The following is a 57671-nucleotide window of genomic DNA, read 5'->3' on the forward strand; positions in this document are numbered from 1 at the left end:
TCTGGGGCGCCGACGCCGTACAGGGGCTCGAAGCGGTCTGACTGCCGGTCGGGGCGGCCCCGCTACCGGGGTGCCGCCCCGACGTTCTCACGATCTTTCGCCCGCCGGTTCCCGCCATGCCGACGGATGTGCTTCCCTCGCTTGCGGCTACAGAACAGCTAGGGTCGGTGCGCGCGGTCGGGAGTTCTTGTCGACCGGTGGGGTTGAAAAGCGGACCCGGCCGCGCACTACCGTCATATGACGCGCATCCACCCCGCCCTCAAGCGCCTCCCCTGCGGCATCGCATCGGAGAGGCTGCTGCCTTCAGCAGCGGTTTGGCTGGGATTCCTTTGATCCGCAACCGAGGTGACAACACCCTGATCCCGAGCTAGCCTGACTCATTGATACAAGTGTTCGATACAGTGAAGGCGGGGCATGTCGGGGAGCGTGGCGCGATTGAGCCCGGCCGAACTGGCCGCGTTGCTGGGGATGCGGTTGGGCGCCGAGCTGCGTCCCGGCGCTGTCCCAGCCGTTCCTGGCCTGCCGCCGTCACAGGCGGTGCATCCGGTGGCTGATGCGCTCGCGCCGCTCCTGCCTGCCGGTGGCCTCTCGGGACAGCTCGGCATCGACGCCCGCCGACGCGGCGCCACCACGCTCCTGTTCGCGCTGCTTGCCGCCGCCACGTCCAAGGGGCTGTGGTGCGCGGTCGTGGACGAGCCGCGCTTTTACCCGCTCTCAGCAGTTGCCGTGGGCGTTAACCTCGAACGCCTCGCCCTGGTCGAAACCCCAGGCGTCGAGGGTCGGCTTGCCGCGGTCGGCGCGCTCTGCGAGGGCATCCCGCTCCTAGCCGCCTCAACACAAGGATTCACAGCTCGCCAACTTCAGAGTGCGGCTTCACGCGCCTCCCGGTCCGGCACCGCAATCATCTGGCTGGAGCACCAGCCGACACCGCGACTCGATGCGTGGATGGCCGTCACCTCCTGCCAGTGTCTCGGGCTGCGACAGAATGAGGGCCGCCGGTGGGGTTCAGGGCGATTCGATCCGTGCCGGCTCCACGTCACCGCAGCCTGGCGCGGGGGCAGGCGCGAGTACGGAGCTGTGGCCCTACGGCCGTGGCTCATCGACTGGTGCCGTAGCGGAGCTTGCGGGCACCTGAATCTCGCACTGATCGAGGAGTCGTGCGAGGAAGGAGTAGGCGGCGAGCCGTTCCATCGCCTCTTGCTCGCTGAGTTCGTCACTGGAGTGCGAGGTCGGGTTCCGCACCGTCTGGTTCAACCCTTCAGCGAGTCCCTTGAGTGAGGCGGCGAGCGGCGGCAGGCCGTTGCGCATGCTCGTGACCGTCTGGTCGTCAGGCTTCCCCGGCCAAACCAGACGCGGCCAGTCCGCTGCGCCCTTGGGCCGCTGCGTCTTCGGTGTCGCGAGTGTCTGTTCCCAGAAGGTCGTGCCGTTGACACCCCCGCGGCCGAGTTTCTTGCGCCAGAACTCGGTCAACCCCTCCGCGGCTTCACGCACTGCGACCCGGTATTGGTGAGTCGTCCAGTACGGCGCCGCGGCGCTCCAGATCACCGGGTGGAACGACGAAGGCGCGAAAGCCGGAAGGTCAGAATCGGTTGCAGCCTCGGCGTCGGTGATCATCGCGCGGAGCCGACCGCGCGCCGAGACCGCAGCACTTCGGATGTCCTGCGGCTCGAGCACCGCCTTCGGCGAGGACATCAACGACCAGTTCGCGATCGGATCAAGCAGTCCCAAGCCCTGCACCTGAACGGAGGTGCCCGTCACCTGCATCGCTCTCGCCGCGTTTCCCGCCGTCTCGGCCACATCGAGGGCAAGCCGACGCTCCTCGCCGCGATCTTGCCCTTCTTTGATACGAACCGTGGGGAGCAGCCCATACGGCGGTTGAAATCCAATCTCGACCTGCGTCGTCATCCACGCGTCGAAGGCGGTCTGAAATTCGGCGACTGCCGCGTCCAGCCGTCGAAGGTAGTCGACTCCGTATTCAGCCATCTCGACCTGCTTTCACTCAGCCACGAACCTCGGTGCCGAATTCGGGGATCGGGGTTCATTCAGCGTATCCAGCAGGCCGTGATTCGGAGGACCCTAAGCCCGCGCCTGCTGACCCTCCCTGTCGTAGAACTCCCACGCTTCCAGCCGGATCGCTGACGAGGTCGGGTTCGTCTGCCCGGGTGCGCGGCTGTGGTGTGAGCACGCTACCCGACGGCCGCTCCGGCACGCTCCTTCGTCGCTCGCAAGCGCGCCTGCGCACTTTCTTCGCAGAGCGCGACTCCGTCGCTGCGAACAAAGATGCTGGACCCCCTTGACGTCCCTCGCTTCCCCGCCGGGATGGACGCGAACTCACCACAGCGGCACACCACCCGGGGCGATTCCCCGGCAACCACGTCAGCCGCCATCCAGAAGGAGTCACGTAATGGAGTTCCACTTCGCCGTCGAAGGCCAGATCGTCCGCCGCGACCCCGAGGTCTTCGCGACCTCGGGCGGCAACGCCGGGGTCCGCTTCGAGCTCGCCCACAAGCCCACTTACCGCGACGCCTCGGGCAAGTGGGTCGAGGGCAAGACCCAGTTCTTCGACATCACCTGCTGGGGCCACCTCGCCGACAACGTCCTCGCTAGCTTCGAGCGCTACGACACCGTCATCGTCACCGCCCGCTCCCTCTTCGCCCAGGAGTCGGGCGGGTTCGCCCACCTCAAGGTCACCGCCGAAAACGTCTCTGCCTCGCTCAGGTTCGGCACGGTGACTCCGGCCCGCAAGGAGCGAGTGGCGAACGCCGAGGTCCGGACCGCCGACGGGGAGACCCGTCCGGTCACCGTCGAGGACGCCTGGGCCACCGCAACCCCCGCGCCGCAGCCTGCCGCGGCCTGAACCATTCCTCGCGGGGCGGCCTTCGGGCCGCCCCGCACCCGCTCCGCATCTGCTTCCCTCAACTGCCTCTTTGGAGACGTCATGACCGACACCGCCAAGCTCTCGATCAACGGCCCGACCGACCTCATCGCCGCCGTCCCGTACCTGCTCGGGTTCGCACCCGAACACTCCCTGGTCGCCGTCGGCCTCAAAGACCGCGGGCTCGAATGCACCTTCCGCGTCGACCTGCCCGGCTCACTCGACCACCTCGACCGTCTCAACACCCTCATCGAACCCGTCCGCACCAACGACTGCACCGCCGTGGTCCTCATCGCGTACGGCGAGGCCGAGATCACCACCGCCTGCCTCGCCCAGGCGCTCATCGACTACGCCTTGGCCGACATCGACGTCCTCGACGCCCTCCGGGTCACGGAAGGGCGCTACTACAACCCGACCTGCACCGACCCCTGCTGCCCACCCGAAGGGCTCCCGCTCCCCGAGGACTCCGCGATCGGCGCCGCCCTCGTGGCCGCCGGCGCGAACCGCCATCCCGACCGCGACGCCATCACCGCCCTGCTGACCCCGGCCACACCCGACCGCCGGGCGGCCGTCGCGACCGCAGTCGATGACGCGATCGTGCAGGAGGCGACGCTGTCATGGGGCGAACAGCGCCGCATGGACGTCGCCACGGTCGACCAGTGGCTGGCCGCCGCCGATCTCCCCGACTCCTCCACCGACATCGCGACCCTCGGCCTCGCGGTCGGCGACCTCGACGTCCGCGACCACGCCCTCATCGCCTCCGACACCGACCCAGACAAAGCCACGGACCTATGGCTGTGGGTCGCCCGCCACCTCGACGAGGAACTGGCCGCTCCGGCGTTCACCATCGCAGGCTGGTGCGCCTACCGCACCGGCAACGGCGTCCTCGCCCTCGAAGCCTTCAACGCCGCACTCAAGTCGAGCCCGTTCTACCGGCTGGCGCACATGCTCCTGGCCGCCCTCCAGGCCGGCATCCCCCCGAAGGCACTGAGCAACATGTCATGCCTCGACGCCGAGCCCGCCAGCGCCTGACCCCAGCCGAAAGGGCCCCGCCCGCGCGTGAACGTGCGGGCGGGGCCCTGCTCTGTCCGATGGGAGGTTCCTGTGAACGCCGCCGACACTCGCACTCATCCGCTCGATGCCCTCGCGCTCGCCGAGGACGCCTTCCAGCAAGCCCGGGCCCGGCTCAAGGAAGCCGAGGCCGACCGTTACGCCTCGATTTGGGCCGCGCTCACCACGGCCGAAGACCTGACCGAGCTGCGGGCGATGCTCCCGCCGACCGTCACCACCCAATCCCTCCGCGCCGCGGTCCGCCGCCACGCCACCGGCGACACCGGCTACATCCAGCCTGAACTATTCGATGGCGACGGCGACGGCGAGTCCACTACGAAACCCGAGTGAAGCCGCAGCACCGGCCAACACGTCACGCGGGCTGCACTGCGGGCCCGGTCGTTTCCCGGTCGGCTTTCTTCGCCGCGGCAAGGGCAGTCCGGACATCGACGACGCGCATCCCGCACAACTCCGCGATGCCCTCGGGTGTCTCTCCGAGTTCCCGCAGCTCCATGACGCCGCTGCTGATCGCTGCATTGGCTTCCTCGATCGCGAGATGGGCGGTGATCACTTCGACCACAATCTGTTCGATCTGTGCTTCGCGCTCGCGCGCTGCCGCGATACGGCGACGCCGGATCTCGCCAGCGCGCCGGACCGCGAGGATCTTCTTGCTCGGCTGCTGCGCATTTCCTGAATCGTTCATACCGGCGACGATAAACGCGAATACCGGCCCGCGACAACTGTGCTATTCCGCGAATTCAGGAGCCTTCGGTACCACTCGGACCTCCCAATGACTCTCCAGTACCAGAATAGTCACCCGTTGGTACTACTACGCTATCACCAGCATCGATACCCGGATACATGCCTCCAGCCACATATGGATGACACACCTCTTGCACGTTTCGTGAATCAGGACCATTCGGTATTGGCACGCCGATCACGAATAGCTAGCTTTGACGATCTGGAATTGTCGGATCGGCGGGGCGGGGGTGGTTCGCAGTGATGACCGTCCACAAGCTCTCGGTCGGTGACGGCTACACCTACCTCACCCGCCAGACCGCTGGCGGCGACGTCCCGCGGGCGCCCGGTCAGTCGGCTGCGGACTACTAGACACAGGCGGGGAATCCACCGGGCCGGTGGACCGGTTCCGGGATCGCCGCGCTCGGACTGGAGCCGGGACAGCAGGTGCGCGAGGAGCAAATGCGGAACCTGTTCGGCGAGGGCCTGCACCCCGATGCCGAGGCGATCCAGGACGCCTACCTCGCCGAGCACCTGCACCCCGGACTCACCGCGGCACAAGAGCACCGGGTCAAGGGCGCGGCGGAGCGAGCAGCGAAGCTGGGCCAGAAGCTTCCCGCCTACAAGGTGCTCGACCCGTTCGAGGAACGCGTGCGGAAGCGCTTGGAGGACATCGCTTCAGAGACCGGCCGGGAAGCTACTCCGGCGGAGGTCGCGAAGGTCAAGCGCGAGGAGGCCGCACGGCAGCGCGCTGGCGTTGCGGGCTACGACCTGGTCTTCACACCAGTGAAGTCGGTGTCGGTCCTGTGGGCGCTGCATCCGGACGAGTCAGTGCGCGCCGAGGTGAAGGCCGCGCATGACGCCGCCGTGAGCCGGGCCGTCGCGCTCATTGAGGAGCATGCGGCGTTCACACGCTCGGGCGCGGGCGGCGCTGCGCAGATCGAGACGAACGGGCTCGTGGCGACCGCGTTCGACCACCACGATTCGCGCTCGGGCGACCCCGACCTCCACACCCACCTCGCCGTCGCGAACAAGATCCAAGGCCGCGACGGGAAGTGGCGCTCGCTCGACGGGACCGCAGTGTACGCGGTCGGTGTCGCGGCCTCGGAGACATACAACGCCGCCATCCAAGCCGAGCTCACCACACGGCTTGGAGTCACCTTCATCGACCGGCCCGGGCCGGCGAAGTCAAACCGGCCCGTCCGCGAGATCAAGGGAATCGACCCCGCCCTCCTGAAGCACTTCTCGGCCCGCCGCACCGCGATTGAGGCCCGCTACAGCGCCCTCCGGTCCGACTATCGTGCCCGGCACGGCCGCGACCCGGACCCCCGGGTCGCCTATGAACTCGCGCAGCAGGCGACGCTGGAGACCCGCGAGGGCAAGGCCGCGCCGCGCCGGCTCGACCAGATGCGCACGGCCTGGACGGACCAAGCCGTCGCCCGATTCGGACCAGCCATCATCGGTGAAATCCAGAGCACCGTCCCCGGTTCCGCACGCCCCGAGGTGCACGCCGGGCTCGACGCCGACGAGGTAGCGCAGCTCGCCGATATGGTCATTGCGCGCATCAGGGAAGAGCGCGCGACCTGGGGCCGGTGGAATCTTCACGCCGAGGCCGCCAGGATGATCCGCACCGAACACGACTCGCTCCGCCCCGAGGCGCAGCACCACGCGATCGGTCGAATCGTCGAATCGGCACTAGGCGAGGGGAAGTCGATTCGGCTCGGAGGAGCCGCGCCGGTAACCGAGCCGGAGCTGTTGCAGCGCAGCGACGGCGTCTCCGTGTTCCAGCGGCACGAAGCCGACCGATTCACGTCGCAGGCCGTCCTCGATGCCGAACAGCGCCTCGTTAAGGCCGCACAGACGCCCACTGTGTGGTCGGCGGGGGCCGAGGCCGTCGCTGAGCGGATCGCCGCCTTCGAGACTCGGCATGGCCGGAACTTGGACGAGGGGCAGCGACAACTCGTTACCGCATTCACTACCGACGACCGGTTGCTGACGGTCGGGATCGGGCCCGCCGGATCAGGGAAGACCACCGCGATGCGCGCCTACAAGGAGACCCTGGCCGGCGAGGGTCGCCGTCTGATCGGGCTCGCCCCCTCCGCGCAGGCCGCGAAGGTCCTCGAAGCCGACCTCGGTATCCCCTGCGACACGATCGACAAGTTCCTGTGGCAGATCAACCCCGGGAACCTGTTGAACGGCCCCGAGCTCGTCGAAACCCTCCGCCGGATCGAGGCCACCCAGGCCGACAAACACGCCGAGAGCGACCTGCAGGTCCTCCTGACCCCGGTCCATGGTCTCCGCCCCGGTGACGTGCTGCTGGTCGACGAGGCATCGATGGCCGGGACGTTCAACCTCGACCGCATCACCTCCCTCGCCGACCATGCAGGCGCGCAAGTGAGGCTGCTCGGCGACGACTGCCAGCTCGGCGCCGTCGCCTCCGGCGGCGTCCTCCGCCTCATCGCCGCCGAAGTCGGCGCAACCGAACTGCGCGACCTCCACCGCTTCCAAGACCCGGCCTACGCCGCCGCCTCGCTCCGCCTGAGGGAGGGCGAGGCGGCCGGGCTCGACTACTTCGAAGACCGCGGCCGACTCGAGGGCGGCTCCCGAGACGCCATGCTCCAGTCCGCCTACGCCGGATGGAAGCACGATGTCGCGGCCGGGAAGACCAGTCTGATGATGGCCTACGCCAACACCGACGTCACCACGCTGTCGACTTGGGCGAGGAATGACCGGATCGCGGCCGGCCAGGTCGCCGAGGCCGGGGTGGTGCTCGGGAACGGACAGACCGCCGGGCGCGGAGACTGGATCGTCACCCGCCAGAACCAGTACGACCTCAAGTACTGCGGCGGAAAGGACTTCGTCCGCAACGGCGCCACCTGGGATGTCCTCAAGACTCGCGGAGATGGCTCGCTCAAGGTCAAGTCCCGCGAATCCGGCGGCACTCTCACACTCCCCGCGGAGTATGTGGCCGAGCACGTCGAACTCGCCTACGCCTCCACCGTCCACCGCTGCCAAGGCATGACCGTCGACACCGCCCACCCGATCCTCACCGACCAGATGAGCCGCGACGCTCTCTACGTCGCCGCCACCAGAGCCGCCGAGACCACGACCCTCTACGCCGTCACCCACACCGAGATCCCCGCCGACCCCGACCACCAACTCGACCGACCCAAGTGGGACCCCGACGCCACCGCCGCGCGCGAAGTCGCCGAACAGATCCTCGCGAAGGAGGCTGAGAACCTCTCCGCCACCGAGACCGACCAGCGTCTCACCGCCCGCGCCGGCGACCTCCACGAACTCGTCGCCCGCTACCGCACCGCCACCGACATGGCCGCCGACCACCACTACGCCGACCTCATCACCCGCGTCCTCTCTCCCGGCCACGCCGCAGAACACCTGGCCGACATCGAAGCCAATGGCCGCGGCGCCCTCGCCGGAACCCTCGCCAAAGCTGAGGCCGCCGGCTGGAATCCCGAGCAGATCCTCACCCTCGCCATCGCCCGCGGACCGCTCGACGATGCCGACTCCGTCACCGCAGTCCTCATCGGCCGCATCAACGGCCACATGGAAAACCACACCCCACCACCAGCGGGTGCACAACCCACCGCTGACGACCTCAACCGCTACCGCGAACTCCTCCGCCCCCACTACCCCGACGCAGACTTCTCCCCCGAGGCCGCGCTCCATCCCAGGCCCGTCAGGTCCCCAGCCAACGCCGCCCACGAAGCCGAAGCGACACGGGCCACCGACCGCTTCCGGGCAGAGCTCACCGAAGTCCTCGGCACCGGTCTCGCCGAACGCGTCACCGCCGAGCGGGCCTGGCCTGCGGTCATCGGGGCCCTGCGACGAGCCGAAGAAGCGGGTCAATACTCCTCAGAAGCGCTCCATCGTGCTGCCGCGCAACGTGACTTCGACGGCCTCGACACGATCGCGCCCAACCTCGCCTGGCGCATCGAACGCCAGACCCGCCTGATCGAACTTGACCCCACCCATACAGGCCAAGCCTGGCCCGCCCTCGCCTGGACTGTCAAAGCCTGGGAGAACGCCGGTGGTGATCCAGCCGAACTCATCAACTATCTCGCCCCCAACCGCACCCTCACCGGAATCGCCCTCGAAGCCGGCCACGAACTCACCTGGCACCAACGGCTCCAGGCCACCGAGACCACAACCCACCCCCTCCCCTGGGCCGCAGCACCGAACTCAATGCACCACAGCGACGCCGTTCCCGCGGAACTCCGCGACTACCTTGACCAGGTTGCCGACGCCATCACCGCCCGCGCCAACCACCTCACCGAGAGCGCCGTCACCGAGCGACCCACCTGGACGACCGCGTTCGGTGAAGCCCCCACCGAAGAGGCCGCCCACGACCGATGGCGCACTGCCATCTTGCTCGCCGCCGCGCACCGAGACCAGCTTCGCGTCGAAACCGACGACCCGGACCACCCATTCGGCCCGTACCTCGAATCCGGCCGGTCTGGGCACTACTCCTGGTGGGCCGCGGCAAGCGCCGCCCTCACCATCGACAACCCAGACGCGGCCAATGGCAGTACCGGCCTCGCCGAAACTGCAGAGCAGCAGCTCACGATCGCCATCGCGCACGACACCTACGCCGCGCTCCCTTCAACCGAGCGCGAAGCAATCCATGACCTGATCGCGACTACAGTGGGACCGTCCTGGCTGTTGATTGCACGAGACCCGTCAGTGGCCGCAACCCAGTCCGTCCTGGCCGTGGATCTTGTCCATGCTTTGTCCAGCCGTGGATTGTTGACGCCGGAACTTGCCTCCGATCTTCGGATCACGGCTCCGCATCTCGCAGCAGAAGGTCAGAGCGAAGTCCTGCATGGAGGCAAATCCTTTGAGCAGCAGGAGACCGACATGGGTCAAACGCTTGCGCAGAAGCCCGTCAGTTCCATCACTCCTCCGCGGCCGTGATGCGTCCTCCTGCTTCTCCATCTCCCTTGTGCTCCGAGATATGTTTCCACGATCGTGCCCACCATCGACGCTTCCGGTTGACAAGCAATCCGGCCACGGGCCCAGCGATTGCTCGCTAGAAGTAAAGGATGTAGGTCGATGAGCCAGACGACCCCGCGGGCCATCACGATGAACACCCCGTCAGCCGCGCCTGGACTGAACCGATGCCGTTGAGCCCCTCCATCAACGAAGTCTCTTCGGTCGGGCGCCCTATGTGAGTATCGGGAACGGGGCGACGGCGAGCATGAGGACCGCCGCTGCGCCGCCTGTCCAGATCAGGATTTGGTTGCCGCAGCTTGTGCGGGCCGGTGTTTGGGGGCGGTAAGGGCGACGAGGCCGGCGCCCAGGAGTGCGGCGATGAGGGACCCGGCGAGGACGCCGATCTTGGCCTCGTCGGTCAGCAGTTCCGTGCCTCCGCTGCGGAAGGCGAGCTCGGTGATGAACAGCGCCACCGTGAACCCGATCCCGGCGACCGCCGCGATGCCGACCAGCAGCGGCCAGCCCGTCCCGGTGGGCAGGCGGCCCGCACCAAGCTTCACCGCGATCCACGTCGCGAGCGTGATGCCGACCGTCTTGCCCAGCACGAGCCCCAAGATGATGCCGAGCGTAACCGCTGAGGTCGCGGCTGTCGCGATCAGGTCTCCGGACAGGGCGACCCCGGCGTTGGCGAGCGCGAACAGCGGGAGCACCACGAACGAGGAAAACGGGTGGTTGGCCGCCTGGAGCCGGTCGGTCGGCGCGAGCGCGTCGCGGCGCAACCGCACGAGCTGCTCGGTCTCCTCGGCCGTGAGTCCTTCCTTGGCCAGCTCCTGGGCCCGCGCGTGCGCGGCGGCCGGGTCGAACAGGGGCTTGGCGGCGATGATCAGGCCCATGATGACGCCCGCGATCGTGGCGTGGACACCGGATTCGAGCATGGCGAGCCACAGCGCGATGCCGACGATGAGGTAGACCGGCGTGGACCAGACGTTGAGCAGGCGCAGCCCGATCGCGATCACGAGGATGACCCCGGCGGCGGCGAGCCAGCCCAGGGACACCTCCTCGGTGTAGAACACGGCGATGACGGCGATCGCCCCGAGGTCGTCGACGATCGCGAGAGTCAGCAGGAACACCCTTGCGGCCGAGGGGATCCGGGAGCCGAACAGCGCCAGCACACCGACGGCGAACGCGATGTCGGTGGCCATCGGGACGCCCCAGCCGCCCGCGCCTTCGCCGCCGGCGTTGAGAGCCGTGTAGATGAGCGCGGGGACGGCCATGCCGCCGATCGCGCCCGCGATTGGGGCGACGGCGTTGCGGATGCTGCGCAGTTCACCGGAAACGATCTCGCTCTTGATCTCCATGCCCACCACGAAAAAGAAGATCGCCATGAGCCCGTCGTTGATCCACTCCCGCAGCGAGTGGTGCAGCTCGAAGCCGCCGATGTGCAGGGTGATGTCCATGCCCCACAGCCATTCGTACGAGTCGGCCCAGGGCGAGTTCGCCCAGACGATCGCGATGACCGCGCACGCCAGCAGCACGATCCCGGAGGCGGGTTCGATGTGCAGGAACGCGGCGGCCGGGCGTCCGACGAAGCGGGCGAGCGGCTTGCTGGAGTATAGGAAGGCGGGGCGCGAACGCCACAAGGGCGAGGTCCAGGGCTCTTTCGTGGACTGCACGGTGCGGCTCCGTTCGGGACGTGGGGTCGATCGATTCACGCCGACCAGTCTTCCCGGCACACCAGGCCACACCCTACCGCAGACACACCGCCGCCCCGACACCGTCGGTTACAGGTGGTACCGCGTGGGACTACTCCATCACGCTGCACATCAGCGACATCGGCAGAAACGCTTGGCCCCGAGCCGGTAGCGGGCCCGCTCAGGTGGGATTCTTGTGGCAAACCTAATTTCGGTTTATGCTGAAATTCATGGCAAGTGATGTAAGTAGTGAATCTTCCTTGAAGCAGCCATCCGAGGACGATGGGCCCTCGCATGATGAGCTGCTCCACTGGGTTGAGCGGGTCGCGATGTTCCTCGCGAACGACGGAGTGCCGCCGATCGCGGGACGGGTGCTCGGCTGGCTGATGGTCTGCGAGCCCGCCGAGCAGTCGGCCGGCCAGATCAGCGAGGCGATCGGGGCCAGCCGGGCATCGCTGACGACGAACATCCGCGTGCTGATGACCGTCGGCTTCGTCGAGCGGCGGACTCGGCCGGGCGAACGCACGGGCTACTACCGGCTCAAGGACGGCGCCTGGGAAGCAGTGGTGCGCCGCCAGATCGCCTCGCTCGTGTCATTCCGCGAGGTCGCCACCGACGGCCTGGCACTACTGGGCACTGAAAGCACACGCGCCGACCGCGTGCGCGAAGCGCAGGACGTATTCGACTGGATGGCCGAGGTCTTCGAACTGGCTCCGCCACCAGAGCGCAAGGGAGGCAAGCGATGAGCGGTACGGCGATCGTCGTCGGGGCGGGCATCGGCGGGCTGGCCGCCGCGATCGGCCTGCGCCGCATCGGCTGGGACGTGACCGTGCTGGAGCGCTCGCCCGAAGTGGGCGAGATCGGGGCCGGGATGTCGCAGGCGCCCAACGCCTTGCGCGCGCTGGACGCGCTCGGTGTCGGCGACCGGGCACGTGCTGCGGGGACGCCGTTCTTCGCCACGACCAACCTCCGCGAGCCCTCGGGCCGTTATCTGATGCGCCCCCTCGGGGGTCCCGCATCCGCTGCTGGGCTTCCATCGCGCCGACCTGCACGGCATTCTCCGCGATGCCATTCCGCCGGAGTCGATCCGGACAGGAATGAAAGTGACGGGCTTCGCACAGACCGCGGAACGGGCCGAGGTCCAGACCGAGTCCGAGACGTTCAGCGCCGACCTGGTCGTCGCCGCTGACGGCATCCACAGCACCGCCCGCAGACTCCTATGGCCGGACACGCCCGAGACCACGTTCTGGAACTACACCGTCTGGCGCGGCATCGCCGACCTCGACCTGGCCGCACATGAGGGGTGCATGACCCTCGGCGCGGACCGGTACCTCCTGACGATGCCGCTGACCCGCGGCCGGGTCTACTGGGCGCTCGGCGCCCAGGCGGAGGCTCCCGGTGTCCGGTATCCGGACGAGCGGGAAGCGGTCCGCGAGCGGGTCGCCGACTGGCATGGCCTGGTCCACGAACTCCTGGACGCGACGCCGGTCGATCGGGTGCTGCACCACGACATCACCGACCTCGACCATGCCCCCCTGCCGACTTTCGTGAACGGCCGCATCGCGTTGCTGGGCGACGCGGCGCATCCGATGAGCCCGGATCTGGGTCAGGGTGCGGGTATGGCGATCGAGGATGCGGTAGTACTGGCCGCAACCCTCGCCGAGACCGGTGACCCGGTAACGGCGCTCGCGCGATACGACCTGGAACGGCGACCGCGCGCGCAGTGGGTAGCGAAGGCCGCCCATAAGAACGGCCACGACGCGCTCATGGGCAGTGCGCTGAGTCGGCGGCTCCTGTCGCTGACGTTGCGGCTCATGTCGCCGGCGGTGTTCGCGAAGGTCTCGGCAAGAGCGCTTGATCGCCTCTGGGGTTGGCAGCCTCCCGCCCTGCCCGGCCGCTTACACCGGACCTTCGTAAATCCATACGTTTTCTTGACGCTTCTCCTAGATGGCGTATCCGGGCGTGCCGACCGCATCTGCCTGGCGGTTTAGGTCATCACGGTTCGCGCGTCAGGGGAAGGGCGGCCGAGCATAATCAGCGCTTGTGAGACGAGCTCTGCGACATCCGGCGCGACTGGTGCCCCTGGCCTTCCTGGCGTTCATCCTGGCCGGGGCGGTGCTGCTCATGCTGCCGGTGTCCACCGAAACCCCGGAGGCCGCGCCGCCATTGACAGCACTGTTCACATCGGTGTCGGCGGTGTGCGTGACCGGCCTGGTCGTAGTCGACACTTCGACCTACTGGTCCGGGTTCGGCGAGGCCGTCATCACAGTGCTGATCCAAGTCGGCGGCTTCGGCATCATCACGGCCGGGACCTTGTTGGGGCTCTTGACTGCCGGACGGATGCGGCTGCGCGGGCGCTTGCTGGCCGCGAGTGAGAACCAGGCGTTGAGCTTGGGCGACATCGGCGGAGTGGTGCGGCGGATCGCCCTTATCACCGTGTCTGTCGAGGCGGTCGTGGCGCTCGTCCTATTCCTGCGGTTCCGCTACCACTACGACTTCCCGGTCGGCGAAGCGCTGTGGTACGGGGTCTTCCACGCCGTCTCCTCGTTCAACAACGCCGGGTTCGGACTCGAGGCCGACAGCCTCATGCAGTGGGTCACCGACCCGGTCGTAACCTTGCCGCTGACCGTGGCGATCGTCATCGGCGGTATCGGCTTCCCGGTGATCGTCGAAGTGTTGCGCAAGTCCCGCCTGACGCGTGCAATACGGGGCGACCGGCGTCGTCGGCCCAGTCCGGGCTGGTCGGTACACACCAAGTTGACGCTGCTGACCACCGGCATCCTGCTGCTGGTCGGCTTCGGCGCTTACGCGGTCTTCGAGTGGAGCAACCCGGCGACCCTCGGACCGCTCAACCCTGGAGAGAAGCTCTGGGCGGCTTTCGTCGCGGGGGTCCAGCCCCGCACCGCGGGCTTCAACAACCTCTCGATGGCCGACCTGACGCATGAGACGTGGATGGTCACCGACGCGCTGATGTTCATCGGCGGCGGCTCGTCCAGCACCGCCGGCGGCATCAAGGTCACCACATTCGCACTGCTGGCGGTGGTCATCTGGTCCGAGATCCGCGGCGAACCCGACGTGGCAGTTTTCGGCCGCAAGATCCCCGGACCGACCCAGCGCCAGGGCCTGACCGTCGCACTCCTCGGCGTCGCGGTCGTCGCGGTGGGGACCGCCCTGGTCATGATCGACACCGAATTCACGCTCGATCAGGTGCTGTTCGAGTCGATCTCAGCGTTCGCCACGGTCGGTCTGTCGACCGGCATCACCGCCGCACTGCCACCGGGCAGCCAGCTCGTGATGATCGTCCTCATGTTCGCCGGGAGGGTCGGCATCGTCTCGTTCGCGGCTGCACTGGCGCTGCACAGCAGGCAACGCCGCTATTCCTTCCCCGAGGAGCGCCCACTGGTCGGTTAGACGCCGGGGGCGACGTGACCAGGCCGGTGGCCGGTGCTGCCATGAAACGATGCTGAATTCTTGATAGTTCTGTAAGTTCAGTGTTTACTGAACTTATCGCACTTGCGGAACTTTGAGGGTGCGTTCCCTCGGAAGGAACACGTCATGGAACTGGTCACCGAATTCTTCGAATGGGCCTGGCCCCGCCACCTCAACCCGATCAGCTGGTACATCCGTCCGCTGTTCTTCATTCCCATCGCAGTCTTCGCCTGGCGCCGCCAGGGCTGGTGGATGACCCTCTCGATCGTCGCGATGCTCTCGAGCTTCTTCTGGTTTCCCGAACCAGCCGAAGTGGACCCGGCCGCGCAGTCCATCCTCGACATGGAAGCCGAGCTGTTCGCCCAACCTGGCTGGCAGACCGCCGCGAGCCTGGGCACCATCCCGATCTTCATCGGGGCCTGCATCTGGGCGTTCTGGCGCCACTCCATCGGCATCGGCCTGTGGACGATCAACCTCGGCATCGCCTACAAGGCCGCCTGGGTATGGGTCAACACCGACTTCGCGGGCTTCATGCACGTCGTCCCGATCTACGCCATCGCCCTCGCGGTCATCAACGCCCTCACCATAGGTTTCGCCAAGTGGCGCAGGATCCCGCTCTACCCTGGCCGGAGCGCCGAGAAGCGGCCGATCGAGGTTTGAAGCGCCCGAGCGGGGTGAGCCGGCAGGCCGGTTCACCCCGCTTTTCACGTTCACCGGCGAAGGAAGGGATACTGATCCCATGTCCGACCCCGATCAAGCGGCCACCGGCGCCGATCCTGAGACACTCGCGTTCGTCGAGGACTTCGCGCTCGCCATGGAACGCCTCGGCTTGGTCCGTATGACCGGCCGCGTCATGGGCTGGCTCCTGGTGTGCGACCCGCCCGCCCAGACCTTCGGTCAGATCGCCGAAGCCCTCCAGGCCTCCAAGGGCTCGATCTCGACCGCGTTGAAGTTCCTCACCACGGCCGGATGGGTGGGCAAGACCTCCAAACCGGGAGTGCGCGGCGACTTCTACACCATCCGATCCGGCGCCATGGCCGACCTCGTCAAGCAGCAGAGCGCCCAGTACGCGGCCTTCACCGACGTCACCGCCCGCGGCCTCGCACTGTTCAAGGACGCCCCAGCCGAGCGCGGCGAGCGCCTGCGGGACCTGCACGAGTTCTTCGCCTGGCTCGCCAAAGAACTTCCAGCTCTCATGGAGCGCTGGGAGAACGGACGCGCTTGAACGCCCGACGGCCCCGGCAGGGCCGGTTGCCGGGACGTCCGGCCGGCGGTTGGAGCCGTCAACTGCTGATCTGAGCCGCATGCACCGACTTACAAGTCCTCTATGGTCGGAAGCGGTAGCCCATGCCCGGCTCGGTCAGGAAGTGCACCGGTCGGGACGGGTCGGCTTCGAGTTTGCGGCGCAGCTGGGCCATGTACTGGCGCAGGTAGTGGGTCTCGGAGTCGTAATTCGGGCCCCAGACCCGGTGGAGGAGCGCGCGCTGGCTCACGAGCTTCCCCGGATTGCGCAGGAGGATCTGCAGGATCTGCCACTCGGTGGGCGTCAATCGGATCTCCTTGCCGTCGCGGATGACCTCCTTCGCAGCGAGATCCACTGTGACCGAACCGATCATCGTGATCGGCGATTCGGGGTCCGAGCCGGTCCGGCGGGTCGCTGCTCGCACGCGTGCGAGCAGCTCCCCGATGTCGAACGGCTTGGTGACATAGTCGTCAGCGCCCGCGTCCAGGGCGGCGATCTTCTCGGCGCTCGCCGCCCGGCCTGACAGGATCAGGATCGGCGCCTTGGACCAGCCGCGCAGGCCCTCGATCACTTTCCGTCCGTCCATGTCGGGCAGGCCCAAGTCGAGCACGATGAGGTCCGGTTTGATTGCGGCGGCCGTTCGCAGTGCGGTGGCGCCGGTGTCGGCGGTCGCCACCTCGTACCCGTGTGCGGCCAGGTTGATACGCAGCGCCCGGAGGATGTGCGGCTCGTCGTCGACTACAAGTACCCTGATCATTCGTCCTCGCTCTCGCGGTGGTTTTCGAATCGAGGCAGTGCCAGCACCATCGTCAGGCCTCCGCCGGGGGTCGCCTCCGGTGTGAGCGTGCCGCCCATGGCCTCGGCCAGGCCCCGCGACAGCGCGAGACCCAACCCCACCCCCGAGGTGTTGTCGCGGTCGCCGAGGCGCTGGAACGGGGTGAACATCGTCTCGTGGTCCTCGTCGGGGACGCCCGGGCCGCGGTCGATCACCCGCAGTTCGACCTCTGCGCCGTGGACGTTCGCGACCAGCAATGGCGGCTGGCCCTCGGGGCTGTAGCGGAGTGCGTTCGCGATGACGTTCACCAGGATCCGCTGCAGCAGGCCCGGGTCGGCCATCACTTCGGGCAGCTCTACGGGGATGTTGAGCCGCACTTCGGCCGCCGGTTCGTCCAGTTCGTCCAATGCGGTCGGTACTGCTTCGTCGAGGGCGATCGGCACCAGGTTCGCACCGAGCACGCCCGCCTCGAGTCGACTCATGTCGAGCAGGTTGTCGACCAGGCTCGTCAGGCGCGCGAGCGACTGCTCCGCGGAGTCCAGGAGCTCCCGCCGCTCTGCGGGTGTGAACAGATCCCCTGTGGACTTCAGGCTGGAGACCGCGACGCGCACGGACGCCAGCGGCGTCCGCAGGTCGTGCGAGACCGCCGCCAGCAGCGCGGTCCGCAGCTTGTCCGCGTCCGTCAACCGCTGCACGGCCTCGGCTTGGTGCTGCAGCCGCTCGCGCTCCAGCGCCGCCGCCGCGTGCATCGCGAACGCCTGTGCAATGCGCCGGTCCGCCGCTTCGAGCGTGTGCCCCTGCAGCGCGAGGGCGAGGTCGTCGTTGATGGGGATGTCGTTGTCGGCGTCGCCGGGATTCGCGCGGGCCTCCCCGGCGCACGCGACCGGCCGCCAGGACTTGGCCTCGTGACGCTCTGCAGGCCCCGCGCCCGGCTCGGTCCGCTCCAAGAGTGTCACCGACTCCAAGCCGAACGTCTCCCGCAGCTGTTCGAGGAGGTCGTCAAGGCGGTTCCCGCCGCGCAGCACGTTCCCGGCGAGCGTGGCGAGGGTCTGTGCCTCTGCGCTGGCCCGCGCTGCCAGGCGCGCCCGCGAGGCCGACAGGTTCACCACCGCAGCCCCGCCGAGGGCGAGTGCCACGAAGATGAACAGGGCGATCAGCTGTTCCTGGTCGTTGACCTTGAACGTGTAGTACGGGACGGTGAAGAAGAAGTTCAGCAGGAAGAACCCCAGCAGCGCGGCCAGCAGGGCGGGCCACATCCCGCCAGCGAGGGTCAGACCCATGACTGCGGTCAGGACGATGAGGATCATCGTCGTCAACGAGAGCTCCTGATGGAACGGAGTCAGGGCCGCCACGATCGCGGGGATGCCAAGAACCGCAAGAAGGAGACCCAGTCGGCGTCGGCCCGCGCCGATCAGACCCCGACCCGGCCGAGAACGCAGGACCTTCGCCACATGCTCATGCGTGACCAGGTGGACGTCGATCGGCCCGGACTTCGCCGTCGTGGTCACACCCACGCCTCGTGAGATCGCCTGCGCGAACCGGCCGCGCCGGGAAGCCCCGAGCACGAGCTGCGTCGCGTTCACGCCACGCGCGAACTCCAACAGCGCCTCGGGGATCGACTCGCCCACGACCTGGTGATAACTGCCGCCGAGGTCCTCGACGAGGGTGCGCTGGCGGGCGAGGTTGCGGGCGGCGCGGGCGCTGGTGAGCCCGTCGCCCGAAGCGATGTACACGGCTCTGAGGTCGGCGCCGCCCGAGCGCGCGGCGATGCGGGCGGCGCGGCGGATGAGGGTGTCGCCCTCGTCGCCACCCGACAGCGCCACGACCACGCGCTCCTTCGATTCCCACGTGGCGGTGATGTCCTGGTCGGTCCGGTACTGCTCCAGCTGGTCCTCGACCTTGTCGGCCAGCCACAGCAGCGCGATCTCTCGCAGGGCGGTCAGGTTGCCGACCCGGAAGTAGTTCGACAGCGCCGCGTCCACCTTCTCGGGCGGGTAGATATTGCCGTGGACCATGCGGCGGCGCAGCGCCTCGGGGGTGATGTCGGCGAGTTCGATCTGGTCGGCGCGCCGGACGACCTCGTCGGGGACGGTCTCACGCTGCGGCACCCCGGCGATGGCCGCGACGACGTCATTGAGGGATTCGAGGTGCTGCACGTTGACCGTTGAGATGACGTCGATCCCGGCCTCCAGCAGTTCGTCGATGTCCTGCCAGCGTTTCTCGTTGCGTGAACCGGGCACGTTCGAGTGGGCGAGCTCGTCGACGAGCGCCACAGCGGGAGCCCGCGCGATGACGGCGTCGACGTCGAATTCCTCGAAGAACGAGCCGCGGTACTCGATCGTCTGCCGCGGGACCACTTCGAGGCCGCCGATCAGTTCGGCGGTCGAGGGGCGACCGTGGGTCTCGACGAAGCCGATCACGACGTCGGTCCCGCGGTCGGCGCGGCGGTGGGCTTCTTCGAGCGCGGCGAAGGTCTTTCCGACGCCCGGTGCGGCCCCGAGATAGATCCGGAGTTGTCCACGTGTCGTAGGCACAGTGCTCATGAATCCTCTCGGGACCACTGTCGTTCGTCCTGCATTCAGCTAACCGGATATTCCTCGTCAAGTGCGAGGTTGAGCTCGACGACGTTGACCGCGGGTTCGCCCATGAACCCGAGGAAGCGGCCGGCGGTGTGCTCCTCGACCAGCGCTTCGATGTCCTCGGTGCTCGCGTCCCGCTCGGCCGCGATCCGCTCGACCTGGAGGTCGGCGTACTCGGGGCTGATGTGCGGGTCCAGTCCTGAGCCCGAGGCGGTGACGGCGTCGGCTGGGACGGCCGGTTCCTCGGGCGCATCGCCCTCGATCGGGGTGATGATCGCCGCCGCGTAGTCCTCGCCGTATTCGGCGCATTCGACTTGCACGCCTTCGTATTCGGCCAGGAACGGCGCCTGGGCGGTGCCGCATTCCTCGTTCAGGCTCACCGCCCGGGTCACCTCGCCAGAGGTGCCCTCGGAGTAGAAGACGCCCAGGACCGCGCCCACGCCGGTGTCGGTGCAGTACGGACGGGAGCCGTCCACGCCTTCACGCTCGCCGATCTGGAGGCTGCGTTCGCACACCTGCGTGAGCAGGCTCTTCGACGCGTTCTCGTCGCCGTCCCAGCCGAGCGCGGGATCGGGCAGGGCGTCCACGACGTTTTCCGGCCCCAGGTTCGAGGCGCCGGAGACGAGCGGGTCGTAGTCGCCCTCCTCGCCCGCGGCCGCCGAGGGCCGCGACTGGAAGTACGGCAGTAGGGCTTCGCCGTCGTCATCGGTGAAAGACTGTCCGATGAGGGAGGAGCCGACGACATTGCCTTCGGCGTCGTAGATGAGCGACCCTTCGGCCCGATCGTTCAAGCCGGGGATCTGGGCGACCGCGAGGACCGCGAGCGGATAGATGATGCCAGTGAGGACGGTGAACACCAGGACGGCCCGCAGGGCGGCCAGATGTTGCGAGATCCAGCGAGGAAGACGTGCCATTTAAGCGATCCCTGGAATGAGTGCGACCAGCAGGTCGATGAGTTTGATGCCGATGAACGGCGTGATGATCCCGCCGAGGCCGTAGATCAGCAGGTTGCGCCGCAGGAGCGCCGAGGCCGATCCGGGCTTGTAGGCGACGCCCTTGAGCGCCAACGGGACCAGCGCGATGATGACGATCGCGTTGAAGATCACCGCCGAGACGATCGCCGATTCGGGACTGGCCAGGCGCATGATGTTCAGCGCATCGAGCCCGGGGTAGATCACGGCGAAGATCGCCGGGATGATCGCGAAGTACTTGGCGATGTCGTTGGCGATAGAGAAGGTCGTCAACGCGCCGCGGGTCATCAAGAGCTGCTTGCCGATCGCGACGATTTCGATCAGCTTGGTCGGGTCCGAGTCGAGGTCGACCATGTTCCCGGCCTCTTTGGCCGCGGACGTGCCGGTGTTCATGGCGACGCCGACGTCGGCGGCGGCGAGCGCGGGGGCGTCGTTGGTGCCGTCGCCGGTCATGGCGACCATGCGCCCGGCCTCCTGCTCGCGCTTGATGAGCGCCATCTTGTCCTCGGGCTTGGCCTCGGCGAGGAAGTCGTCGACGCCGGCCTCGGCCGCGATCGCCTTGGCAGTGCGCGGGTTGTCGCCGGTGACCATCACCGTGCGGATGCCCATGGCGCGCAGCTTCGCGAAACGTTCGGCCATGCCCTCCTTGACGACGTCCTTGAGGTAGACGACGCCGAGGACTTCGGCGGGGGAGCCTTCGCGCCGTTCGGCGACCACGAGCGGCGTGCCGCCTTCGCGCGAGACCTGGTCGACGAGGTCGTCGACGTGCGGATTCGGGCTGCCGTCGTTGTCCCCGACCCAGGCGATGACCGAGGCGGCAGCGCCCTTCCGGATCTGCGTGCCGTCGACGTCGACGCCGCTCATGCGGGTCTGGGCGGTGAACTCGATCCACTCGGCGTGCGCGAGCTCGCCGGTGTCCCGTTCGCGGAGCCCGTACGCCTCCTTGGCGTACACCACGATCGAACGGCCCTCAGGGGTCTCGTCGGCCAGGCTCGACAACTGCGCGGCGTTGGCCAGATGCGAGCCCGCGATGCCCGGGACGGCCAGGAACGCGCTCGCCCGGCGGTTGCCGTAGGTGATGGTGCCGGTCTTGTCGAGCAGCAGCGTGTCCACATCGCCCGCGGCCTCGACGGCCCGGCCGGACATGGCGAGGACGTTGCGCTGCACGAGCCGGTCCATGCCCGCGATGCCGATCGCCGACAGCAGGGCCCCGATGGTGGTCGGGATCAGGCACACCAGCAGGGAGACCAGCACGATGCCGGTGACGCCGTTGCCGTTCAGCACGGCGGTGTCGGGAGCGGCGGCCATGAAGTCCTTGGAGAAGATCGCCACAGGCTGCATCGTGACCACGGCCAACAGGAAGATGAGCGTCATGGCCGAGAGCAGGATGTTCAGGGCGATCTCGTTGGGCGTCTTGCGACGCTCGGCCCCTTCGACGAGGGCGATCATCCGGTCCAGGAAGGACTTCCCGGGCTCAGCGGTGATCTTGACGACGACCCAGTCCGAGAGGACCTTCGTGCCGCCCATGACCGCCGACCGGTCACCGCCCGATTCGCGGATCACCGGCGCGGACTCGCCGGTGATCGCCGACTCGTCCACGCTGGCGATGCCGGTGACGACGTCGCCGTCCCCGGGGATCGTCTCCCCGGCGACCACCAGGACCAGGTCGCCCCGGTGCAAATCGGTGGCGGGCACGTCGACGGTGGCGACGTCGGGGGAGTCGATCTGATGGTCCTGAACTTGCAGTTTGCGGGCGACCGTGTCGGTCTTGGCCTTGCGGAGGCTGTCGGCCTGGGCCTTGCCGCGGCCTTCGGCGATCGCCTCGGCGGCGTTCGCGAACAGCACTGTCAGCCACAGCCATACGGTGATGGTCCAGGCGAACACGCTCGGGTCGACGATCGCCAGCACCGTGGTGAACGCGGCGCCGATCTCGACGATGAGCATGACCGGGTTGCGCCACATCAGGCGCGGATCGAGCTTGCGGAACGCGGCCGGGGCGGACTTGACCCACTGCTTCGGGTCGAGCAGGCCGTTGGAGGCCTGCGCCTTCTTACGCGGCGCCACGGTCTTGAATGGCTTGGTTGCCATTGATGACATTGCGACGACTCCTATTGCAGGCCTTCGGCCAGCGGGCCGAGGGCGAGGACGGGCAGGAACGTGAGCGCGACCAGGACGAGGGTCACGCCGACGACCATGCCGACGAACAGCGGTTTGTGGGTGGGGAAGGTGCCGGCGGTGGCCGGGATGGGCTTCTGCTTCGCGAACGATCCGGCGAGGGCGAGCACGAGGATGATCGGCAGGAACCTGCCGAAGATCATGCAAAGGCCCAGCGCGGTGTTGAACCAGGGCGTATTCGCGCCGAACCCGGCGAACGCGGACCCGTTGTTGTTGGAGGCGGAGGCGAAGGCGTAGAGCATCTCCGAGAGCCCGTGCGGGCCCGCTTCCTGCATCGATTCCAGATTGGACGGTACTGCGATCGAGGCGGCCACGCCTGCCAGGAGCAGCACCGGCGTCACGAGGAAGTAGAGGCTCGCGAGCTTGATCTCGCGGGCACCGATCTTTTTGCCCAGGTACTCCGGCGTGCGTCCGACCATGAGGCCCGCGATGAACACGGTGATAACCGCGAGGACCAGCAGGCCGTAGAGGCCCGCGCCGACGCCGCCGGGCGCGACCTCGCCGAGCATCATGTTCAGGATCAGCACGCCGCCGCCGAAGGAGGTGTACGAGTCGTGGAACGAGTTCACCGACCCGGTGGAGGTCAACGTGGTCGCGGCGGCGAACAGCCCCGAGTCGGGGACGCCGAAGCGCACCTCCTTGCCCTCCATCGCGGCGGACACGGCCTGCGGCACGGTGCCGTTCGCCATGTTCTCGAAACCGACGACGAGGCTCACCGAGACGATGGCGAGGACGCCCATGACCGCGGCGATCGCGTAGCCCTGCCGGTTCTGTCCGACCAGGCGCCCGAAGGTGCGCGGCAGCGAGAACGGGATCACCAGCAGCAGGTAGATGATGATGAAGTTCGTCCAACTGGTGGGGTTCTCGAACGGGTGAGCGGCGTTGGCGTTGAAGTAGCCGCCTCCGTTGGTGCCAACATCCTTGATGGCCTCTTGGCTCGCGACGAGCCCGCCGGTGAGCGACTGCGTGTCCCCGGCCGCGGTGGTCGCGGACGTGACGTCGGTGAGGTTCTGGATCACGCCGCCGCCGATGAGCACGATCGCGGCGACGAAGCTCAGGGGCAGTAGCACCCACAAGATGATGCGCGTCAGGTCGACCCAGAAGTTCCCGAGCTTGTCAGTCGCCTTGCGGGCGAACCCGCGGACCAGGACCATCGCGACGGCGATGCCGACCGCGGCGGACACGAAGTTCTGCACCGCCAGACCCGCGGCCTGGATCAGGATGCCCATCGTGGCTTCGCCGGAGTAGGCCTGCCAGTTCGTGTTCGTGGTGAAGCTGACCGCGGTGTTCCAGGCCAGGCCCGGCTCGACCCCGGAGAAGCCGTTGCTCAGCGGCAGCCAGTGCTGGATGCGCTGGAACACATAGAGCACCACGATGCTGACGGCCGAGAATGCCAGGATGCTGCGCGCATATCCGGCCCAATTCTGCTCGGTCTCCGGCCGCGCGCCGATGACGCGGTAGATCCCGCGCTCCACCTTGCGGTGGTGCTCGCGGGTCACGACTCGGTACATGTAGTCGCCGAGCGGCTTGTAGCTCAAGGCGAGCACCGCGATCAGCGCGGCGATGAAGATGACGCCCGCGGTGGTCTCGCTCATCAGAACTTCTCCGGCTTCAGCAGGGCGTACACCAGGTAGGCGCCGATGAGCACGGCGAGGACGAGGCCGATGGCGTTGACGGCGCTCACAGCTTCTCCACCGCCTTCACGATGAGACCCAGGACGACGAAACAGACCACCGTCAGGGCGAGATAAGCGAGATCGGGCATTGCGTCCTTCTCTTCTGGATCAAGGGGCGCGGCCGTTGCCGCGTCGCCGACTGGGGGAACAGAGGTCGGCGAATCCGAGTGAACCCCCAGTTGCGGCGAATGCCTAGAGGGCTTGACGGCGTCCATACGAGCCGACGCGAATCCATACGCGGTCTTGACGCCCGGCCCGCCGACCTGCTCCCGAGGACCAGCGCATCATGACCTGCAAGCCGTACCGCGACACGGACCGACACCCACCGAGCCGCTGAATTATCAGCACGGCTCCAGCGGCACTCCGTCACTGGCGAGGTCGTTCGTGAGGTGCGCGAGTCCGGGGGCGACGTGCCTGCCGTCGGACGGCGCCAGTGCGTTGCGAGTGGTCATACTGAGGAAATGAGCGAACGGAGACTCGGCCGGCGCGCCTGGCTCGCCAAGGAACTCCCCGCCCTCATGGACCGCTGGGACCACGAACGGCGGTGAGCCCCGGGAACCCGTTTCAGTGCAGGCGGGCGCGAAACTCGGCCAGTTCCGGGCGATCGGGTCGCGGCACCGCGGTGATCTCGGCGGTGAGGGTTTCCTCGTAGGTTTCTCCGGCTGTCAGGCGGATCGTCCGCCGGTACTCGGCTCGGTTCAGGTTGACGACCGTGTGCGAGCCGATCTGCTGCCGCGGCGCCGCGACGCGCACCACCAGCTCGTGCTCACCGGGCTGGAGCTGCAGCCACATCCGGGTCCAGCTCGCCCACACCGCCTTGCCGTCGACGAACACCTCGGGCGCGGGGATCCATGGCCTGCAGACCGGTGCTTCGGGTTCGCCGATGCGAGTTGCCCGCCACCGCTGCATCAGGCCCGGCCTCCCGCCTCCCGCGAGCGCCGCCAGCACCTCCGGTGCATACGCGTCGATCATGAACCGCAGGTGGATGCCGAGCCCGGCCCATCCCGGAGCAGGTGCGATCCGTTCGGGCGCATCGGCATCAAGGATGCGCGGTCCCTGCGGGTCCCGGTCCGCGGGCGGGTCGGCCACCGTCGTCCGGCGCAGTCGCGCCTGCTTGGCCAGCGATCCGGCGATGACGGCGACGCCCACGCCGAGCCCGACGGCGATGGCGGCGATGACGGCCGTGTTGCCGAGGGCGGCCGAGAATCCGGACGGGTTCGCGATCGCCGCCGCTGTCGCGCCGCCCATGATCGCCATGCCGCCCAGGACGATCAGGAAGTACCAGCCGGTGCTGCCCGGGCCGCGGCGCCGTTCACGGAACCGCGTGAGGTCGTGGGCCTGGTTGCCGGCCTCGTAGTGGCGGTGGGCGGTGGCACCGATGATGCTCGTGTAGTCGAGGTCGATGCGTTGGCCGCGTTCAAGGTTCACGGTCTTGTAGCAGCGCGAATGGCTGCTGGTGACCGCGATCAGGTGCTCGCCGGGCGGCAGTGTCAGCTTGGTAGTGCCCCAGCCCCATGAGGCCGGGACGCCGTCGACGCCGACCACGGGCACCAATGGCCGGGAGACTCGCAGGGAGGGGCTCCATTCGCGCGAGTGCTGGTTCCCCCAGGCGGTGCGGACGACGACGGTGGCATTGGCCGCGCTGGTGTCGCTCGGCGACAGGTCGATCCGGCGCCCGGCCTGGACCGCCACGGTCGCATCGGGATGCGGCCGGGCGGCCCAGGCCCGGAACGGCGGGAACGTCTTGAACCCCGCGAAGCGCCGCGTTCCGGGCAGCACCGGCCAGGAGACGAGCAGCGCGATGGCGAGCAGGCCGAAACCCAACCCGATGAGGTCGTCAGTGCTCATGCGCCACCGGCTCTCCCGTCATGGTTTCGGTCAGCCCCAGTCAGGGGCGTCGTCGTCGGCCCACTCGGGGGCCTCGATGGTGGGGATGAAGTCGAGGTTGCCCGGATCCAGACCGGTCTCGCCCCGAGGGTCGTTCTTGCCGTCGACACTGCCGTCCTGCGCCAGGTCGTTGACGTTGAGCCCGGTGTTGTAAGCACCCTGGCCGCCCACGAACAGGTGCCCGAGCCCCGGGGCAACGTGCCTGCCGCCCGAGGGCGCCAGCGCGTTCCGCAGTCCCAACTGGGCGAGCCCTTGCGCCATGTTGAACGCGGTGGGGCCGACCAGGTCGAGCGGGTTGACCACGTTGCCCTGGGTCGCCAGCGCGATCCAGGAGACGCCCATGCCCGCACCGATGGCGGCTGCGAGTCCCTTGCCCAGAGCCGTGAGCGCGGTGTCGAGGGCCTTCAAGATGGTGAGTCCGGTGGCGGCGACGGTCATCGCCGCCGCCCGGACCGACTGCGCGGCGGCCGCAGTGGGCGGGAACGCCTGCAGCGGCCAGTACACCAGCGCCATGGCCATGAGGATCGTCGCGAGGGCGGTGTAGGCGGTGACCATGACCGCCAGTAGCGCCGCGATCGAGAACAGGCCGATGCCGACCTCGATCGCGAAGAGCGCGATGGTCCACAGCTGCGTCTTGACTTTCCCTGCCTGGTCGATGAAGGCCTGGCAGTCGTCCCCTTCCCAGGACTCGGCGTCCATCGCGTCGATCTCGTCCTGGAGGGCCTGGGCGGCGGTGATGTACTTCTCCGCGAGCTGGAACCAGTAGGCGCCGACCATCATGATCTGGCCGGGGTTGCACTGGTTCATGTAGATGATGCGGGCGATCTGCGTGCAGGAGACGCCGAAGGTGAAGGCGGGCAGGACGATCTCGACCGCCGCGGCCGGGGCCATGACGGCGAACGTGTCCATCATGCCCTGGAAAGACTCGGGTTCGGGTGCGCCGATTGACATCGAGCGGTTCCTTTGCGGTTCAGAGGGATTCGGTGGTCACTTGAAGTCGGCGGCGCCCGCCGTGTCGGCGTCCTCCCAAGCGGTGGCGCAGCCTTCGAGGTTGTCGTTCATGGTCTGGAAGCACTCGGCGGCGCCCTGGACCATCTCGTTCATGTAGCTCACGGCCGTGGTGTAGACCGCGGCGAGCGAGACGTCCACCGAGGTGTACAGCGCCTGGTCGATGCCGCGCAGGTTCGGGAGGAGCTCGTTGGCCTCCTCCAGAGTGGGGGTGACGTTGCTCTTGATGTTGGTGCCGAGCTGGCGGATCGTCTCGGGGTCTACTTTCGGCATGTCATCCTCACTGTCCTCGGATCCGGCGGATCTGTTCGTCGTGGTCTTGGCGCAGGAACGCCGCCTGCCCGATCGATTTGCGCGCGAATGCCTGCGCTTCGGCCGGCATGCCGTCGACCTGGTCCATGGTCAACGGGAGTCCCATGGCGTCGATGCCCGCACGCTGACGCTCCGCCAGGTCCTCTGCGGCGCGCGCGGTCGTTTCGTTGATCTCCTTGGCCAGGGCGTCCGGGCCAAGCTCGCGGGCGTGGATGCCGAGCAGGAGGCGGGCGATCGGATATTCACCGGTCGCCTCCACCGTCACGTCGCCTTCGGGGCTGGTGGCGGTGCCGATGGACTCGTCGGGTGCGGCCTCGGGTGTCTGGCCTCCCTGTACGCCTTGGAATCGTTCGAGCATCGCGATCGCCATGTCGAGGTTGCCGATGGGGTATTCGGAGCTGAGCGCTGACCGCGATTGGACCTGCGGGTCCTCGGGCGGCAGGTCGTCGTCGGCGCCGAACCGGGCTCGATTGCGCTCGATGACGGTGTTCAATCCGTTCTCCCGCAGTCCGTCACGCAGGTCCTTGAGTTCAGCCAGCGCATCGGCGGCCGAACCCGGGGACGAGTCTGTGGCGGCCTGCGCGGCCCGCGCCGCATCAGCGGCGTCCCGCGCGGTGTACGTGATGAGTTCGGCGAGGTCGCGTGCGGGCATGCGCACTGCCTCGGTTGTCAGTCGGACGGTCGGGGTCGGACTGTCGCCGTCCACGATGGTGACGTTGCCGCACCCGCTGGTGTAGGCGGGTGGTGCGGGGTCGGTGTCGGTCATCGATGCTCCGGTTTCATTCGGTGGTGGAGTGGGTGGTCGGTCGGCGGCGGGCGAGGAGTATCGGTTCAAGCACGGTCGGCTCGGGAGTCGACACGGTTCATCAGCACGTCGACCAGATCGGCGACCGCTTCAGGGCGTTCGTCTCCGGCGAGGTGACCGGCGCCCTCGATCACCTCGAGATCGACCCCGAGCTGCTCCCTGACTGCCGGACCGAGGCGTTCGGGAGGGAGGAACCGGTCATGGGCGCCGGTCGCAACGATCAGGGGTGAGTCGACGCACCGTTGCAGCGTCTCGTCCGGCAGCGGCGGGGGCGCGAGCGTGGACCGGCAATGGGAGGCGACCAAGTACAGCCATCGCGCGACCGCCGCCGGTGGCACATTGCCGGGCGCGGTGAAGCCGCCCAGCATCGACTCGGTCCGCTCGAGTGTCGGAGCGACTAGCCACCGCAGCGAAGGCACCATCATGCCCAAGTCGACATGCAGCGGGACGATGCCGGCCGGGGCGAGGAGGACCCGTCCGGCGATCCGATCGGAGTCGCACGCCAACAGCACCGAGCCGCCTAGCGAATGACCCAGTCCCACCACCGGTTCGGCATCGATCGCGTCGAGGGCCTCGGCGAGCTTGCCCCCGTACCAACCCCGATGCGCGGCGCGCGGGCGCTCGCCGCTGCCGAGGCCCGGCTGCCCGGGCAGGTCGACGAGGATGACACCCCAACGGCGCGCGAGGGACTCGGCGATCGTGAGGCTGCTGGCGGCGTTGAAGTTCGTGCCGGGCACGAACAGGACGCGGAACGGTCCGGAACCGACGAAGGTCAGATGCACCCGGGCGTCAGCGACATCGACCGTCTCGCAGCGGTGCGGCACGGCCCAGGCGTCGAGCCGGGAACGGCACCACCGTGCGACGACCTCACGGTCGGCCTTGGACCTGTAGAGAGTGCGCAAATGGGCTCCGATCGTCGGGCAGCGAACAACCACGCCGACCAGACTTCCCGGCACACCAACCCCGACACTACCGCAGCAAAACCACTCGACCGGCGGAGCCGACCGAGCGCCCGTGGGACCTTAGTTGAGGACCGAGCACTCGTCGCATTCGCCGCTACGCTGTGGACATGCCGACCCCCGCCCCCTGGCTGATCATCACGCTCGTGGCGATCGCATGCGCGCTCGCCGTGAGCGCGGCCAAACTCGCGACCACTCGTCTGCTGCTGCGCCACCGCTCCGCCAACGCCTCCCGCCTCATCGGGAAGGCCCTGCGCCCCGCCCAGCTGATGGCCGTCACCGGCGGCCTGCAGATCCTGCTCTCGGCCCAGCACGGGCAGCAGGGCTGGGGCGGCGACTGGAACGCCGTGCTGAGCCAGTCCCTCCTGTTCGGCACTGCCGCCTCGGGCGCGTGGCTCCTCTCCAATCTCCTCAGCGTCGCCAAAGAGCCGATCCACCGACGCTGGGACGGGCTCGAACAAGACGATGTGGAAGGGCGGCGCCGTCGCACGCAGATGGTGATCCTCTACCGGCTCGCCTCGGTCATCGTCTGGACGGTCGCGATCGGGCTGGTGCTGTTCAACATCCCCGCGCTTCGCGAAGTCTGCATCTCAATGCTCGGCGCCGCCGGCGTCGCGGGCATCATCGCGGGCCTGGCCGCGCAGACCATGCTGCAGAACCTGTTCGCGGGCATCATGCTCGCCTTCGGCGACGCCCTTCGCCTCGACGACGTGGTGGTGATCGAGGGCGAACTGGGCACGATCGAGGAGATCACCCTGACCTACCTGGTGGTGCGCATCTGGGACGACCGGAGAATGGTGCTCCCCACCTCCTACTTCACGCAGCACCCATACGTCAACTGGACCAGGGACACGCCCGAAGTGCTCGGCTCGGTCGTCTTCGACGCGGGCCTGGCGCTGCCGGTCGCCGAGGTCCGCGAGGAGCTGAGCCGGTTCCTAGACGGCAATCCGCTTTGGGACGGACGCAAAGCGAGCGTTGCGGTACTCGACGCCACCGGCGGGGTGATTCGGGTGCGGCTCTTGGTCTCCGCGGCCAACCCCGGCGACCAGTGGGACCTGCGATGCGAGCTACGCGAGCACATGGCGGCCTGGCTGGCGAAGGAACACCCCGACTGCATCCCTGAACCGAGCTGAACCGGCGGCCGAGGACCGCGCCGCCCTCAGAGTCTCTTCGCGCACCTCAGTACCACCTGGCTTGGCTGTGACATCTCAAAAATTTCAATTATTATTGAAATATTTGACCATTAGGAGTACGGTCGAAGCCGCGATCGAAAGGAGACGCCATGAGCGGCGAACGCACCGGCCGCCACGAATACGCCGACGAAATCGGCCTCTACTTCGAGAACTACGGCCTCCCCCGCATCCCCGGGCGCATCCTCGGCTGGCTCCTGGTCTGCGAGCCACCGCACCAGACGGCGGAAGAACTCGCCGAAGAACTCGACATCAGCCGCGGTTCGGTGAGCATGGCGATGAAGATGCTGGCGGCCAACAAGGCCGTCGTGCGCCACGCCGTCCCCGGATCGCGGCGCACCCACTGGCGGCTGCGCCCCGGCTTCTGGCTCGACGAGGCCGCCGAGAAGGCCAGGCAGGCCCGCGAGTGGATCAAACAGACCGAACGCGGCCTCGAACTCCTCGCCGACGCGCCCCCTGAGTCCCGCCGACGCCTCGAGGAAGCCAACGAGATGTACACCTTCCTCGCCGAGCAGTACGGACGCATCGAAACCCTCTGGCACGAACAGCGAAAGCAGTGACCCCGATGAGCCATGTCATCGACATCGAAGGCCTCACCTTCACCTACCCCAAGTCCCCCGAGCCGGCAGTGCGCGGCATCGACTTCACCGTCGACGCCGGGGAGATCTTCGGCTTCCTCGGCCCCTCCGGCGCCGGCAAGTCCACCACCCAGAAGATCCTCACCGGGCTGCTGACGGGCCACGGCGGCTCGGTCGCGGTCTGGGGCAAGGACCCCGCCGCCTGGAAATCCGAGTACTACGAGCGGATCGGCGTCTCCTTCGAACTGCCCAACCACTACCTCAAGCTCACCGGCCTGGAGAACCTCCAGTTCTTCGCCTCGCTCTATAAAGGCCCCACCGAGGACCCCATGGAACTGCTCGACCGGGTCGGGCTCGCCGACGCCGCACACACCCGCGTCGCCAAGTACTCCAAGGGCATGCAGATGCGCCTGGTGTTCATCCGCGCCCTCCTGCACCGCCCGCAACTGCTGTTCCTCGACGAACCGACCTCCGGCATGGACCCCACCAACGCCCGCATCGTCAAGGACATCGTGAGCGAACTGCGAGCCGAGGGCCGCACCGTCTTCCTCACCACCCACGACATGACCACCGCCGACCAGCTGTGCGACCGGGTCGCCTTCGTCGTCGACGGCCGCATCACCGCCCTGGCCTCCCCCACCGAGCACAAGCTCTCCCGCAGCAGGCGCCAGGTCACCGTCACCTACCGCGCAGTCGGCTCAGACGACCTGGCCACCAAAGACTTCCCGCTCGACGGACTCGGCGAGGACGAGGCGTTCCGCTCGCTCCTGCAAGAGGCCGCGATCGAATCCGTGCATTCCCAGGAGGCCGACCTGGAGGACGTCTTCATCGACGTCACCGGGAGGAAGCTGTCATGACCGGCGTCCTCGCCCAAGCCCTGCGGCTCGAACTGCGCCTACAATGGCGGTACGGGTTCTTGTACGCGGCGGCGTTCTCGGCGCTGCTCTGGGAGGTCGTCGTCTACCTCATCCCCGCCCAGCTCAAGGCCGTCTCGATGACCTACATCATCTTCGGCGACCTAGCCCTGGTCGGGTTCTTCTTCATCGCCGGGGCCGTGTTCTTCGAACGCGGCGAGCGCACGCTCTTCGCGCTCCTGGTCTCCCCCTTGCGCTTCCGCGACTACTACACCGCGAAGCTCACCGCGCTCGCCGCACTGAGCCTGCTCTTGTCGGTGGTCATCGCGTTCTCGGGCGTCGGCCTCGACTTCGAGCCGCTCACGTTCACGGCCGGGGTGGTGCTGTGCGCGCTGCTGTTCCTGACGTGCAGCTTCATCTCGGCGACGCCGTTCACCTCGATCAGCGAGTGGATCATCCCCTCCACACTGGTGCTCGCGGTCCTCAACGTCCCGCTCATCAACTACTCGGGCCTGTGGGAGCACCCGATCACCTACCTCATCCCGACGCAGGGGGTGCTCCTGCTCATGGGCCACTCGTTCGGCCAAGTCGACCTGACCGCCTGGCAATGGGCCTACGCCCTCGCCTACCCGGTCGCCGCGCTCGCCGTGCTCGGCCTCCTCTCCCGCAAGATGTTCGACCGGCACATCGCCGCCAGCGAAGGAGGCCGGTGACATGCCCGGCGCCATCGCGGCCTTCGGCCGCAACGACCTGCGCAACATCCGCCGCGACAGCCTGCTCGCCGGGATCGTCTTCGGCCCGTTCATCTACGCGGCCACGATGTGGCTGCTGCCCATGTTCACCCGCTACCTCGACCGCGACCACGGCTTCGACCTGGTCCCCTACCACGGACTCATCCTCAGCGCCTTCATCGTCATCGGACCCATCGCCGTCCTCGGCGCCGTCTGCGGGATGCTGCTCATGGACGACAAGGACCAGCGAACACTCGCGGCGCTACGGGTGACCCCCGCACCGCCGATGGGCTACCCGCTCTACCGCGCGGCGACCACCGTCGCCGCCACCGCAGTCTCGCTGGTGGCCGCGATGGCGCTGACCGGGCAGGTCCCGGCCGGAATCATCGCCGCCTCCGTCCCCATCACCGTCCTGTGCGGCCTCAACGCCACAATGGTCGGCTTCGGCCTGGCCGCCTTGGCCCGCAACAAGGTCGAAGGACTGGCGATCGTCCGCGCCATCGGCATGCTGCTGTTCGGGCTCCCCATGGTCCCGTTCTTCTTCGACCACCCCGCGATGCTCGGCTTCGGGCTCATCCCGACCTACTGGCCCGCCAAAGCCTTCTGGGAAGTCTGGGACGGCGGGAACCCATGGCCCTACCTGACGGCCGGCACGGTCTACGCAGGCGGAATCGGCTGGTGGCTGCTCAAACGACTCGCCTCGCAAAAGGCCTGAACGGAAAGGCTCCAACAGTGGTCACAACAACCGCACTCGACGGCACCAGCGTGCGCGCCTACGACGAAGGACAGGGCCCGGCGATCCTGCTCCTCCACGGCGGCATGGACGATGGCGCGTCATGGAAACTCGTCACCGCCCGCCTCAATCCACGATTCAGAACACTGCGACTGCACCGCCGGCAGTACCGGCCGGACCTCAAGACCGGCGGAAGATGCACAATGGCGGAGGAGGTCGAGCATGTCCGCGCCCTGACGAAGCTCATCGACCGGCCGACGCTGATCGTCGGGCACTCGTCCGGTGCGGTGCTGGCGCTGGAGGCACTGGCTGCGATGCCCGAGGCGTTCGCAGGCGCGGTGCTGTACGAACCACCCTGCGTGATCGGACCGCCGCTCGGCGGCGAGGTGCTGGCCAGGGCACAGGTCGCCATGGACGCCGGGAAGCCGGGAAGGGCGCTGGCGATCTTCATGCGCGACATCGTGGAGACCCCGGCATGGGCCGCCTGGATGTCGGCGGCCGCCATCCCGCTGGTTCCCCGCATGGGTCGGCTCGCCCAGCACCAACTCGACGATTGCGCGGCCATCGACGAGATCGGCCTCCGGCTGGAGGAGTACGCGCGAATCGATGTGCCCATCGTGCTGCTTGGCGGCGAGCGAAGCCCCGCGCACCTGGGCGCGCGGCTCGACGCGCTGGAACGCGCCATGCCGAACACCGAACGCGTGCTGATGCGCCACCAAGGCCACGCGGCGACCAGCCTCGCACCAGCCCGGGTTGCCGAGGTCATCGCCGGCTTGGGCGACAAAGAACTGAGAAAGCCGCCGCAATAGTTCCTGGTCGCACCCTGGATTCCTGCCCGCTTTAAAGTCGCCGCTCTACTCTTTTGCCCCGGGCGTCGCCGACCCTTCATGCAAAGTGGCTTGAATCACTAGACCAAGGTCTAGCCATTCCGAAGAGTCCCGCGCCATCATGGTTCATCCGAGCAACGAACGAGCAACAGGCATGGAAAAACCCGGCTCCCTCTTTCGAGGAAACCGGGTTTCACCTGGTATTTCGTGGTAGCGGGAGGCGGATTTGAACCACCGACCTCCAGGTTATGAGCCTGGCGAGCTACCGAGCTGCTCTATCCCGCGTCGGTAGTTAAAGAGTACATGATCCCGTTTAGCCGTTGCCACAGCGGGGTCCGTGAGCGCAGTCACCGCGTGTTCACCTGGTGTTTCGTGGGATGAGGGACGCGAACGGCCCGGATTCCCGCGGTCGGGAGGCCGGGCCGGGCGCACGACAGGTTAGAAGCCGAGGCGTTCGAGCATCTTCGGGTCGCGCTGCCAGTCCTTGGCGACGCGCACGTGGAGGTCGAGGTAGACGCGGCTGTCGATGAGCTGGGCGATGCCCTTGCGGGCCTTGGTGCCGACGCGCTTGAGGCGCTCGCCGCCCTTGCCGATGATGATGCCCTTCTGGCTGTCGCGCTCGACGTAGATCTCGGCCCAGATCTTCTTGCGCGGCCCGCCGTCGGAGTCCTCGTCCTCGACGTCCTCGATGACGACGGCCAGGGAGTGCGGCAACTCGTCGCGGACGCCCTCCAGGGCGGCCTCGCGGATGAGCTCGGCCATCATGACCCGCTCGGGCTCCTCGGTGATCATCCCGTCCGGATAGAGCTGGGGGGATTCGGGCAGTTTGTCCGAGAGGACGCCGACGAGCTCGTCGAGGTTCTCGCCGGTCTTCGCCGAGACCGGGACGATGTCGGCGAAGTCGGCCAGCGCCGCCACGTTCGTGAGGTGGCGCACCAGGGCGTCCTTGGAGACCAGGTCGATCTTGGTGACGACCGCGACGACCTTGGCGTTCAGGTTCGCGATCTCGCCGGCGATGAACTTGTCGCCGGGACCGGGCTTCTCGTTGGCCGGCAGACACAGGCCGATGACGTCCACTTCGGACCACGTCTGGCGGACGAGGTCGTTCAGCCGCTCGCCCAGCAGCGTGCGGGGGCGGTGCAGGCCGGGCGTGTCGACCAGGATGAGCTGGGAGTCCGGGCGGTGCAGGATCGCGCGCACCACGTGGCGCGTGGTCTGCGGGCGCTTCGAGGTGATCGCGATCTTCTGGCCCATGATCGCATTCGTCAGGGTGGACTTGCCCGCGTTCGGACGCCCCACGAAGCAGGCGAAGCCCGCCCTGAAGCCGTTGGAGCCGGAACGGAAGTCGTTGCTAGGCAAGACGGGTCACCTCTTTGCGAATGACCGACCAGACGGTGAGGTCGGCGCTGATCTCCCGGGCGGCCTGGATGCCGTCCGCGTCCTCCGCGGCGCCGAACAGCACCGCCGCCTCGAGCTTGTCGGCCCCGGCCGCGTAGGCCTGGGCCACCGCCGCCTGGAGGGCCGTGAGCCGCAGCGAGGGGAGGTCGACGGCCGCCGAGGCGTAGGTGCGGCCGATGCCGTCGCGCACGGCCGCACCGGTGGTCTGCTGGACCCGCCCGGCGGCCCCGCGGGCCAGCGTGGCGAGTTTCGCGTCCTCGGCGTCGAGGGCGTCGACGGTCAGGTCAGACATTGATCTTGTGCCTCTCATCGTTCACAGCGGCCGCAGGGGCGTCGCCGGTCTCGGGCAGGCGCGCGACGCGCACCGTCTCGATGCGGTTGCGGCGGCCAACGGTACCTTCAGCGGTCAGTTCGAGCCCGCCCAGGCGCGCCCGGTCGCCCGCGAGCGGGACCTTCCCGAGCTCGGCGGCGAGCAGCCCGGCGACGGTGTCCACGTCGAGCTCGGGCAGGCTGACGCCGAACAGCTCCTCCAGGTCCTGCACGGAGAGCCGGGCGGTGACGCGGGCGGTGCGGTCGTCGAGCCAGGCGACCGGCGGCAGCTCGTTGTCGTACTCGTCGGTGATCTCGCCGACGATCTCCTCGAGGATGTCCTCGATCGTGATCAGACCGGCGGTCCCGCCGTACTCGTCCACGACGGTCGCGATGTGGATGCGGGCGGTCTGCATCTCCCGCAGCAGGTCGTCGACCGGCTTTGAGTCGGGGACGAACGAGACCGCGCGCATCACCTCGCTCACATGCGGGTTGACGCGGTCGTCGAGCCTGACGAGGTCCTTGAGGTAGACCACGCCGCGCACGTCGTCCAGGTCCTCCCCCACGACCGGGATGCGCGAGAACCCCGACCGCAGCGCGACCTGCTCGGCCTCGTCGGCGTACATGTCCGCCGGGACCCACACCATCGCCGTGCGCGGCACCATGACCTCGCGGGCCACGGTGTCGCCCAAGGCGAACACGGACGCGATCATGTCGCGCTCCTCATGGTCCACGGTGCCCTGCGCCTCGGCGGCGTCCACCAGTTCGCGGATCTCGATCTCCGAGGTCGCGAACGGCCCCTCGCGGAAGCCCTTGCCCGGCGTGACGGCGTTGCCGGCCAGGATGAGGAGCTTCGCGAACGGGCCGAGGGCCTTGCCCAGCAGGGCCACGGGACCGGCGACGGCGAGCACGATCGGGTAGGCGTGCTGGCGCCCGAGCGTGCGCGGGCCGACGCCGATGGCGACGAACGACACGACGGTCATGACCACCGCGGAGATGCCCACGGCCAGCCACGAGTCGTGCCAGGAGTCGAACGCGACGACGGCGACGATCGCGATCGCGGCCGCCTCGCAGGCGAGGCGCAGCAGGATGAGCAGGTTCAGGTGCCGCGGCAGGTCCTCGATGATCTTGACGAGGGATTCGGCGCCGCGCTGGCGCTGCTCGGCGAGCTCCGCGGCGCGCGCGGGCGAGACGGCGGTGAGGGCCGAGTCGACCATGGCCGCGGCCCCGGCGACGGCGGTCAGGGCGACCGCCGCGGCCAGGAGCGAATACGGGATCATGCCGGCCTAACTCTCCGCTGCGGCGTCGCGTTTCGCACGCCAGGCGTCGAGCAGCCGGTTCTGCAGGCCGAACATCTCCTTGGCCTGCTCGGGTTCGGCGTGGTCGTACCCGAGGATGTGGAGCACACCGTGGACGGTGAGCATGTGCATCTCGTCGGCGGTGGAGTGCCCGGCGTCCTTGGCCTGGGCCTCGGCCACCTCGGGCGAGAGCACGAGGTCGCCGAGGATCGGCGTGCCCGGCTCGGAGGAGTCGGGGCGGCCGGGCATGGCGTCGTCCATCGGGAACGAGAGCACGTCGGTGGGGCCGGTGCCGCCCATCCAGCGCTTGTTGAGCTCGGTCATGTGCTCGATGTCGACGATGAGGATCGAGAGTTCGGCGAGCGGGTTCACGCCCATCTCGTGGAGGGCGAAGTCGGAGACGGCACGGATGCCCGACTCGTCGACTTCGCGCCCGGACTCATTGATGATCTCGATGCCCACGGTTTCCTCGTTGCCCCTTCTTGGGGTCGCCCGTGCGGGCGTCCCACTTCTCGTAGGCGTTCACGATATCGCTGACCAGCTGGTGTCTGACGACATCTTCCGCCCGGAGGGTGGCGAAGTGCACGTCCTCGACGCCTTCGAGGATGTCCCGGACGACGCGCAGCCCGGAGGTGGCGTTGTTCGGCAGGTCGACCTGGGTGATGTCGCCAGTGACGACGATCTTCGAGCCGAAGCCGAGCCGCGTCAGGAACATCTTCATCTGCTCGGGCGTGGTGTTCTGCGCCTCGTCGAGGATGATGAACGAGTCGTTCAGCGTGTTGTGCGTGACCAGGTAGTCCTCGGTGACATAAAGCGAGTCCGCGGCGGCGACTTGGATGCACACCGCTTCCTCTTCACCTGCGTATTCGATCGAGTCGATGAAACGCATGGGGCGGCCGCCGCCACCGAACTCGCGGTACTTCGCGGCCTTGCGCTCGAGCCGGAACGGCTCGATGCCTTCGGGGAGGCGGATGTCGATGACATGCGCATCCTGGAGGTAGGCGACGTCGCGACCGTTGGCGCGACCAGGCTTGCGTCCGGCGGCCGGCCGACGGCGGCTGTAAGCGATACCTCCGAGCGACTGCACCAGCTCGATCACGTGGTCATGAAGGATGATCGAGGTAGTCGTGTACTGGATCCGGCAGGTGCGGTCCTTCTGGGTGACCGGCCCACCGTCGGAGTCAAGCAGACCTTGGAGCAGGGCCAGGCGGACCGCAGGCGTGTTGAAGCGGTAGTCATCCGGAATGAACTTGTTGTGCGACTTCGTGCCGATCAGCTCGAGTTCACGGAGCACCGCGGTCACCGGGTTCGCGATGGTGATGACGTCACCGGGCTCCGCAACACGGTTGAGCACGTAGTCAGGTCCGGCCTTGTGGCGAACGTCGATGCCCGGGATCGCATCCTCGAGCGCGACCGCGAGTTCCGGGTCGCCGGTGCTGAACGACGGCGTGGTCGTACCGGTGAGGCAACCGTCGCCGAGTAGCAGCCCGAGAGCATAAGGGTCCATCGGTACCTCACGCTCGGGGAACTCCACCGGCTTGCCGATGAGCGGCAGCTCGTACTTTCGCTGGTGGTTGACCCGGACGTCGTCGATCATCTCCTGGGTCTCCAGGATTCGGTGCGGCTTGCCGCGGCGCTTATCCGAGGCGGTCTTGACCGCCCACAGGTGCTCCGCTGTGGCCAGCGTGTACGCACCATCCTGGGTCATGACCCGGAAGATCTCTTTCTTTCCCTGCGGGAAGACACCGAGCACCGGCGTGGGTTCGCCATTCGAGCCGACTACGAGGTCGCCGACTTCAAGCTCGCCGATCGGGCGCCATCCATCTGGGGTCAGGACGTTGCTGAATACAGGCTGGGCGCGACCTCTCATGAAGGCCAACGGAGCGACCTCGATCGTGCCCGCCTCCATGAGCTTCGGGATCGACGTGGCGTCGATCATGTCGTGGAGCGCGTCGTAGAGCGGCCGCAGGTACGGATCGATCTTCTCGAACAGCGTGCCGGGCAGGAAGCCCAGCTTCTCGCCGGCCTCGACGGCGGGGCGGGTGAGGATGATCCGGTTGATCTCCTTGGCCTGCAGCGCCTGCACGGCCTTGGCCATGGCGAGGTAGGTCTTGCCGGTGCCGGCGGGGCCGATGCCGAAGACGATCGTGTTGTTGTCGATGGCCTCGACGTAGCGCTTCTGCCCGATGGTCTTGGGGCGGATCGCCTTGCCTCGCTTGGACACGATGTTCTGCGAAAGGACGTCCACCGGCCGCTCGCCGGGAGCGGACTTGAGCATGTTCTCCGTGCGCCGGATCATGTCCGGGTCGACGCTCTCGCCGTTCTCGATCAAAGCGAGCAGTTCCTTCACGAGTCGTTCGGCGGCGTGCAGGGCGCCGTTGAGTCCGGTGAGGGTGATGGTGTCCCCGCGCACGTGGAGGTCGACGCCGGGATTGCGGCGTTCGATGTAGCGGAGGTTCTCATCGGCGCGGCCCAGCAGTGCCATGAGCGAGCTCTGGTCGCCGACGGTGATCGTGGACGTGATCGTCGATGTGTGCTGGCCGTTGTCAGAGCGGTCGGTCATAGGCTTCGCCCGCTGAGGGCTGTTCGCCACCTGCTTCCAAAAGTGAGACTGCCAGCGGCCCGGAGGCCGCTGTTCGACATGCCTCAATGGTAGTTGCCGCCTGCGACACGCGACAACGAGTAATCGCGGACGCGGTGTGATTTCAATTCGAAAGCATCCGTCCGAGCGGTTTTCCGCCCGCGACGTGGAAGTGGACGTGGAAGACGTCCTGTCCCCCGTCCGAGCCCGTGTTGGCGAACAGGCGCCAGCCCGACTCGTCGATGCCTTCGGAGGCCGCGACCTCGGCGGTCGCGCGCAGGAGCTCCCCGGCGAGCGCGGGGTCGGCCACGGTGAGCTCGGCGACGTTCGCGTAGTGGTCCTTGGGGATGACCAGCACGTGCGTGGGGGCCTTCGGGTAGAGGTCGCGGAAGGCGAGCACGCGGTCGTTCTCGAGGACCTTCGTGGAGGGGATGTCCCCGGCCACGATCTTGCAGAAGATGCAATCGGCGTCGGTCATGCCCCGCATCCTAGTCACCAGCGGCCGAGACGGGCCTGGAGTACCGCCAGCGCGGCCGGGCCGGCGGTGGAGGTGCGCAGCACCGTGTCGCCGAGGCGGATCGGCTCGCCGAACTCCTTGAGGGCGCTGAGTTCGTCAGGGCTGATGGAGCCTTCGGGGCCGATGACGACGGCGATCTCGCCGGCCGCAGGGAGCGCGACTTGCGAGAGCGGCAAGTCGGCCTCTTCATGGAGGACGAGCACCTGGCTCGCGTTCCGGAGGCGGGCGACGAGCTGCTTGGTGGTGTGGAGTTCGGCGACGTGCGCGAGGTGCGGGCGGCGGGCCTGCTTGGAGGCTTCGCGGGCGGTGGCCTCCCATTTCGCGCGGGCCTTGTCGCCGCGCGGGCCCTTCCACTGGACGATGGAGCGCGAGGCGGCCCAGGGGATCACCTCGTCCACGCCGATCTCGGTGAGCATCTGCACGGCGCGCTCGCCGCGGTCGCCCTTCGGGAGGGCTTGGACGACGGTGAGCTTCGGGTCGGGGGCGGGGACGGTGCGCCGGTCGACGATCTGGACGCGCACGGACCCGCGCTCGGCGTGGGTGACCCGGGCGGCGGCGGTACCGCCGGAGCCGTCGCTGAGGATCAGGGTCTCGCCGGGCTGGAGCCGCTGCACGTCGGCGGCGTGGTGCCCTTCGGGCCCGTCGAGGGTGTAGTCGTCGGCCGCCGGGACGGCGTCGACGAGGAAGACCGGTGCGCTCACCGGGACAGCTTAGTCCGGGGTCAGCGGGTGAAGTCGACGGCGCGTTCCCAGCGGAGGCTGCCGGTGATCTCGCGGTACAGGCCGCGGTCGTCGATGCGGCCGAAGGAGTGCAGGAGGCGGGCGCTCGGGAGGTGGACGGGGACGAGGTCGACGTAGCCGTCCTTGTCGGCGGGCGGGTCCCAGCGGGAGGCGGGGACGCGGACGCGCCATGCGGCGTCGCGGGGCGCCTGGGTGGTGCATTTGACGACCCAGTAGCCGCGGCCGGAGTAGCCGATGACGAGGCAGGGCCGTTCCTTGGAGCGCCGCGGTTCGTCTTCGAAGGGCACGTCGGCCTTCCACCGCTCGCCGATCTGCGGTCCTCCGGCGGGCGGGGGCGCGTCGAGGCGGGGCCGGCCTGGGGCGGGTGCGGCTCGACGTCGCAGGACCACGACGAGGACGACGAGTCCCGCGGCGAGCAGGAGGACGAGGAACAGCAGGGAGGCGGGGTCGAGGCGGATCACGCGGCCGGAGTGTAGTGGAGCCCCGCCCACCGCTCGCGCTCGGCGGGTTCGGGACGGGGCTCGTCAACGCGGCCGCCGTAAGGTGCGGGTCCGGATCGCAGGTTCGTTTGCGGCGCTACGCGTGCCCGTGCTGCGCTACCCGTTCAACGAACCCGCTACGCGTGCCCGTTGAATGCGTCGCGCATGCGGCTAAAAAACCCGCTGCCGCCCTTCACCTCTTTGATCTCCTCGTCGCGGAGGCTGGCGAGCTTCTTGAGGAGCTCTTCCTGCTCGGCGTCGATCTTGGTGGGGGTGCGCACGTCGAGTTCGACATAGAGGTCGCCGCGGATGCCGCCGCCGCGCAGGCGCGGGACGCCGTGGCCGCGGACCTTCTTGATCGTGCCCGGCTGCGTGCCCGGGGCGACCTCGACTTCGACCTGGTCGTCGAGGGTGTGGATGGTGAGTTTGGTGCCGAGCGCGGCCTGGGTCATGGGGACCCGGACGCGGCAGCGCAGGTCGGAGCCTTCGCGCGTGAAGACCTCGTGCGGCTTCTCGTGGACCTCGACATAGAGGTCGCCGGCGGGGCCGCCGCCGGGGCCGACCTCGCCCTCGCCGGAGAGGCGGATGCGCATGCCGTCCTCGACGCCCGCGGGGACCTTCACGGTGATGCGGCGGCGCGAGCGCACGCGGCCTTCCCCGCCGCACTTGCGGCACGGGTCGGTGATGATCGTGCCGTAGCCCGAGCAGGCCGAGCAGGGGCGCGCAGTGCGGACCTGGCCCAGGATCGTGCGCTGCACGACCTGGACTTCACCGGAGCCGTTGCAGGTGGAGCAGGTCTGCGGTTCGGCGTCGCCTTCGGTGCAGCTGCCGTTGCAGGAGTCGCAGAGGATCGCGGTGTCGACCGTGAGGGTCGACTCGGTGCCGAACGCGACTTCGTCGAGGTCCAGGTCCAAGCGGAGCAGCGCGTCGTTGCCGGGCCGGGTGCGCGAGCGCGGGCCGCGGCGGCCGAACCCGCCCATGGAGCCGCCGAAGAAGGCGTCCATGATGTCCTCGAAGCCCATGAAGGGGGCGCCGGAGCCGCCGGTCGCGCCACGGGCGAACGGGTCGCCGCCGGCGTCGACGATCGCGCGCTTCTGCGGGTCCATGAGGACCTCGAAGGCGGCGTTGATCTCCTGCAGGCGCTCCTGCGCGTCCGGCTCGTCGCTGACGTCGGGGTGGTACTTGCGCGCCAGCTTCCGGTACGCCTTCTTGAGTTCGTCGTCGGTGGCGTTCCGGTCGACGCCGAGAATGCCGTAGTAGTCCTTAGCCACGTGCGCTCTGTCCTGTCAGCGGTTCTGTTCCAAAATCTCGGACACATACCGGGCGACGGCGCGGACGGCCGCGATCGTGCCCGGGTAGTCCATGCGGGTGGGTCCGAGGACGCCCATGTGGCCGACCACCGAACCCGGTCCGTATCCGGCGGTGACCACGGTGGTCTCGCGGAAGTCGTCGAGGTGGTTCTCGTCGCCGATGCGCACCGTCAGGAGCGCGTTGGAGTCGGCGCGGCCCAGCAGCTGCATGAGCACGACCTCCTCCTCGAGGGCTTCGAGGATGGGCCGCAGGGACCCGGCGAAGAAGTTCCCGGGGCGCGTCAGGTTCGCGGCGCCGGCGACGGCGACGCGCTCCTCGGTGCGCGCCACGACGGTCTCCAGGAGCACCCGGGCCAGCGCGGAGGCGGTCGGGTGCAGTTCGGGGCGGGCGAGCCCGGCGAGGTCGGCGATGATGCGCGGGGCGTCGGCGAGCGGCTTGCCCTGCAGCTGCTCGTTGACGAGGCGGCGCAGTTCGAGGACGTTGTCCTCGTTGAGCTCTTCGGGCGTCTCGACGTAGCGCTGCTCGACGCGGCCGGTGTCGGTGATCATGACGACCATGAGCCGGGTCGGGGTGAGCGAGACGAGCTCGAGGTGGCGCACGGAGGAGCGGTTGAGGCTCGGGTACTGGACGACCGCGACCTGGTGGGTGAGCTGGGCGAGCAGCCGCACGGTGCGGGTGACGACGTCGTCGAGGTCGATGGCCTCGGAGAGGAAGCGGTGCACGGCGCGGCGCTCGGCGGCCGAGAGCGGCTTGATCTTGCCGAGGCGGTCGACGAAGAGACGGTAGCCCTTGGCGGTCGGGATGCGCCCGGCCGAGGTGTGGGGCTGCTGGATGTACCCGGCCTCTTCGAGGTAGGCCATGTCGTTGCGCACGGTCGCCGCGGACACGCCGAGGGCGTGGCGCTGGGAGACGGCTTTGGAGCCGACGGGTTCCTGTGTGGCCACGTAGTCCTCGACGATGGCGCGCAGCACTTCGAGTTTGCGATCGTCCATCGCCGCCACGTCCCCTCCGTCGTTCGGTGTGTCCCGGACCGGACCCGGGTTCAGTCGGCCGGACTCAAGTCTGGCACTCCCGGTCCGAGAGTGCCAGTCTACGTGTGCGGTCAGGCAGAGGGGAGCACGAGCGCACCGTCGTCGTCGACGGTCACTCCGGCGTCCCCGAAATCCTCGGAGAGTTCGTTGAAGTCGTCGAACGCGCCGTTGTCCTCGTCGGGCTGCGGGTAGCCGTCGCCGTCCATGCGGGTGGCGGTGACGTTGGCGGCGGTGAGGGTGCCATCCTCGCGGATGGTGACGGAGAGCACGGCGGAGCGGCCGAGGGGGCCGTCGGTGTTGAAGAGGTTCTGGCCGCCGCCGAAGTTGCCGAGGGAGTGGACGATGAGCTTGCCGTTGTACCACTCGATGCCGCGCAGGACGTGCGGTCCATGGCCGACGAAGATGTCAGCGCCGCTGTCGATGCACGTGTGGACGAATTCGCGGGTGTTGCCGCGGTCTTCGCCGAGGTAGTTCTCGACGCCTTCGGGGACGTGCCGGTGGTCGGTGCCTTCGGCGCCGACGTGGGCGGTGGCGACGACGATGTCGGCCTGCTCCTTGGCGGAGGCGACGAGCGCGGCGACGGCGTCGAGGTCGCGCAGGTCGGTGTAGAAGCTGTAGGGCGCGAAGCCGACGATGCCGACGGTGAGGCCGCTGTCGGTCTCGACGAGGCAGACCTCGTCTTTGATGCCGCTGACCTGCATACCTGCGGCTTCGGCGGCGTCCTGGGTCTCGGTGGCGCCGTCGGGTCCGGCGTCCCAGCCGTGGTTGTTGGCCTGGTTGAGGACGTGGAAGCCGGCGTCGGCGAAGACCTGCGCGTATTCGGCGGGGAGGCGGAAGTAGGTGCACTCGCCGCCGCCGCACTTGTCGAACTCGAGGGTGGAGAGGGCGCCTTCGAGGTTGGCGATGACGACGTCGCCGGTGAGGAGGTCGGTGACGCCGCTGAAGAAGCTCGCGCCGTCGTCGGAGGCCATCTGGTCGGGGTAGGAGCCGGGCATGGTGTCGCCCACGTGCGTGATGGTGATCTCGCGGGGCTCGGGCGAGGGGGCCTCGGTGGTGGGCTCCTCGGCGGCCTGGCCGCCTTCGTCCTCGACCGGGGGCGTCGGCTCTTCCTCACTGCAAGCGGCTGCGGCCGCGGCGACGCCGGCGGCGGAGGCGACAAGAAGGCCTCGGCGGCCGAGTGTGGGCATTGTGCGCATGGGTGGCTGGCTCCGGGTGGATTCATATGGGGGTCCGTGCGCGGGGGATCGCCTGGGGGGCGCCGCGGCCTCTAGGGGGAGGCGCGCGGAGTGCGGCACGGTGAAGGCGGATGAGGCTCCGCCTTCACGAATGTAGCGGTGACCGGCCGGAACGCCGTCAGGAGGTGAGGTCTCTCACGACCGCGTCCGCGAGGAGACGACCGCGCAGCGTGAGCTTGAGGCGGCCGTCCTCGATGACGGCGAGTCCGTCGTCGGCCGCGTGTTCGGCGGCTGCCTTGCCGGTCGGACGCAGCAACGATAGCGGGAGTCCGCTCGCGAGCCGGGTGCGCAGGAGGATGCGCTCGAGGTACTGGTCGTCGTCGGTCAGCTCCTCGTGCCCGGCGGCGGGCAGCCCCTGGGCGAGCGCGACGCCGTAGGTGGAGGGGTGCTTGTGGTTCCACCAGCGCACGCCCGGCAGGTGCGAGTGCGCGCCAGGCCCGGCGCCCCACCAGTGGCCGCCTTCCCAGTACAGGAGGTTGTGGCGGCACTGGGCCGCTTCGTTCCGGGCCCAGTTGGAGACCTCGTACCAGTGGAAGCCGGCGTCGGCGAGGACGGCTTCGGCGGCGAGGTAGCGGTCGGCGGCGGTGTCGTCGGAGGGCTGGGGCACCTGGCCGGAGCGGATGCGGCGGGCCAGCGCGGTGCCGTCTTCGACGATGAGCGCGTACGCCGAGACGTGGTCGACCCCGGCGTCCACGGCCGCATCGAGGCTCGCTTCGAAGTCGGCGGCGGTCTCGCCGGGCGTGCCGTAGATGAGGTCGAGGCTGACGTGCTCGAAGCCGGCCTTGTGGGCGTAGGCGACGGCGTTGAGGGCCTTCTGGGGGGAGTGCTCGCGGTCGAGGATCTTGAGCACGTGGGAGGCGGTGGACTGCATGCCGACCGAGAGGCGGGTGAAGCCGCCGTCGTGGAGTTCGGCGAGGTAGTCGGCGTCGACGGATTCGGGGTTGGCCTCGGTGGTGGCCTCGTAGCCGGCGGCGAGACCGAACGCGTCGTCGATCTCGGCGAGGATCGAGGCGAGGTCGGCGGCGGAGAGCAGGGTGGGGGTGCCGCCGCCGAAGAAGACGGTGTCGACCTTCGGCTTGGTGGCGAACTGCGCTGCGGCCGAGCGGATCTCGGCGCGCACGATCGAGGCGTACGTGTCGCGGGAGACCCCGGCGCCGAGTTCCGAGGCGGTGTACGTGTTGAAGTCGCAGTAGCCGCAGCGGGAGACGCAGAAGGGGACGTGCACGTAGAACCCGAACCCGGCCGCACCCGTCGCAGGGTCGGCGGCGGCCGCCGCGACGGAAGCGGCGGGCGAATTCGGGTCGGCTACTGGCGAGACGGCAGGCACGCCCACTACGGTACTGGCGTGGAACGCAATGACGCACCGATCGCCTACCGCGCCCAAGAGGCAGTGGCGACGATTACCCTCGACGCGCCCGAACGGCGCAACGCCCTCTCGACCCACCTGATCGCCGAGATGCGCACCGCGCTCGCCCGAGCCGTCGCCGACCGCGACGTGCGGGTGGTCGTGATCGACCACGCCGGGCCCGTGTTCTGCGCGGGCGCCGACCTCAAGGAGTCGGTCGCGGCGCACAGCCTCGCGGCCCTCCCGGCCGCGCACCTGGCGGAGCTGCTGGCGGACATCACCGAGGCCCCGAAACCGGTCGTCGCGGTCGTGCGCGGGGCCGCGCGCGGCGGCGGCCTGGGACTCATCGCGGCCGCCGACTTCACCGTGGCCCACTTGGAGGTCCCGATGGCGTTCAGCGAGGTCAGGCTGGGCGTCGTCCCGGCCGTGATCGGCCCGGTGGTGGCGCGGCGGATCACCCCGGCGCGGATGCGGGAGCTGTTCCTCGCCGGAGGCGGGCTCGTCCTCGACGAGGGCGACGCGGATGTCTTCACCGCTGAGGACGCCGCGGATTGGGGCCTGGTGACGACCGCGGTCTACGACGAGCACCTGGACGCGGTCGTTCAGAGCCTGGTCAAGCGGTTGAAGCTCGGCGGCCCCTCCGCACAAGCGGGCATCAAGGCGCTCACGGCCACACCGGATCTGCGCGACCAGTTGCGGAAAGCGGCTGCCGTGACGGGTGACTACTTCTTCTCCGAAGAGGGGAGGGAAGGCACCCGTTCGTTCCTTGAGAAGCGTCCTCCTTCTTGGGTAGGCTGATCAGCCGCCGACCGACCAGATCGGAGTCACCGTTGCGCGCGCTCCCCGCTTTGACCTCGCTGTTTCTCCTCGCCACCCTCGCCGCCTGCACCGACGACGCCCGGGACGCCCTGCGCCCCAGCAAGACCGGCTGCTACCTCGGCAGCGGCGGGGAAGTGCACCTGAGCGCCGAGCAGGCCTCGAACGCGGCGACGATCGCGGCGGTGGGCATGCGCGACGGCATGGACGAGCACGCCGTGGCCGTGGCGATCACCACCGCCATGCAGGAGTCCGAGCTCATCAACGTCAATTACGGCCACGACGACTCGCTGGGGCTGTTCCAGCAGCGGCCGAGCATGGGCTGGGGCTCCGAGGAGGAGCTCATGGACCCGGTCTACGCCTCCTTCAAGTTCTACGAGAAGCTGCAGCGCACCGACGGCTGGCAGAACATGCGTCTGGCAGAGGCGGCCCAGGCCGTCCAGATCAGCGCCTACCCCGAGCTCTACGAGCAGTGGGAGAGCGACGCCGAGGTCATCGCCGACGCCTTCGCCGGCGGCGAGGAGGCCGGGCTCGCCTGCATCTCCGGCAGCGCCGATGCGCCCGCCGCCGACCCGGCCGCCCTCGCCGAGGCCTACGCGTACCAGTGGGGCACGGAAGTGTCCGATGTAGACGAGACGCGGATCGTGATCGAGGCCGGCGGCGCGGCGGAGGGCTGGAACCGGGCCGCCTGGGCGGTCGCGAGGGCGTACGACCACACGATCGCGTCAGTCTCCTTCAACGGCATGGTCTGGACCCCGGGCGAAGAGCACTGGACCGAACCCGACGCCGAAGTGGACGGTGAAGCGCAGGTCGTCGAAGTCGCCGACTCGACCGCCGTGATCATCACGTTCACCGCCCCGGAGTAGGGCCGCCAGAGTTCGGCGCCGGTTCACCGGCGCGACCTCCAGAAGTCTCGGCGCATCCACGCTCGCTTGTTGGGCTGTACGGGTCACAAACCCGCGCAACTCCCCCGAAGCGAGGTCCATATGCGCCTGTCGCGCCGAATCCTGCTCGCCTCCTCCGCCGCCGGAGCCGCCGCCGCGGTCCCGGCCACCGGCTGGGCACAATCGAACACGCACCCCACCCTCGACAGCGACCCGTTCACCCTCGGCGTCGCCTCCGGCGACCCCGAACCCGACGGCGTCGTCCTCTGGACCCGCCTCGCCGTGAACCCCCTCGCCGAAGACGGCATGGGCGGCATGCCCAACGCCGCCTTCGACGTCGAATGGGAGGTCGCCCGCGACGACCGCTTCCGCCACCGCGTCGCCCGCGGCGAGGTCCAGACCGCCGCCGAGATCGGCTACAGCGTCCACATCGAGGTCGACGGCCTGCGCCCCGGCCACGAGTACTACTACCGGTTCAAGACCGGCAAGTGGACCTCCCCCGTCGGCCGCACCGTCACCGCACCCCCGCGCAACGCCATGCCCGAAGCGCTCCGCATGGCCTTCGCCTCCTGCTCCCAGTACGAGCACGGCTACTTCACCGCCTACCGGCACATGGCCGAATCCCGCCCCGACCTCATCCTCCACCTCGGCGACTACCAATACGAGTACAAGGCCAAGGTCTACAACTCCCCCGACGGCAACGTGCGCGACCACGAAGGCCCCGAGACGGTCTCGCTCGCCACCTACCGCCAGCGCCACGCCCAGTACAAGGCTGACCCCGACCTCCAGCTCGCGCACGCCGCCGCCCCCTGGCTCGTCGTCTGGGACGACCACGAGACCGAGAACAACTGGGCCGACGAGATCCCCGAGGCCGGCTCCGACACCCCGACCCCCGCCGACTTCCTCGCCCGCCGCGCCGCCGCGTTCCAGGCGTACTGGGAGAACATGCCCCTGCGCCGCTCCTCGGTACCCGAAGGCATCGACATGCAGCTGTACCGCCGCGTCCGCTGGGGCCGCCTCGCCAACTTCCACATGATGGACACACGCCAGTACCGCGACGACCAGGCCTGCGGCGACGGCACCCAGAGCAACTGCGCCGACGCCTGGGACGAATCGCGCACCATCACCGGTGAGGCCCAAGAGGAATGGCTCATCGACGGCTTCCACTCCTCGCGCGCCCGCTGGGACATCCTCGGCCAGCAGGTGTTCTTCACCCAACGCGACAACACCGCCGCCGCCGATGTGCTGCGCACCAGCATGGACGGCTGGGACGGGTACGCCGCCTCCCGCCAGCGCATCATCGACGGCTGGCTCGAGGCCGGAGTCCGCAACCCGGTCGTGCTCACCGGCGACGTGCACACCCACTGGGCCGGCGAGATCAAGACCGGCTTCCCCGACATCACCGGCGAGACCGTCGGCGTCGAACTCGTCGCCACCTCAATCACCTCGGGCGGCAACGGCGTCGACTCGGTGCCCGAGGACAACTCGGTCCTCAAGATCAACCCGCACATCAAATTCCGCAACGCCCAGCGCGGCTACGTCGAAACGGTCATCACCCCCGACCAGATGGACGTCGACTTCAAAGTCGTGCCGCAGGTGACCGTCCAGGACGCCCCGGTCTACACGCGCCGCTCCTACACGATCGCCGACCGCGAACGCGCCCTCCACCAGACCTACGACCGCCCGGTGGACACCGCGAACATGACGACCAACACGAGCCCGTTCGCCGGCTCGGACGAGCTCGCCGACGACTACCTGAACTGACCTGTCCCGCCCGAGGGCGGCCCCGGCGACCCCGGGGCCGCCCTCGCGCTTCACCGTGACCAGTTCGGGTTCTTTCGAATGGCGTTCGAAATTGCCACGAATTGCCATATCCGCCATTGCTTTCGGGCAGATTCGACGGACCCCGGAACGGGCGGCGAAGGGCTACAGTGAGCAGTGAAAGCACGCCCTTCTCTTTGCCCGGAGCAGCGACCATGACGTACCCGCCGCAACCGCCCGAATCGAATCCGTACGGTGCCTCCCCAGGTGGCGGCCCTGCCGGACCGCCGCCCGCCGGAGGCCCCGCCCAAGGGCAGGGCGATTTCGCCGCCCAATGGGGCATCAAGGAGAATCCGGGCCGACCCAAGAAGGTCAACCAGTTCACGCAATTGCTGTGGGTCTACGCCGCGGCGACGGTGCTGATCTTCCTCTTCTCGCTCATCGCCTCCGCCACCGCGCCTTGGTATCTCGCGACGGGCTTCATCGTCGGCGGCGCCGTCTTCGGCCTCATCCTCGGCGCGCTGGCGGTCGCGATCGCCTGGTACGTCACGAAGGACAAGCTCGGCGTGTTCGGCGCGGCGGACCCGCGCGTCCCGCTGTACGTCGGGCTGGGCCTCCTCGGCTTCTTCTCCCTCGGCGGCTTCTTCGGCGGCTGGGGTCTGGGCTGGTACGCCGCGATCGGCACCCTGCTGGGCCTGGCGAAACTCGCGGCGGTCGGCGGCGGGTTCTTCCTGCTGTTCCAGCCCGAGGTCGAGCAGTACCTGAAGTCGCGGCCGGGCAACCAGCCGAAGCCGCCGCACCAGCCGCCGCCGCACGGCTACCCGCATCAGCCCCCGCCGCCGTCGCAGACGCACACGCACCCGAACGGCTACCCGCCGGAGATGTAAGCAGCGCAGCAGAAAGGGCGGCACCGGATCGGTGCCGCCCTTTCCTGCTCGCTAGCTCTCGTCGGTCCGCAGCGCGGCGATGAACGCCTCCTGGGGGACCTCGACGCGTCCGATGTTCTTCATGCGCTTCTTGCCCTCCTTCTGCTTCTCGAGGAGCTTGCGCTTGCGGGAGATGTCGCCGCCGTAGCACTTGGCGAGCACGTCCTTGCGCAGGGCGCGGATGGTCTCGCGGGCGATGATGCGCGAGCCGATCGCCGCCTGGATCGGCACCTCGAACTGCTGGCGCGGGATGAGCTTCTTGAGCCGCTCGGAGAGGCGCACGCCGTACGCGTAGGCCTGGTCCTTGTGGACGATCGCGGCGAACGCGTCGACCTTCTCGCCCTGGAGCAGGATGTCGACCTTCACCAGGTCGGACTCCTGGGAGCCCTCGATGTCGTAGTCGAGCGAGGCGTAGCCCTTGGTGCGCGACTTGAGCTGGTCGAAGAAGTCGAAGACGATCTCGGCGAGCGGCAGGGTGTACCGGATCTCGACGCGGTCGGTCGAGAGGTAGTCCATGCCGATCTGGACGCCGCGCTTGGTCTGGCAGAGCTCCATGACCTGCCCGATGTACTCCTTCGGGGTCAGGATGGTGGCCTTGGCGACCGGCTCGGTGATCGAGTAGATCTTGCCCTCGGGGAACTCGGAGGGGTTGGTGACCTCGACTTCCTCGCCGTCCTCCTTGACGACCTGGTAGACCACGTTGGGCGCGGTCGAGATCAGGTCGAGGTTGAACTCGCGCTCGAGGCGCTCCTGGATGATCTCCAGGTGGAGCAGGCCGAGGAAGCCGACGCGGAAGCCGAAGCCGAGCGCGGCGGACGTCTCGGGCTCGTACTGGAGCGCGGCGTCGTTGAGCTGCAGCTTGTCGAGGGCTTCGCGGAGGTTGCCGTAGTCGGAGCCGTCGATCGGGTAGAGCCCGGAGTAGACCATCGGCTTGGCCTCGGTGTAGCCGGGCAGGGCCTCGGTGGCGGGGTTCCGGTTGAGTGTGACGGTGTCGCCGACCTTGGACTGGCGCACGTCCTTCACGCCGGTGATGAGGTAGCCGACCTCGCCGACGCTGAGGGCCTTGGAGACGACCGGCTCGGGGCTGATGACGCCGATCTCGAGGAGTTCGTGGTCGGCGCGGGTCGACATCATGCGGATGCGGTCGCGGGCGTTGAGCTTGCCGTCGACGACGCGGATGTAGGTGACGACGCCGCGGTAGACGTCGTAGACGGAGTCGAAGATCATCGCGCGGGCGGGGGCGTCCGGGTCGCCGACGGGAGCGGGGATCTGCGCGACGACCGCGTCGAGGAGCTCGGCGACGCCGACGCCGGTCTTCCCGGAGACGCGGAAGACGTCCTCGGGCTCGCAGCCGATGAGGTTCGCGATCTCCTCCGCGTACCGGTCGGGGTCGGCCGAGGGGAGGTCGATCTTGTTGAGCACCGGGATGATCGTGAGGTCGTTGCTCATCGCGAGGTAGAGGTTCGCGAGGGTCTGCGCCTCGATGCCCTGGGCGGCGTCGACGAGGAGGATCGCGCCTTCGCAGGCCGCGAGGGAGCGGGAGACCTCGTAGGTGAAGTCGACGTGGCCGGGGGTGTCGATCATGTTGAGCACGAAGCCCTGGCCCTCGGACTCGCCGGAGCGGACCGTCCAGGGCATGCGGACGGCCTGGGACTTCACGGTGATGCCGCGTTCGCGCTCGATGTCCATCCGGTCGAGGTACTGCGCGCGCATCTGGCGGGCGTCGACGACCTCGGTGATCTGCAGCATGCGGTCGGCCAGCGTGGACTTGCCGTGGTCGATGTGCGCGATGATGCAGAAGTTCCGGATCGACTCCGGAGCGGTCGAGCCTGGCGCGTTGGTCACGGTGGCCTTCCTTGTCGGCGGTACCAATGTTTGGCTCGCGAGCTTCGCCAAGCCCGCTTGCGATCCGAACGACGGCCCAATCGGATCGCTCGCGATCCGGCCGATGACCCAGTCGGATGGGTGGCTAGCCAATTCTGCCTTACCCTCCCGCGCACCCCCGCTCACCCAGCAAGAAAAGGCGCCCCGCTCACCCGCGGCGCCCGCGAAAAACCCACCCGCCCGCCGACGGCACCCCGGCCCGCCTGAATTGTCGGACCCTCCCGGCATCATCGGAACCGGGGGCGGCTCCGAATCGCCGCGCTAATGGCCACCTCTCGCCCAAAAACACCGACTCACGCACGTCTTCGGCGGCCCCGGCCCGCGGCAGCGCGGGCCCGAAGCCGCCGAAAGTTCCTTGCTCCCGCCGCTAGACCGCAGCCGCGGCGGGCTCCCTCGTCTCGTCGCTCACGCTCTTGACCTTGGCGCGGACCGCGCCCATGGTGAAGAGCAGCACACCGACGACGATCCAGCCGGCGAGCACCCAGATCGCGGCCTCGCCGCCGTTGCCGTCGAAGTACGCGGTCGAGCGCACCAGCGTCCCGCCAGCGCCCGGCGACAGGAACTGCCCGAACCCGCCCCACGGCGCGGGCAGCAGCTCCGGCGCGCCGGTCATGCCCGACAGCGGGTTGCCCACGAGCATCACGATCACCGCGCCCAGCGCGATCCCGACCCGGCCCAGAAGCTTCGCGAGCCCGAGGATGCCCCACGCGGTCGCCGCCATCGTCAACGCCAGCGCGCCAGCGATCGCCGCATAATCGCCGTCGATCGATTCGAGCACGTACATCAAGATCGCCGCGACGCCCGCGCCGACGGCCAGCGGCGCGAGGACCGCGGCCGCGGCCTGGCGTCCCGAGCCGCGCACGTTGAGCGCGATGAGCGCGGCGATTACGATGCCGCCCATGGCCATCGGGAAGGCCGAGGCGGCGAGTCCGGCGCCGTTCGGGTCGTCGGCGGGCAGCGACACGAGGTCCTCGACATTGACCTCGACGGGCTGACCGGCGGCTTGGCCCATGTGCACCGCCATCTGGTCGGCGATGCCGGTCACGAGCCGCGCCACGGTCGGCGACGCGGCCGAGGCGGTGTAGAGGTCAACCGACGTCGGCGTGATCGCGAAGGCCGCGTAGACCTCGCGGTCCTTGATGAGGGCTTCGGCCGAGGCGGGATCGGCGACGGCGGTGACGTCGAAGCCGTCCGGCTCGGCCTCGTCCAGCTGGGCCTGGACCTGCCCTGCGGCCTCGTCGGGGCCGATGACCGCGATCGGGACCTCGTTGGGGCCCATGCCCGCGGAGGGCCAGGCGAAGGCGAGGGTCAGCACGCCGACGATGAGCGCGAGGGCCGCGCTGAGGCTGATGACCCGGCCGATCGGGGTTGCCTGGGGGGTGGTTTCCATGATGGTTTCCATTCATCCGCAAGATACGGTCCGTATCTTGATTGCCCTCACGCTAACATAAGAAACGGCGAGTATCTAGGGGGCCCGGTTGGAACGCAAAGCGACGTCCAGACGTCGAGGTGAAGCACTCGAGCAGGCGATTCTCGACGCCGTCTGGGACGAGTTCCGCGAAGTCGGCTTCTCCAAGCTCACGATGGAGGGCGTCGCGAAACGGGCCGGCACGAGCAAGCCGGTGCTGTATCGGCGCTGGTCGAGCCCGGTCGAGCTGATGATCGCGTGCGCGGCGAGCCGCGTTCCCAAAGCCGAGTCGGTGCCCGACACCGGCACCTTGCGCGGCGACACCATTGCGTTGCTCACACTCGCCCACGAGCGGATGCGCATCGTGGGCCAGACGGCGATGCTCAGCATGCTCGCCCAAGTCAGCGTCGACCCCGAGGCCCGCAAGGTGCTCATCGAGGGCATCGTCAACAACCTCTCGAAAGCACTCAGCGGCACGGTCTACGCGCGGGCGATCGCCCGCGGCGAGCTCGCCGAGGAGCACCTCACCGAACGGCTGGCGCGGCTGCCGATCGACTTGATGCGCAACGAGTTCATCCTCTTCGGCCACGTCGACGCCGGCGCGATCGAGGAGATGCTCGACCAGGTGATCCTCCCCGCCCTCAGGGCCCGCGGCGCCACCGTCTGAACCATCGCGGCGCACCCACCCGGCCACCGCAAGAACACGAGTCGGCGCCGCCCGGGGCCGGGTTCGGGTATCGCGGGTAACAGCCGGGCACCGGGATTCGCGCCGCGCCCCCGACCTCGTGTAACCTGGTTCGCGGTCATGCTCCCAGGGCGTGTGCGATGCTCGGCTCCTGGTAACGTTGACAGGCGCTCGGAGTGCCCTCTGCCTCCGACGCGATCAATTAAGGAACCAAGCAATCACGAAACTGAGGCTTCACGCGTGGCGAACATCAAGTCCAAAGAAAAGCGCATTCTGACGAACGAGAAGCGCCGGATGCGCAACAAGGCAGTGAAGTCGTCGCTGAAGACCGCCGTCCGGAAGTTCCGTGAAGCGTCGGCCACTGGCGACGTCGCCGCTGCCGAGACCCACCTGCGCGCCGCCAGCCGCGAGCTGGACAAGGCTGCCACCAAGGGTGTCATCCACAAGAACCAGGCCGCCCAGCGCAAGTCCAAGCTGGCCGCGTCCTTCAACAAGCTCTCCGCCGCCGCCTAAGCGAGCGAACGAGCAGCAGCAAAGCTTCAGAAGGCCCAGGGGTTCACGCCCCTGGGCCTTCGGCGTTCCCGAGCACCGATCGCATCCCAGGCACTGTCACACCCACACGGCACCATTGAGAACCGGGGGCCCAACCCACCCGGCCCCGAACACGCTCGGCGTGCCCGCCGAATTCCGTCGACGCCGCGCAGCGCCCATCCCGAAATCCGCGGCAGCGACCTGTCGCACCCTCAGGGCACCATTGAAAACGGGGGCGGTCGCGAACCGACACACCCGACCCCGGGGGCCAGCCGCAACCCTCAGCCGTAGCGCTCCATCGTCCCCGCGATCACGTCGTTGAGCTTCACCATGCCCGCCACCGCGAGCGGCAGCACCGGCACCACCCACCACGTCACCAGCTCGGTCAGCGCCATCAGCACCGCCAGCGCGATCGAGCCCTCGAAGAGCACGACGCACCACGCGTTCGACAGATACAGGTGCCGCAACCGCAGCGCCCGCGCATACCAGGGCCGGCGCGGCCTCGACACTCGTCCGTGACGGTACTCAGACACGACTGCCCTTCCCCGCGGCGCTCAATCGGGTGATCTCGAGGATCGCGTGCTCGAGCGCCCAGCCCCGGTCGTCCGCGCCGCCCTTCACCTCGCCGTTCAACCGCGCGCACACCCGCATCGCCTCGGCGAGCGCGTCAGCGGTCCAGTTGCGGGCCTGCTTGCGCGCCTTCTCGATCTGCCACGGCGCCATGCCGAGCTGCCCGGCGAGCTGCGCCGCCCCGCCGCGCTCGGCGGCGACGCGCGACAGGTTGCGCACGGCCATCGCCAGCGCGTCCGCGATCGGCACCGCGTCCACGCCGACCTGCATCGCCCACCGCAGCGACCCCAGCGCCTCCGCCGTGTCCCCGGCGATCGTCGCGTCGGCGACGGCGAACCCCGTGACCTCCGCGCGCCCGGAGTAGTACTGCGCCACGCTCTCCTGTGTGATCTTCCCGTCGGTGTCCGCGACGAGCTGCGCGCACGCCGAGGCGAGTTCGCGCAGGTCGGAGCCGACTGCCTGGATGATGGTGTCGGCGATCTCCGCCGAAGCCGACCGCGGCGAGGCCCCCGCATCGCGCAGTTCACCGCGCACGAACGCCACCCGGTCGGGCTGGCGCTTGATCTTCGAGACGCGCACGACCTCGACGTCGAGTTTCTTCAAGCCCTCGGCGAGGGCCTTGCCCTTGTTGCCGCCGTTGTGGCACACCGCGAGGTAGATGCCGGGGGCGGGCTGCTTCGCGAAGGCGAGCACGGCGGCCGCGAGGTCCTTGTCGACGTCCTGCCCGGACTCGATGATGCCGACGACCGCGCCGCCGAACAGGGTCGGGCTCGTCAGCTCGGCGAAGGCGCCCGCGGTGAGATCGCCGCCGCTGATGCGGTTGACGGCGGGCGGGGTCTCCCCTTCCGGGAGCTCGGCGCGCACCGCCTTCACGAAGTCGGCGGCGGCCCGCTCGGCGAGGAATTCGTCGTCGCCCTGTATCAGGCGGATGGGTTCGAGTGCAGCCACCGGACCATCCTCCCATGCCGCCCGCGGACCCTCGGGTTTCGACCGGGCCATCGTCTCCCGCACGACCCCCTTGCGCTGCCCGATCATGTCGGATCGCGCCGCACCGTCCTCCGCCCTTTCACCCGAAAGGTGACACTCCGTCCCCGCAATACCACGCATCGCCCGCAAGGCCGCCACTCGTATTCGACCGACGCCGCGCACCCCTCAGGCGGGCTCATGATGGCCGCATCCGCTCCCGCTCTGCCCCGCTACCGCGCACCGCCGGGACTTACCTACCCGTCATCACCTCCAATCCATCTCCCTTGCGCACCACCGTGATCCGCCCCGCCTCGTCAGTCCGGAACACCAGCGCCCCTCCGTCCTCCAGCACACCGAGCGGCCCCGGATCCGGGTGCCCGTACTCGTTGCCGCGCCCCACCCCGACCAGCGCCACCGCCGGGTCGGCCGCCTCCAGGAACTCGCGCACCTGGAACGACGACCCGTGATGCGGGACCTTCAACACGTCCACGCCGAGCACCGCCCCACTCCCTAGCAGCGCGCGCTGACCCTCCAGCTCGACATCGCCGGTCAACAGCACGCTCGTCCCCGCGACCTCCGCGCGCACCGCCACCGAGTTGTTGTTCGGGTCCGACCGCGTGCCGCTCAGCAGCTCCACAGGCGGCCCCAGCACCTCCAACCGCGTCGACCCGAACGCGAACACCTCCCCCGGCACGGCCTCGAGCACCGGCACCGCCCCAGCCCGCTCCTCCACCAGCTCATACCCGTACCGAGCCTCACCGGGCGGCGGCGCCAGGATCGCATCCACCTCGCGGCCCTCCATCGCCCCGGCGATCCCGGCCGTGTGGTCGATGTGGAAGTGCGACAACACGAGCAGCGCGATCCGCTCCACCTCCAACTCGTCCAGGCACGCGTCGACCGCCACCGGCTCAGGCCCCACATCGACGACCACCACCGCGTCCCCAGCGGGCAGTACAAGCGC

54 protein-coding genes, 1 tRNA gene and 1 pseudogene (1 of these 56 running past the window's edge) are annotated in these 57671 nt (G+C 68.6%); 23 read left to right on the plus strand and 33 right to left on the minus strand.

Going from position 1 to position 57671, the window contains the following annotated elements:
* Positions 1–1083 precede the first annotated feature (1083 nt).
* Positions 1084–1983, minus strand: a complete 900-nt coding sequence (locus tag J5V16_RS08135) for a TIGR02391 family protein (RefSeq protein ID WP_208495569.1) — start codon at positions 1981–1983, stop codon at positions 1084–1086.
* A 421-nt stretch (positions 1984–2404) separates the two neighbouring features.
* On the opposite strand from J5V16_RS08135, the gene J5V16_RS08140 reads away from it, so the two are divergent.
* From J5V16_RS08140 to J5V16_RS08150, 3 genes are all read left to right on the plus strand, one after another.
* A complete protein-coding gene (locus J5V16_RS08140) occupies positions 2405–2857 on the plus strand; it encodes a single-stranded DNA-binding protein (RefSeq protein ID WP_208495570.1) in 453 nt (150 codons plus the stop codon).
* A gap of 81 nt (positions 2858–2938) precedes the next feature.
* Positions 2939–3907 (plus strand): DUF4192 domain-containing protein, encoded by a 969-nt coding sequence (locus tag J5V16_RS08145; protein WP_208495571.1) that lies wholly within the window; start codon positions 2939–2941, stop codon positions 3905–3907.
* A 72-nt stretch (positions 3908–3979) separates the two neighbouring features.
* Positions 3980–4276, plus strand: a complete 297-nt coding sequence (locus tag J5V16_RS08150; protein WP_208495572.1) for a hypothetical protein — start codon at positions 3980–3982, stop codon at positions 4274–4276.
* Positions 4277–4298: 22 nt separating this feature from the next.
* On the opposite strand, the gene J5V16_RS08155 is transcribed toward J5V16_RS08150, so the two are convergent.
* A complete protein-coding gene (locus tag J5V16_RS08155; RefSeq protein WP_208495573.1) occupies positions 4299–4628 on the minus strand; it encodes a hypothetical protein in 330 nt (109 codons plus the stop codon).
* 422 nt (positions 4629–5050) lie between these two features.
* Between J5V16_RS08155 and mobF the strand changes: the two are divergent.
* Both mobF and J5V16_RS08160 read left to right on the plus strand, forming a co-directional pair.
* Positions 5051–6088 (plus strand): annotated as a pseudogene (gene mobF / locus J5V16_RS24965) (MobF family relaxase); the annotation flags it as partial.
* A 195-nt stretch (positions 6089–6283) separates the two neighbouring features.
* On the plus strand, positions 6284–9595 hold the full coding sequence (locus J5V16_RS08160; protein WP_255537306.1) for an ATP-dependent DNA helicase: 3312 nt from the start codon (positions 6284–6286) through the stop codon (positions 9593–9595).
* 314 nt (positions 9596–9909) lie between these two features.
* Here J5V16_RS08160 and nhaA read toward each other — a convergent pair whose 3' ends face one another.
* Entirely contained in the window at positions 9910–11286 is a 1377-nt protein-coding gene (gene nhaA / locus J5V16_RS08165; RefSeq protein ID WP_208495575.1) for a Na+/H+ antiporter NhaA, read from the minus strand.
* Positions 11287–11522: 236 nt separating this feature from the next.
* Here nhaA and J5V16_RS08170 point away from each other — a divergent pair, with 236 nt between their 5' ends.
* From J5V16_RS08170 to J5V16_RS08195, 6 genes are all read left to right on the plus strand, one after another.
* Positions 11523–12050: a GbsR/MarR family transcriptional regulator gene (locus tag J5V16_RS08170; protein ID WP_243900887.1), complete on the plus strand. Its 528-nt coding sequence runs from the start codon at positions 11523–11525 to the stop codon at positions 12048–12050.
* The gene (locus J5V16_RS25700) at positions 12047–12493 is read left to right on the plus strand and encodes an FAD-dependent oxidoreductase (protein WP_208495576.1); all 447 of its coding nucleotides are present in this window, start codon (positions 12047–12049) and stop codon (positions 12491–12493) included. Before J5V16_RS08170 ends, J5V16_RS25700 begins: the two co-directional genes overlap by 4 nt.
* Entirely contained in the window at positions 12408–13295 is an 888-nt protein-coding gene (locus tag J5V16_RS08180; protein ID WP_208495577.1) for an FAD-dependent monooxygenase, read from the plus strand. Before J5V16_RS25700 ends, J5V16_RS08180 begins: the two co-directional genes overlap by 86 nt.
* A 52-nt stretch (positions 13296–13347) precedes the next feature.
* Entirely contained in the window at positions 13348–14715 is a 1368-nt protein-coding gene (locus tag J5V16_RS08185) for a TrkH family potassium uptake protein (RefSeq protein ID WP_307792898.1), read from the plus strand.
* A gap of 144 nt (positions 14716–14859) precedes the next feature.
* Positions 14860–15393, plus strand: a complete 534-nt coding sequence (locus tag J5V16_RS08190; protein ID WP_208495578.1) for a hypothetical protein — start codon at positions 14860–14862, stop codon at positions 15391–15393.
* A 79-nt stretch (positions 15394–15472) separates the two neighbouring features.
* Complete coding sequence (locus J5V16_RS08195) at positions 15473–15958, plus strand: GbsR/MarR family transcriptional regulator (protein WP_208495579.1); 486 nt, start codon at positions 15473–15475, stop codon at positions 15956–15958.
* Positions 15959–16058: 100 nt separating this feature from the next.
* Here J5V16_RS08195 and J5V16_RS08200 read toward each other — a convergent pair whose 3' ends face one another.
* From J5V16_RS08200 to J5V16_RS08255, 12 genes are all read right to left on the minus strand, one after another.
* A complete protein-coding gene (locus tag J5V16_RS08200; RefSeq protein WP_208495580.1) occupies positions 16059–16733 on the minus strand; it encodes a response regulator in 675 nt (224 codons plus the stop codon).
* On the minus strand, positions 16730–19294 hold the full coding sequence (locus J5V16_RS08205; RefSeq protein ID WP_208495581.1) for a sensor histidine kinase: 2565 nt from the start codon (positions 19292–19294) through the stop codon (positions 16730–16732). The genes J5V16_RS08200 and J5V16_RS08205 overlap by 4 nt, the downstream gene beginning before the upstream one ends.
* 35 nt (positions 19295–19329) lie before the next feature.
* Positions 19330–20244: a potassium-transporting ATPase subunit C gene (locus tag J5V16_RS08210; RefSeq protein ID WP_208495582.1), complete on the minus strand. Its 915-nt coding sequence runs from the start codon at positions 20242–20244 to the stop codon at positions 19330–19332.
* Positions 20245–22389 (minus strand): potassium-transporting ATPase subunit KdpB, encoded by a 2145-nt coding sequence (gene kdpB / locus J5V16_RS08215; protein WP_243900889.1) that lies wholly within the window; start codon positions 22387–22389, stop codon positions 20245–20247.
* 20 nt (positions 22390–22409) lie between these two features.
* Entirely contained in the window at positions 22410–24071 is a 1662-nt protein-coding gene (kdpA, locus tag J5V16_RS08220) for a potassium-transporting ATPase subunit KdpA (RefSeq protein ID WP_208495584.1), read from the minus strand.
* On the minus strand, positions 24071–24160 hold the full coding sequence (kdpF, locus tag J5V16_RS08225) for a K(+)-transporting ATPase subunit F (protein WP_208495585.1): 90 nt from the start codon (positions 24158–24160) through the stop codon (positions 24071–24073). Before kdpF ends, kdpA begins: the two co-directional genes overlap by 1 nt.
* Positions 24157–24366: a hypothetical protein gene (locus tag J5V16_RS08230; RefSeq protein ID WP_208495586.1), complete on the minus strand. Its 210-nt coding sequence runs from the start codon at positions 24364–24366 to the stop codon at positions 24157–24159. The genes kdpF and J5V16_RS08230 overlap by 4 nt, the downstream gene beginning before the upstream one ends.
* 349 nt (positions 24367–24715) lie before the next feature.
* A complete protein-coding gene (locus J5V16_RS08235) occupies positions 24716–25999 on the minus strand; it encodes a hypothetical protein (protein ID WP_208495587.1) in 1284 nt (427 codons plus the stop codon).
* A 30-nt stretch (positions 26000–26029) separates the two neighbouring features.
* Positions 26030–26989: a hypothetical protein gene (locus J5V16_RS08240; protein WP_208495588.1), complete on the minus strand. Its 960-nt coding sequence runs from the start codon at positions 26987–26989 to the stop codon at positions 26030–26032.
* A 36-nt stretch (positions 26990–27025) separates the two neighbouring features.
* Positions 27026–27319: a hypothetical protein gene (locus tag J5V16_RS08245; protein ID WP_208495589.1), complete on the minus strand. Its 294-nt coding sequence runs from the start codon at positions 27317–27319 to the stop codon at positions 27026–27028.
* A gap of 7 nt (positions 27320–27326) precedes the next feature.
* Positions 27327–28124: a hypothetical protein gene (locus J5V16_RS08250; RefSeq protein ID WP_208495590.1), complete on the minus strand. Its 798-nt coding sequence runs from the start codon at positions 28122–28124 to the stop codon at positions 27327–27329.
* 65 nt (positions 28125–28189) lie between these two features.
* Positions 28190–29065 carry an alpha/beta fold hydrolase gene (locus J5V16_RS08255; protein WP_208495591.1) on the minus strand — a complete coding sequence of 292 codons (876 nt, stop codon included), beginning with the start codon at positions 29063–29065 and terminating at the stop codon, positions 28190–28192.
* Positions 29066–29232: 167 nt separating this feature from the next.
* On the opposite strand from J5V16_RS08255, the gene J5V16_RS08260 reads away from it, so the two are divergent.
* The 6 genes from J5V16_RS08260 to J5V16_RS08285 all read left to right on the plus strand — a co-directional run bounded on the left by J5V16_RS08260 (position 29233) and on the right by J5V16_RS08285 (position 34017).
* Positions 29233–30255, plus strand: a complete 1023-nt coding sequence (locus J5V16_RS08260; RefSeq protein WP_208495592.1) for a mechanosensitive ion channel family protein — start codon at positions 29233–29235, stop codon at positions 30253–30255.
* Between the two features lie 149 nt (positions 30256–30404).
* Positions 30405–30872, plus strand: coding sequence for a GbsR/MarR family transcriptional regulator (locus tag J5V16_RS08265; RefSeq protein ID WP_208495593.1), 468 nt, complete (start codon positions 30405–30407; stop codon positions 30870–30872).
* A gap of 5 nt (positions 30873–30877) precedes the next feature.
* Entirely contained in the window at positions 30878–31747 is an 870-nt protein-coding gene (locus J5V16_RS08270; protein WP_208495594.1) for an ABC transporter ATP-binding protein, read from the plus strand.
* A complete protein-coding gene (locus J5V16_RS08275) occupies positions 31744–32457 on the plus strand; it encodes a fluoroquinolone export ABC transporter permease subunit (protein WP_208495595.1) in 714 nt (237 codons plus the stop codon). Before J5V16_RS08270 ends, J5V16_RS08275 begins: the two co-directional genes overlap by 4 nt.
* A gap of 1 nt (position 32458) precedes the next feature.
* The gene (locus tag J5V16_RS08280) at positions 32459–33190 is read left to right on the plus strand and encodes a hypothetical protein (protein WP_208495596.1); all 732 of its coding nucleotides are present in this window, start codon (positions 32459–32461) and stop codon (positions 33188–33190) included.
* Between the two features lie 17 nt (positions 33191–33207).
* The gene (locus J5V16_RS08285; RefSeq protein ID WP_208495597.1) at positions 33208–34017 is read left to right on the plus strand and encodes an alpha/beta fold hydrolase; all 810 of its coding nucleotides are present in this window, start codon (positions 33208–33210) and stop codon (positions 34015–34017) included.
* 226 nt (positions 34018–34243) lie between these two features.
* Here the strand turns inward: J5V16_RS08285 and J5V16_RS08290 are convergent.
* The 13 genes from J5V16_RS08290 to hemW form a co-directional block, all read right to left on the minus strand.
* A tRNA-Met gene (locus J5V16_RS08290) sits at positions 34244–34320 on the minus strand.
* A 153-nt stretch (positions 34321–34473) separates the two neighbouring features.
* Positions 34474–35394, minus strand: coding sequence for a GTPase Era (gene era / locus J5V16_RS08295; protein WP_208495598.1), 921 nt, complete (start codon positions 35392–35394; stop codon positions 34474–34476).
* Positions 35387–35725, minus strand: a complete 339-nt coding sequence (locus J5V16_RS08300) for a cytidine deaminase (RefSeq protein ID WP_208495599.1) — start codon at positions 35723–35725, stop codon at positions 35387–35389. Before J5V16_RS08300 ends, era begins: the two co-directional genes overlap by 8 nt.
* Complete coding sequence (locus J5V16_RS08305) at positions 35718–37022, minus strand: hemolysin family protein (protein ID WP_208495600.1); 1305 nt, start codon at positions 37020–37022, stop codon at positions 35718–35720. The genes J5V16_RS08300 and J5V16_RS08305 overlap by 8 nt, the downstream gene beginning before the upstream one ends.
* A gap of 6 nt (positions 37023–37028) precedes the next feature.
* Positions 37029–37502 carry an rRNA maturation RNase YbeY gene (gene ybeY, locus J5V16_RS08310; protein WP_208495601.1) on the minus strand — a complete coding sequence of 158 codons (474 nt, stop codon included), beginning with the start codon at positions 37500–37502 and terminating at the stop codon, positions 37029–37031.
* Positions 37480–39525, minus strand: a complete 2046-nt coding sequence (locus J5V16_RS24290) for a PhoH family protein (protein ID WP_243900890.1) — start codon at positions 39523–39525, stop codon at positions 37480–37482. The genes ybeY and J5V16_RS24290 overlap by 23 nt, the downstream gene beginning before the upstream one ends.
* Before the next feature lie 220 nt (positions 39526–39745).
* A complete protein-coding gene (locus tag J5V16_RS08325) occupies positions 39746–40099 on the minus strand; it encodes a histidine triad nucleotide-binding protein (RefSeq protein WP_243900891.1) in 354 nt (117 codons plus the stop codon).
* A 14-nt stretch (positions 40100–40113) separates the two neighbouring features.
* A complete protein-coding gene (locus J5V16_RS08330) occupies positions 40114–40839 on the minus strand; it encodes a 16S rRNA (uracil(1498)-N(3))-methyltransferase (protein WP_208495603.1) in 726 nt (241 codons plus the stop codon).
* 20 nt (positions 40840–40859) lie between these two features.
* Positions 40860–41339 carry a hypothetical protein gene (locus J5V16_RS08335; protein WP_208495604.1) on the minus strand — a complete coding sequence of 160 codons (480 nt, stop codon included), beginning with the start codon at positions 41337–41339 and terminating at the stop codon, positions 40860–40862.
* Positions 41340–41494: 155 nt separating this feature from the next.
* The gene (dnaJ, locus tag J5V16_RS08340; RefSeq protein WP_208495605.1) at positions 41495–42628 is read right to left on the minus strand and encodes a molecular chaperone DnaJ; all 1134 of its coding nucleotides are present in this window, start codon (positions 42626–42628) and stop codon (positions 41495–41497) included.
* A gap of 15 nt (positions 42629–42643) precedes the next feature.
* Positions 42644–43660, minus strand: a complete 1017-nt coding sequence (hrcA, locus tag J5V16_RS08345; RefSeq protein WP_208495606.1) for a heat-inducible transcriptional repressor HrcA — start codon at positions 43658–43660, stop codon at positions 42644–42646.
* A 110-nt stretch (positions 43661–43770) separates the two neighbouring features.
* The gene (locus tag J5V16_RS08350) at positions 43771–44895 is read right to left on the minus strand and encodes a CapA family protein (protein ID WP_208495607.1); all 1125 of its coding nucleotides are present in this window, start codon (positions 44893–44895) and stop codon (positions 43771–43773) included.
* Positions 44896–45052: 157 nt separating this feature from the next.
* Complete coding sequence (gene hemW, locus J5V16_RS08355; protein ID WP_208495608.1) at positions 45053–46261, minus strand: radical SAM family heme chaperone HemW; 1209 nt, start codon at positions 46259–46261, stop codon at positions 45053–45055.
* A gap of 18 nt (positions 46262–46279) precedes the next feature.
* Here hemW and J5V16_RS08360 point away from each other — a divergent pair, with 18 nt between their 5' ends.
* From J5V16_RS08360 to J5V16_RS08375, 4 genes are all read left to right on the plus strand, one after another.
* Complete coding sequence (locus tag J5V16_RS08360) at positions 46280–47077, plus strand: enoyl-CoA hydratase/isomerase family protein (RefSeq protein WP_208495609.1); 798 nt, start codon at positions 46280–46282, stop codon at positions 47075–47077.
* A gap of 50 nt (positions 47078–47127) precedes the next feature.
* On the plus strand, positions 47128–47961 hold the full coding sequence (locus J5V16_RS08365; RefSeq protein ID WP_208495610.1) for a hypothetical protein: 834 nt from the start codon (positions 47128–47130) through the stop codon (positions 47959–47961).
* Between the two features lie 120 nt (positions 47962–48081).
* Positions 48082–49743 carry an alkaline phosphatase D family protein gene (locus tag J5V16_RS08370; RefSeq protein ID WP_208495611.1) on the plus strand — a complete coding sequence of 554 codons (1662 nt, stop codon included), beginning with the start codon at positions 48082–48084 and terminating at the stop codon, positions 49741–49743.
* Positions 49744–49955: 212 nt separating this feature from the next.
* Positions 49956–50627: a hypothetical protein gene (locus tag J5V16_RS08375; protein WP_208495612.1), complete on the plus strand. Its 672-nt coding sequence runs from the start codon at positions 49956–49958 to the stop codon at positions 50625–50627.
* A 51-nt stretch (positions 50628–50678) separates the two neighbouring features.
* Here J5V16_RS08375 and lepA read toward each other — a convergent pair whose 3' ends face one another.
* Together lepA and J5V16_RS08385 are read right to left on the minus strand one after the other, a co-directional pair.
* Positions 50679–52511, minus strand: a complete 1833-nt coding sequence (gene lepA / locus J5V16_RS08380) for a translation elongation factor 4 (RefSeq protein ID WP_208495613.1) — start codon at positions 52509–52511, stop codon at positions 50679–50681.
* Between the two features lie 406 nt (positions 52512–52917).
* Positions 52918–53940 (minus strand): hypothetical protein, encoded by a 1023-nt coding sequence (locus J5V16_RS08385; RefSeq protein WP_208495614.1) that lies wholly within the window; start codon positions 53938–53940, stop codon positions 52918–52920.
* A gap of 88 nt (positions 53941–54028) precedes the next feature.
* Between J5V16_RS08385 and J5V16_RS08390 the strand changes: the two genes are divergently transcribed.
* On the plus strand, positions 54029–54625 hold the full coding sequence (locus J5V16_RS08390; RefSeq protein WP_208495615.1) for a TetR/AcrR family transcriptional regulator: 597 nt from the start codon (positions 54029–54031) through the stop codon (positions 54623–54625).
* Between the two features lie 258 nt (positions 54626–54883).
* Complete coding sequence (rpsT, locus tag J5V16_RS24970; RefSeq protein WP_208495616.1) at positions 54884–55156, plus strand: 30S ribosomal protein S20; 273 nt, start codon at positions 54884–54886, stop codon at positions 55154–55156.
* 299 nt (positions 55157–55455) lie between these two features.
* Here rpsT and J5V16_RS08400 read toward each other — a convergent pair whose 3' ends face one another.
* The 3 genes from J5V16_RS08400 to J5V16_RS08410 all read right to left on the minus strand — a co-directional run.
* On the minus strand, positions 55456–55707 hold the full coding sequence (locus J5V16_RS08400) for a hypothetical protein (protein WP_208495617.1): 252 nt from the start codon (positions 55705–55707) through the stop codon (positions 55456–55458).
* Positions 55700–56743 carry a DNA polymerase III subunit delta gene (gene holA / locus J5V16_RS08405; protein WP_408612394.1) on the minus strand — a complete coding sequence of 348 codons (1044 nt, stop codon included), beginning with the start codon at positions 56741–56743 and terminating at the stop codon, positions 55700–55702. Before holA ends, J5V16_RS08400 begins: the two co-directional genes overlap by 8 nt.
* A gap of 217 nt (positions 56744–56960) precedes the next feature.
* Positions 56961–57671, minus strand: the end of a protein-coding gene (locus J5V16_RS08410; RefSeq protein WP_208495619.1) for a ComEC/Rec2 family competence protein. It continues 1509 nt past the right edge of the window; the window shows 711 of its 2220 coding nt (coding positions 1510–2220); its start codon lies beyond the right edge, outside the window; it ends in the stop codon at positions 56961–56963.

Source organism: Glycomyces niveus, from assembly GCF_017592475.1.
GTDB classification, from domain to species: domain Bacteria; phylum Actinomycetota; class Actinomycetes; order Mycobacteriales; family Micromonosporaceae; genus Glycomyces; species Glycomyces niveus.

Bases quoted from the DNA above. Each gene is read 5' to 3' on its own strand.
- J5V16_RS08370 (WP_208495611.1), top strand. From the start codon at position 48,082: ATGCGCCTGTCGCGCCGAATCCTGCTCGCCTCCTCCGCCGCCGGAGCC.
- J5V16_RS08385 (WP_208495614.1), bottom strand. From the start codon at position 53,940: ATGGAAACCACCCCCCAGGCAACCCCGATCGGCCGGGTCATCAGCCTC.
- J5V16_RS25700 (WP_208495576.1), top strand. From the start codon at position 12,047: ATGAGCGGTACGGCGATCGTCGTCGGGGCGGGCATCGGCGGGCTGGCC.
- J5V16_RS08300 (WP_208495599.1), bottom strand. From the start codon at position 35,725: ATGTCTGACCTGACCGTCGACGCCCTCGACGCCGAGGACGCGAAACTC.
- J5V16_RS08230 (WP_208495586.1), bottom strand. From the start codon at position 24,366: ATGGACGCCGTCAAGCCCTCTAGGCATTCGCCGCAACTGGGGGTTCAC.
- J5V16_RS08250 (WP_208495590.1), bottom strand. From the start codon at position 28,124: ATGACCGACACCGACCCCGCACCACCCGCCTACACCAGCGGGTGCGGC.
- J5V16_RS08145 (WP_208495571.1), top strand. From the start codon at position 2,939: ATGACCGACACCGCCAAGCTCTCGATCAACGGCCCGACCGACCTCATC.
- J5V16_RS08140 (WP_208495570.1), top strand. From the start codon at position 2,405: ATGGAGTTCCACTTCGCCGTCGAAGGCCAGATCGTCCGCCGCGACCCC.
- kdpB (WP_243900889.1), bottom strand. From the start codon at position 22,389: ATGGCAACCAAGCCATTCAAGACCGTGGCGCCGCGTAAGAAGGCGCAG.
- J5V16_RS08195 (WP_208495579.1), top strand. From the start codon at position 15,473: ATGTCCGACCCCGATCAAGCGGCCACCGGCGCCGATCCTGAGACACTC.
- J5V16_RS08160 (WP_255537306.1), top strand. From the start codon at position 6,284: ATGATCCGCACCGAACACGACTCGCTCCGCCCCGAGGCGCAGCACCAC.
- J5V16_RS08210 (WP_208495582.1), bottom strand. From the start codon at position 20,244: ATGGCACGTCTTCCTCGCTGGATCTCGCAACATCTGGCCGCCCTGCGG.
- J5V16_RS08170 (WP_243900887.1), top strand. From the start codon at position 11,523: ATGCTGAAATTCATGGCAAGTGATGTAAGTAGTGAATCTTCCTTGAAG.
- J5V16_RS08260 (WP_208495592.1), top strand. From the start codon at position 29,233: ATGCCGACCCCCGCCCCCTGGCTGATCATCACGCTCGTGGCGATCGCA.
- holA (WP_408612394.1), bottom strand. From the start codon at position 56,743: ATGGCCCGGTCGAAACCCGAGGGTCCGCGGGCGGCATGGGAGGATGGT.
- hrcA (WP_208495606.1), bottom strand. From the start codon at position 43,660: ATGGACGATCGCAAACTCGAAGTGCTGCGCGCCATCGTCGAGGACTAC.
- J5V16_RS08240 (WP_208495588.1), bottom strand. From the start codon at position 26,989: ATGTCAATCGGCGCACCCGAACCCGAGTCTTTCCAGGGCATGATGGAC.
- J5V16_RS08375 (WP_208495612.1), top strand. From the start codon at position 49,956: ATGACGTACCCGCCGCAACCGCCCGAATCGAATCCGTACGGTGCCTCC.
- J5V16_RS08280 (WP_208495596.1), top strand. From the start codon at position 32,459: ATGCCCGGCGCCATCGCGGCCTTCGGCCGCAACGACCTGCGCAACATC.
- J5V16_RS08350 (WP_208495607.1), bottom strand. From the start codon at position 44,895: ATGCGCACAATGCCCACACTCGGCCGCCGAGGCCTTCTTGTCGCCTCC.
- J5V16_RS08305 (WP_208495600.1), bottom strand. From the start codon at position 37,022: ATGATCCCGTATTCGCTCCTGGCCGCGGCGGTCGCCCTGACCGCCGTC.
- J5V16_RS08190 (WP_208495578.1), top strand. From the start codon at position 14,860: ATGGAACTGGTCACCGAATTCTTCGAATGGGCCTGGCCCCGCCACCTC.
- J5V16_RS08135 (WP_208495569.1), bottom strand. From the start codon at position 1,983: ATGGCTGAATACGGAGTCGACTACCTTCGACGGCTGGACGCGGCAGTC.
- J5V16_RS08275 (WP_208495595.1), top strand. From the start codon at position 31,744: ATGACCGGCGTCCTCGCCCAAGCCCTGCGGCTCGAACTGCGCCTACAA.
- J5V16_RS08265 (WP_208495593.1), top strand. From the start codon at position 30,405: ATGAGCGGCGAACGCACCGGCCGCCACGAATACGCCGACGAAATCGGC.
- J5V16_RS08235 (WP_208495587.1), bottom strand. From the start codon at position 25,999: ATGAGCACTGACGACCTCATCGGGTTGGGTTTCGGCCTGCTCGCCATC.
- J5V16_RS08200 (WP_208495580.1), bottom strand. From the start codon at position 16,733: ATGATCAGGGTACTTGTAGTCGACGACGAGCCGCACATCCTCCGGGCG.
- J5V16_RS08205 (WP_208495581.1), bottom strand. From the start codon at position 19,294: ATGAGCACTGTGCCTACGACACGTGGACAACTCCGGATCTATCTCGGG.
- J5V16_RS24290 (WP_243900890.1), bottom strand. From the start codon at position 39,525: ATGGCACTGCTGGGCCGCGCCGATGAGAACCTCCGCTACATCGAACGC.
- J5V16_RS08270 (WP_208495594.1), top strand. From the start codon at position 30,878: ATGAGCCATGTCATCGACATCGAAGGCCTCACCTTCACCTACCCCAAG.
- kdpA (WP_208495584.1), bottom strand. From the start codon at position 24,071: ATGAGCGAGACCACCGCGGGCGTCATCTTCATCGCCGCGCTGATCGCG.
- J5V16_RS08325 (WP_243900891.1), bottom strand. From the start codon at position 40,099: ATGACCGACGCCGATTGCATCTTCTGCAAGATCGTGGCCGGGGACATC.
- J5V16_RS08245 (WP_208495589.1), bottom strand. From the start codon at position 27,319: ATGCCGAAAGTAGACCCCGAGACGATCCGCCAGCTCGGCACCAACATC.
- J5V16_RS08155 (WP_208495573.1), bottom strand. From the start codon at position 4,628: ATGAACGATTCAGGAAATGCGCAGCAGCCGAGCAAGAAGATCCTCGCG.